Source organism: Methylocystis sp. JR02, assembly GCF_030063565.1.
In the GTDB taxonomy this organism is placed as follows: Bacteria; Pseudomonadota; Alphaproteobacteria; order Rhizobiales; family Beijerinckiaceae; genus Methylocystis; species Methylocystis iwaonis.
In genome coordinates this window covers 344528-400363 of sequence record NZ_JASIRC010000001.1, presented here as the reverse complement: position 1 = coordinate 400363, position 55836 = coordinate 344528, and the positions used below count along the sequence as shown (strand labels likewise).

General features: G+C 64.5%; 58 protein-coding genes and 1 tRNA gene (2 of these 59 only partly in view). 32 read left to right on the top strand and 27 right to left on the bottom strand.

The features are described 5' to 3' along the window. From guaA to QNA11_RS01765, 3 genes are all read right to left on the bottom strand, one after another. Positions 1-87 carry the 5' end (the start) of a glutamine-hydrolyzing GMP synthase gene (gene guaA / locus QNA11_RS01775; protein ID WP_283481727.1) on the bottom strand. It extends 1515 nt beyond the left edge of the window, so only the first 87 of its 1602 coding nucleotides appear in the window; its start codon is at positions 85-87; its stop codon lies off the left edge, out of view. Continuing rightward, on the bottom strand, positions 84-578 hold the full coding sequence (locus QNA11_RS01770) for an endonuclease domain-containing protein (protein ID WP_283481726.1): 495 nt from the start codon (positions 576-578) through the stop codon (positions 84-86). Before QNA11_RS01770 ends, guaA begins: the two co-directional genes overlap by 4 nt. A 139-nt stretch (positions 579-717) precedes the next feature. Next, positions 718-2007, bottom strand: a complete 1290-nt coding sequence (locus QNA11_RS01765) for an RsmB/NOP family class I SAM-dependent RNA methyltransferase (RefSeq protein WP_283481725.1) — start codon at positions 2005-2007, stop codon at positions 718-720. A 194-nt stretch (positions 2008-2201) separates the two neighbouring features. Here QNA11_RS01765 and QNA11_RS01760 point away from each other — a divergent pair, with 194 nt between their 5' ends. Then, on the top strand, positions 2202-2363 hold the full coding sequence (locus QNA11_RS01760) for a hypothetical protein (RefSeq protein ID WP_283481724.1): 162 nt from the start codon (positions 2202-2204) through the stop codon (positions 2361-2363). On the opposite strand, the gene QNA11_RS01755 is transcribed toward QNA11_RS01760, so the two are convergent. Both QNA11_RS01755 and QNA11_RS01750 read right to left on the bottom strand, forming a co-directional pair. Next, positions 2360-3352: a class II fructose-bisphosphatase family protein gene (locus tag QNA11_RS01755; RefSeq protein WP_283481723.1), complete on the bottom strand. Its 993-nt coding sequence runs from the start codon at positions 3350-3352 to the stop codon at positions 2360-2362. The two genes, QNA11_RS01760 and QNA11_RS01755, sit on opposite strands and share 4 nt — an antisense overlap. 20 nt (positions 3353-3372) lie before the next feature. Further along, positions 3373-4671, bottom strand: coding sequence for a homoserine dehydrogenase (locus QNA11_RS01750; protein ID WP_283481722.1), 1299 nt, complete (start codon positions 4669-4671; stop codon positions 3373-3375). Positions 4672-4825: 154 nt separating this feature from the next. Between QNA11_RS01750 and QNA11_RS01745 the strand changes: the two genes are divergently transcribed. Then, on the top strand, positions 4826-5458 hold the full coding sequence (locus QNA11_RS01745) for a MarC family protein (RefSeq protein WP_202072660.1): 633 nt from the start codon (positions 4826-4828) through the stop codon (positions 5456-5458). Positions 5459-5575: 117 nt separating this feature from the next. On the opposite strand, the gene QNA11_RS01740 is transcribed toward QNA11_RS01745, so the two are convergent. The 3 genes from QNA11_RS01740 to petA form a co-directional block, all read right to left on the bottom strand. Beyond that, entirely contained in the window at positions 5576-6469 is an 894-nt protein-coding gene (locus tag QNA11_RS01740) for a cytochrome c1 (RefSeq protein WP_283481721.1), read from the bottom strand. Beyond that, complete coding sequence (locus QNA11_RS01735) at positions 6462-7700, bottom strand: cytochrome b (RefSeq protein ID WP_202072659.1); 1239 nt, start codon at positions 7698-7700, stop codon at positions 6462-6464. Before QNA11_RS01735 ends, QNA11_RS01740 begins: the two co-directional genes overlap by 8 nt. A 63-nt stretch (positions 7701-7763) precedes the next feature. Further along, positions 7764-8297, bottom strand: coding sequence for a ubiquinol-cytochrome c reductase iron-sulfur subunit (gene petA, locus QNA11_RS01730; protein WP_283481720.1), 534 nt, complete (start codon positions 8295-8297; stop codon positions 7764-7766). A gap of 280 nt (positions 8298-8577) precedes the next feature. On the opposite strand from petA, the gene QNA11_RS01725 reads away from it, so the two are divergent. The 3 genes from QNA11_RS01725 (at position 8578) to hemF (ending at position 10832) form a co-directional block, all read left to right on the top strand. Beyond that, entirely contained in the window at positions 8578-9063 is a 486-nt protein-coding gene (locus tag QNA11_RS01725; RefSeq protein WP_283481719.1) for a tRNA (cytidine(34)-2'-O)-methyltransferase, read from the top strand. Between the two features lie 105 nt (positions 9064-9168). After that, entirely contained in the window at positions 9169-9861 is a 693-nt protein-coding gene (locus tag QNA11_RS01720) for a hypothetical protein (protein WP_283481718.1), read from the top strand. Positions 9862-9920: 59 nt separating this feature from the next. Then, the gene (gene hemF / locus QNA11_RS01715) at positions 9921-10832 is read left to right on the top strand and encodes an oxygen-dependent coproporphyrinogen oxidase (protein WP_283481717.1); all 912 of its coding nucleotides are present in this window, start codon (positions 9921-9923) and stop codon (positions 10830-10832) included. 142 nt (positions 10833-10974) lie between these two features. Here hemF and QNA11_RS01710 read toward each other — a convergent pair whose 3' ends face one another. Beyond that, complete coding sequence (locus tag QNA11_RS01710; protein ID WP_283481716.1) at positions 10975-11349, bottom strand: GtrA family protein; 375 nt, start codon at positions 11347-11349, stop codon at positions 10975-10977. Beyond that, the gene (locus QNA11_RS01705; RefSeq protein ID WP_202072653.1) at positions 11349-11651 is read right to left on the bottom strand and encodes a c-type cytochrome; all 303 of its coding nucleotides are present in this window, start codon (positions 11649-11651) and stop codon (positions 11349-11351) included. The genes QNA11_RS01710 and QNA11_RS01705 overlap by 1 nt, the downstream gene beginning before the upstream one ends. Positions 11652-12230: 579 nt before the next feature. Here QNA11_RS01705 and carB point away from each other — a divergent pair. From carB to QNA11_RS01640, 13 genes are all read left to right on the top strand, one after another. Next, a complete protein-coding gene (gene carB / locus QNA11_RS01700) occupies positions 12231-15566 on the top strand; it encodes a carbamoyl-phosphate synthase large subunit (protein WP_283481715.1) in 3336 nt (1111 codons plus the stop codon). A gap of 217 nt (positions 15567-15783) precedes the next feature. Continuing rightward, positions 15784-16263 carry a transcription elongation factor GreA gene (gene greA / locus QNA11_RS01695; protein WP_202072651.1) on the top strand — a complete coding sequence of 160 codons (480 nt, stop codon included), beginning with the start codon at positions 15784-15786 and terminating at the stop codon, positions 16261-16263. Between the two features lie 29 nt (positions 16264-16292). Then, complete coding sequence (locus QNA11_RS01690; protein ID WP_283481714.1) at positions 16293-17309, top strand: mitochondrial fission ELM1 family protein; 1017 nt, start codon at positions 16293-16295, stop codon at positions 17307-17309. A 65-nt stretch (positions 17310-17374) separates the two neighbouring features. Next, complete coding sequence (trxB, locus tag QNA11_RS01685; RefSeq protein ID WP_283481713.1) at positions 17375-18340, top strand: thioredoxin-disulfide reductase; 966 nt, start codon at positions 17375-17377, stop codon at positions 18338-18340. Between the two features lie 16 nt (positions 18341-18356). Further along, on the top strand, positions 18357-18596 hold the full coding sequence (locus tag QNA11_RS01680) for a CDGSH iron-sulfur domain-containing protein (RefSeq protein WP_283481712.1): 240 nt from the start codon (positions 18357-18359) through the stop codon (positions 18594-18596). 613 nt (positions 18597-19209) lie between these two features. Then, complete coding sequence (gene recQ / locus QNA11_RS01675) at positions 19210-21009, top strand: DNA helicase RecQ (protein ID WP_283481711.1); 1800 nt, start codon at positions 19210-19212, stop codon at positions 21007-21009. Between the two features lie 332 nt (positions 21010-21341). Beyond that, positions 21342-21947 carry a glutathione S-transferase family protein gene (locus tag QNA11_RS01670; RefSeq protein ID WP_283481710.1) on the top strand — a complete coding sequence of 202 codons (606 nt, stop codon included), beginning with the start codon at positions 21342-21344 and terminating at the stop codon, positions 21945-21947. A 183-nt stretch (positions 21948-22130) separates the two neighbouring features. Further along, positions 22131-24563, top strand: coding sequence for a DNA topoisomerase (ATP-hydrolyzing) subunit B (gyrB, locus tag QNA11_RS01665; protein WP_283481709.1), 2433 nt, complete (start codon positions 22131-22133; stop codon positions 24561-24563). A gap of 105 nt (positions 24564-24668) precedes the next feature. After that, positions 24669-25523: a carbon-nitrogen hydrolase family protein gene (locus tag QNA11_RS01660; RefSeq protein WP_283481708.1), complete on the top strand. Its 855-nt coding sequence runs from the start codon at positions 24669-24671 to the stop codon at positions 25521-25523. Positions 25524-25681: 158 nt separating this feature from the next. Further along, positions 25682-25933, top strand: a complete 252-nt coding sequence (locus tag QNA11_RS01655; protein WP_283481707.1) for a type II toxin-antitoxin system ParD family antitoxin — start codon at positions 25682-25684, stop codon at positions 25931-25933. After that, positions 25930-26229 carry a type II toxin-antitoxin system RelE/ParE family toxin gene (locus tag QNA11_RS01650; RefSeq protein WP_283481706.1) on the top strand — a complete coding sequence of 100 codons (300 nt, stop codon included), beginning with the start codon at positions 25930-25932 and terminating at the stop codon, positions 26227-26229. Before QNA11_RS01655 ends, QNA11_RS01650 begins: the two co-directional genes overlap by 4 nt. Positions 26230-26303: 74 nt before the next feature. Next, on the top strand, positions 26304-26501 hold the full coding sequence (locus tag QNA11_RS01645) for a (2Fe-2S) ferredoxin domain-containing protein (RefSeq protein ID WP_283481705.1): 198 nt from the start codon (positions 26304-26306) through the stop codon (positions 26499-26501). Between the two features lie 136 nt (positions 26502-26637). Further along, complete coding sequence (locus tag QNA11_RS01640; RefSeq protein WP_283481704.1) at positions 26638-27933, top strand: L,D-transpeptidase family protein; 1296 nt, start codon at positions 26638-26640, stop codon at positions 27931-27933. 170 nt (positions 27934-28103) lie between these two features. On the opposite strand, the gene QNA11_RS01635 is transcribed toward QNA11_RS01640, so the two are convergent. Both QNA11_RS01635 and QNA11_RS01630 read right to left on the bottom strand, forming a co-directional pair. Then, positions 28104-28577, bottom strand: a complete 474-nt coding sequence (locus QNA11_RS01635) for a DUF2269 family protein (RefSeq protein WP_283481703.1) — start codon at positions 28575-28577, stop codon at positions 28104-28106. Beyond that, the gene (locus QNA11_RS01630; RefSeq protein ID WP_283481702.1) at positions 28578-29831 is read right to left on the bottom strand and encodes an SDR family oxidoreductase; all 1254 of its coding nucleotides are present in this window, start codon (positions 29829-29831) and stop codon (positions 28578-28580) included. 105 nt (positions 29832-29936) lie between these two features. Here QNA11_RS01630 and hemW point away from each other — a divergent pair, with 105 nt between their 5' ends. After that, complete coding sequence (gene hemW / locus QNA11_RS01625) at positions 29937-31103, top strand: radical SAM family heme chaperone HemW (protein WP_283481701.1); 1167 nt, start codon at positions 29937-29939, stop codon at positions 31101-31103. Positions 31104-31641: 538 nt separating this feature from the next. Here hemW and QNA11_RS01620 read toward each other — a convergent pair. Both QNA11_RS01620 and QNA11_RS01615 read right to left on the bottom strand, forming a co-directional pair. Beyond that, positions 31642-31947: a hypothetical protein gene (locus QNA11_RS01620; protein WP_283481700.1), complete on the bottom strand. Its 306-nt coding sequence runs from the start codon at positions 31945-31947 to the stop codon at positions 31642-31644. After that, positions 31922-32248 carry a hypothetical protein gene (locus QNA11_RS01615; protein WP_283481699.1) on the bottom strand — a complete coding sequence of 109 codons (327 nt, stop codon included), beginning with the start codon at positions 32246-32248 and terminating at the stop codon, positions 31922-31924. Before QNA11_RS01615 ends, QNA11_RS01620 begins: the two co-directional genes overlap by 26 nt. Positions 32249-32326: 78 nt before the next feature. Between QNA11_RS01615 and QNA11_RS01610 the strand changes: the two genes are divergently transcribed. Further along, positions 32327-32470: a hypothetical protein gene (locus QNA11_RS01610; RefSeq protein WP_283481698.1), complete on the top strand. Its 144-nt coding sequence runs from the start codon at positions 32327-32329 to the stop codon at positions 32468-32470. Between the two features lie 157 nt (positions 32471-32627). Here the strand turns inward: QNA11_RS01610 and ligD are convergent, their stop codons facing one another. The 10 genes from ligD to QNA11_RS01560 form a co-directional block, all read right to left on the bottom strand. Then, positions 32628-35231 (bottom strand): DNA ligase D, encoded by a 2604-nt coding sequence (gene ligD, locus QNA11_RS01605; RefSeq protein WP_283481697.1) that lies wholly within the window; start codon positions 35229-35231, stop codon positions 32628-32630. After that, positions 35232-36155 (bottom strand): non-homologous end joining protein Ku, encoded by a 924-nt coding sequence (gene ku / locus QNA11_RS01600; protein WP_283481696.1) that lies wholly within the window; start codon positions 36153-36155, stop codon positions 35232-35234. Between the two features lie 445 nt (positions 36156-36600). After that, positions 36601-37191, bottom strand: a complete 591-nt coding sequence (locus tag QNA11_RS01595) for a bactofilin family protein (protein WP_283481695.1) — start codon at positions 37189-37191, stop codon at positions 36601-36603. A 163-nt stretch (positions 37192-37354) separates the two neighbouring features. Further along, complete coding sequence (locus QNA11_RS01590; protein WP_283481694.1) at positions 37355-38308, bottom strand: tyrosine recombinase; 954 nt, start codon at positions 38306-38308, stop codon at positions 37355-37357. 10 nt (positions 38309-38318) lie between these two features. Continuing rightward, positions 38319-38462, bottom strand: a complete 144-nt coding sequence (locus QNA11_RS01585; RefSeq protein ID WP_283481693.1) for an oxidoreductase — start codon at positions 38460-38462, stop codon at positions 38319-38321. A gap of 69 nt (positions 38463-38531) precedes the next feature. Beyond that, positions 38532-39254, bottom strand: coding sequence for a L,D-transpeptidase (locus QNA11_RS01580; protein ID WP_283481692.1), 723 nt, complete (start codon positions 39252-39254; stop codon positions 38532-38534). A 336-nt stretch (positions 39255-39590) separates the two neighbouring features. After that, positions 39591-39953, bottom strand: a complete 363-nt coding sequence (locus QNA11_RS01575; RefSeq protein ID WP_283481691.1) for a hypothetical protein — start codon at positions 39951-39953, stop codon at positions 39591-39593. A 75-nt stretch (positions 39954-40028) separates the two neighbouring features. Beyond that, entirely contained in the window at positions 40029-40661 is a 633-nt protein-coding gene (locus tag QNA11_RS01570; protein ID WP_281931540.1) for a septation protein A, read from the bottom strand. A 5-nt stretch (positions 40662-40666) separates the two neighbouring features. Continuing rightward, positions 40667-41743, bottom strand: a complete 1077-nt coding sequence (gene ftsY / locus QNA11_RS01565) for a signal recognition particle-docking protein FtsY (protein ID WP_283481690.1) — start codon at positions 41741-41743, stop codon at positions 40667-40669. A 240-nt stretch (positions 41744-41983) separates the two neighbouring features. After that, positions 41984-42967, bottom strand: coding sequence for a beta-ketoacyl-ACP synthase III (locus QNA11_RS01560; protein WP_283481689.1), 984 nt, complete (start codon positions 42965-42967; stop codon positions 41984-41986). Between QNA11_RS01560 and QNA11_RS01555 the strand changes: the two genes are divergently transcribed. The 3 genes from QNA11_RS01555 to QNA11_RS01545 all read left to right on the top strand — a co-directional run bounded on the left by QNA11_RS01555 (position 42954) and on the right by QNA11_RS01545 (position 45380). After that, entirely contained in the window at positions 42954-43211 is a 258-nt protein-coding gene (locus QNA11_RS01555; RefSeq protein ID WP_283481688.1) for a hypothetical protein, read from the top strand. The genes QNA11_RS01560 and QNA11_RS01555 overlap by 14 nt on opposite strands. Positions 43212-43654: 443 nt before the next feature. Continuing rightward, positions 43655-45001 (top strand): 30S ribosomal protein S12 methylthiotransferase RimO, encoded by a 1347-nt coding sequence (rimO, locus tag QNA11_RS01550; protein WP_283481687.1) that lies wholly within the window; start codon positions 43655-43657, stop codon positions 44999-45001. A gap of 79 nt (positions 45002-45080) precedes the next feature. Then, complete coding sequence (locus tag QNA11_RS01545) at positions 45081-45380, top strand: hypothetical protein (RefSeq protein WP_202072610.1); 300 nt, start codon at positions 45081-45083, stop codon at positions 45378-45380. Here QNA11_RS01545 and QNA11_RS01540 read toward each other — a convergent pair whose 3' ends face one another. The 3 genes from QNA11_RS01540 to QNA11_RS01530 form a co-directional block, all read right to left on the bottom strand. After that, the gene (locus QNA11_RS01540) at positions 45381-45947 is read right to left on the bottom strand and encodes a nicotinate-nucleotide adenylyltransferase (RefSeq protein WP_283481686.1); all 567 of its coding nucleotides are present in this window, start codon (positions 45945-45947) and stop codon (positions 45381-45383) included. Positions 45948-46371: 424 nt separating this feature from the next. Continuing rightward, positions 46372-46641 carry a GIY-YIG nuclease family protein gene (locus QNA11_RS01535; protein WP_349362218.1) on the bottom strand — a complete coding sequence of 90 codons (270 nt, stop codon included), beginning with the start codon at positions 46639-46641 and terminating at the stop codon, positions 46372-46374. 233 nt (positions 46642-46874) lie between these two features. Next, complete coding sequence (locus QNA11_RS01530) at positions 46875-48170, bottom strand: glutamate-5-semialdehyde dehydrogenase (protein ID WP_283481685.1); 1296 nt, start codon at positions 48168-48170, stop codon at positions 46875-46877. A gap of 109 nt (positions 48171-48279) precedes the next feature. Here QNA11_RS01530 and QNA11_RS01525 point away from each other — a divergent pair. The 9 genes from QNA11_RS01525 to QNA11_RS01485 all read left to right on the top strand — a co-directional run. Further along, positions 48280-48355 (top strand) — tRNA-Glu (locus QNA11_RS01525). Positions 48356-48588: 233 nt separating this feature from the next. After that, complete coding sequence (locus QNA11_RS01520) at positions 48589-48879, top strand: YARHG domain-containing protein (protein ID WP_283481684.1); 291 nt, start codon at positions 48589-48591, stop codon at positions 48877-48879. 90 nt (positions 48880-48969) lie between these two features. Then, positions 48970-49326 (top strand): hypothetical protein, encoded by a 357-nt coding sequence (locus QNA11_RS01515; RefSeq protein ID WP_283481683.1) that lies wholly within the window; start codon positions 48970-48972, stop codon positions 49324-49326. 381 nt (positions 49327-49707) lie between these two features. Next, positions 49708-50130: a group II truncated hemoglobin gene (locus tag QNA11_RS01510; protein WP_283481682.1), complete on the top strand. Its 423-nt coding sequence runs from the start codon at positions 49708-49710 to the stop codon at positions 50128-50130. A 248-nt stretch (positions 50131-50378) separates the two neighbouring features. Next, a complete protein-coding gene (locus QNA11_RS01505; protein ID WP_283481681.1) occupies positions 50379-51107 on the top strand; it encodes a YkgJ family cysteine cluster protein in 729 nt (242 codons plus the stop codon). Positions 51108-51257: 150 nt separating this feature from the next. Next, the gene (locus tag QNA11_RS01500) at positions 51258-52199 is read left to right on the top strand and encodes an NADH-quinone oxidoreductase subunit B family protein (RefSeq protein WP_283481680.1); all 942 of its coding nucleotides are present in this window, start codon (positions 51258-51260) and stop codon (positions 52197-52199) included. Position 52200: 1 nt separating this feature from the next. Next, positions 52201-53718: a nickel-dependent hydrogenase large subunit gene (locus QNA11_RS01495; protein WP_283481679.1), complete on the top strand. Its 1518-nt coding sequence runs from the start codon at positions 52201-52203 to the stop codon at positions 53716-53718. Further along, a complete protein-coding gene (locus QNA11_RS01490; RefSeq protein WP_283481678.1) occupies positions 53715-54194 on the top strand; it encodes a hydrogenase maturation protease in 480 nt (159 codons plus the stop codon). Before QNA11_RS01495 ends, QNA11_RS01490 begins: the two co-directional genes overlap by 4 nt. Next, positions 54187-55836 carry the 5' portion of a sensor domain-containing protein gene (locus QNA11_RS01485; protein ID WP_283481677.1) on the top strand. The gene runs 1059 nt beyond the window's last position, so the window shows 1650 of its 2709 coding nt (coding positions 1-1650); it begins with the start codon at positions 54187-54189; its stop codon lies beyond the right edge, outside the window. Before QNA11_RS01490 ends, QNA11_RS01485 begins: the two co-directional genes overlap by 8 nt.

Genomic DNA, 55836 nt, shown 5'->3' with positions numbered 1-55836 from the left:
CTGCGTGACCTGCGAGCCGAAGTCGACAATGAGCACCTTGTCGTGGCGGTCGGCGATGTCGTGGTGGAAGGTCTCGGTGGCGGTCATGGGTTCACTTTGTAGGGCCCCCTCCCCAACCCTCCCCCGCTTCGCGGGAGAGGGAGCAGGCCGTCGCCTCCATCGAGTTCGCTGATCGCGAGCGTCCCCTCTCCCGCGTTAGCGGGGGAGGGACAGGGAGGGGGCAAATTCTCCTCAGCGCGCCGGTAGATCGTCTCCAGCACGCCCTCGAACTCTGCGTAAACCTCCGCATTGGTCACGCGCAAGACAGAAAAGCCGTTATTCGCAAACCATGCGTCGCGGAGGCTGTCGCGGCGCAGCTCGGCGTCGGTGGAATGGGTGGCGCCGTCGATCTCTACGACCAACTTTGCCGCGTGGGAGAGGAAGTCCGCGATATAGGGGCCGCAAGGGACTTGGCGGCGGAAGTGCAAGCCTTGGAAGCGATGGCCGCGCAAGGCATGCCAGAGCTTGCGTTCGGCGTCGGTCATGTCGCGGCGGAGCTTGCGGGCGAAGGCGATTTTCGAGGTTCTCGGTTTCCGCAAGGCCCCCTCCCTGTCCCTCCCCCGCTCCGCGGGAGAGGGGACGCTCACGCCCCAGGCGGCCATAGCTTAGCTCGGAGGGGAGCCGGGGACTAGCTCCCTCTCCCGCGAAGCGGGGGAGGGTTGGGGAGGGGGTAAAACGCTATCCCCGCTGCATCACGCAAACGTAAAACCCATCCGTCCCACTGGTGGCGGGCGAAAACCGCAACCCCGCCCCATGCGGCGATGCAAAGCGAGCAAGCTCCGGCAGCCCTGCCTTTTCCGTCGCCACCGCGCCGGAGAGGGCTGAAAATTGCGAGTGCCCCGCCAAAAACGCCGCTACCTGCTCCTCATTCTCGTCTCGCAACAGCGAGCATGTCACATAAGCCAGCCGCCCCCCGATCTTCACGAAGCGCACGGCCTGCTCCAGCAACGCCGCCTGCTCCTTCAGCCGCAGCTCCAGCGCGCCGGGGGCGAGGCGCCATTTGGCGTCGGGGTGGCGCCGCCAGGTGCCGGTGCCCGTGCAGGGGGCGTCGATCAGCACGAGGTCGCAGCGCCCCTCGAGATCAGCGAGCACATCGGCCTGCCCTTTCGGCTGGCGGACCTGGATATTGCGCGCCCCCGCCCGCTCCAGCCGCTCGTGGATCGGCATGAGCCGGCGGCCGTCTGCGTCATAGGCGTAGAGCTGCCCCTTGTTGTGCATCTGCCCGGCGAGCGCCAGCGCCTTGCCGCCGCCGCCGGCGCAAAGGTCGAGAACTTGCTCGCCCGGCGCCGCCGCGCAAAGGAGCGACGCGAGCTGCGAGGCTTCGTCCTGCGGCTCGACGAAACCCTTTACGTAAGCGGTTTCGGCGGAAAGCGCCGGCCCCCTGCCCTGGCCCGCCTCGATGCGCAGGCCGATGGGAGACAGCGGCGTGGGCTGCGGATTCAAATGGGAAAGCTTCGCCAGCGCCTGCTCGCGCGAGCCCTTGAGAATATTCGCGCGAAGATCAACCGGCGCCCGGGCGGCAAGAGCCGCGCCTTCTTCCGCCGCGCGGTCGCCGAAGGCGGCGGCAAAGCGCTCGGCGAGCCATTCGGGATAATCCCCCCGCACATGGTCGGGCGCGCCGTCCAGCGTCGCCGTCTCCAGCCGCGCGCGCTCGTCGTCGGTAAGCGGCGACGGCGCATGGCGCTCGCCCGTGCAGAGCGCGGCGATCGCCGCGGCGTCCATGCCGCGCGCCTCACGCAGCGCGCCGAGCATGCGCGCGCGGGGAGAATCCGCGCCCATGATCCAGGCGGCCGAGGCGGCCTTGCGGAGCGCGTCAAAAACCAAGCTTGCGATCGCCGCGCGATCCTTCGACCCGGCGAAGCGGTGCGACGCGCCCCAATCCTTCAACGCCTCGGCGGCGGGGCGGCGGCGCTGCGCGAGATCATCGAGAATCTCGATCGCGGCGGAAACATGGGCGGCTGGGGTCATGGCGGAGGTTCGGCTTCCCGGGGATGAAGAAAATGGCGGCGCTTTCGAGATAGGGCTTGCCCGCCATGGGCGCCTGTCCTCCCACGCACGGCTGGCGATTGCAATGCAGCGCAGCGTAACCGCCACAATTCGGACGTTATGGCCAAGTTGACTTCGCTGCGGCGCAACATGCGCCTGCCATCGGGTTTGCAATCATGAAATCGCAAAAGAAACACGCGTTGCCGCTTCTGGCTTCGCTTCTTGCTTTATCGCTCGCCGCCTGCGCCACGCAGCCGCCCCCGCCGCCGGATATTCCGCCGCCGCCCAAGCGCAAGCTCGACGCCAAGACGCAGCTCGAAACGGGCAGGACCTATTAAAGGTCTAAAAGGGCGCCCGGCCGCCGCCGGGCCCCGATCCGCCGGACGGTGCCGGTCGCCGAGCGGTAAACCAGCGTCTCGGTCTCGATCCCGCTTTTGTCCAAAACGACGCCGCCAACCAGCCGGCCGTCCGTAACGCCGGTGACGCAGACCACCACGTCGCCGGTCACCATATCAGCCACGCCATATTTCTTGCGGAGATCCCCTAGCCCGTGGCGCAGCGCGCAGGCGCGTTGCTCGGCCGTCTCCAGCACCAGACGCCCCTGCATCTGGCCGCCGGCGCAACGCAGCGCCGCCGCCGCCAGCACGCCCTGCGGGGCGCCGCCGGAGCCGAGATACATATCGACGCCCGTTTCTTCCGGGTTGGTGACGAAAATAACCCCCGCCACGTCGCCGTCGGTGATCAGCCGCACGCAGGCGCCGGCCTTGCGGCATTTGGAGACGATCTGGGCATGGCGCGGACGGTCGAGCACGCAGACCGTGATCTCCCCCGTCGACACGCCCTTCGCCTCGGCCAAGGCGCGGACATTCTCGGCCGGGTCGCGGTCGAGATCGACGACGCCATCAGCGTAGCCGGGGCCGATGGCGATCTTGTCCATATAGCAGTCGGGCGCCTGCAGCAGGGCCCCCGACGACGCAGCGGCGGCGATCGAAATCGCTCCCGCCTGATCCTTGGCGCAGAGCGTCGCGCCTTCGAGCGGCGCCACGGCCAGCTCCACGCGCATGCCCGCGGCGGCGCCGATCTCCAGACCGACAGGAAGCCCGGCGGAATCGCCGCTTTCCTCCTCGCCGATCACGACGCGGCCGCACACAGGCAGGCGGGCCAGCTCCTCGCGCATCGCCGCGGCGGCGGCGCGGTCGGCGGCCATTTCATCGCCACGGCCGCGCCAGCGCGCGGCCGCGACGGCGGCGCGTTCGGTGGCGCGCGCCAGCTCGATGGTCAGCAGACGCTCGACCGACGCGGGGTCCAATCTGGAGGATTGCGACATTTGCGCTCTCCGCGCCTTAGCTATTCCCGCTCGATGCGGATGACTTGAGCGCGCGACACGATGGTCCCGTCCTGGAAGATCAGGTCCAGCGCCTCGCGCACCAGATGCTCGCTCGTCGCATGGGTGATGAGGATAACATCGACGCAAGCGCCCGGCGCGCCGCGGCTGCCGCGCTGCATGATGCTGTCGAGCGAAATCTGCCGCTCGGCCATGCGCGTCGCGATCTTGGCGAAGGCGCCGGCGACGTCCTTCACCGACATGCGGATGTAATAGCCGCCCTCGTGCCGGCGCATCGGCGTGCGCTTGAACTCAGCGAGCTGGCTCGACGGCAGGCCGAAGGGGGCCGAGCGCACGCCCTTGGCGATGTCGGCGATGTCGGCAACCACGGCGGACGCGGTAGCGTCGCCGCCGGCGCCGGGGCCGACGAGGGTAAGCTCATGCACGGCGTCGGCGTCGATGGTGACGGCGTTGAGCACGCCCATCACCTGGGCGATGGCGCTGTTCTTGCTCACCATCGTCGGATGCACGCGCTGCTCGATGCCCTCCGCCGTGCGCTGGGCGACGCCCAGAAGCTTGATGCGGAAGCCGAGCTCGTCCGCCGCCTCGATGTCGGCGAGCGTGACGCGCTCGATACCCTCGATGTCGATCGACTGCGCCGAAATGCGGGTGCCGAAAGCGAGCGAGGTGAGGATCGCGAGCTTATGCGCGGTGTCGAAGCCGCCGATGTCGAAGGTCGGGTCCGCCTCGGCGTAGCCAAGCCTTTGCGCCTCGCTCAGGCACGCCTCGAAGGAAAGCTGCTCGCGCTCCATGCGAGATAATATGTAATTGCAGGTGCCATTGAGAATGCCATAGACGCGCTCGATCGAATTGCCGGCGAGCCCCTCGCGCAGCGTCTTGACGATCGGAATGCCGCCGGCGACCGAGGCCTCGAAGGAGAGCGCGACGCGTTTCTCCTCGGCGAGCTGGGTCAGATGCAGGCCATGGGCGGCGAGCAGCGCCTTATTGGCGGTGACGACCGGCTTGCCATGAGCGAGCGCGCTCTCGACGCTGGCCCGCGCCGGGCCCTCCGAGCCGCCGATCAGCTCGACGAAGAGGTCGATCGTCTCCGAGGTTGCGAGCTTGACGGGATCGTGGAAAAATTCCGCCCCGGAGAAATCGGCGTCGCGCTTCTTGCCAGCGTCGCGCGCCGAGACGCCCGTGACAACGATGCGGCGGCCGGTGCGGGCCGTCAGCGCCTGCTCCTGCCGCTGGAGAAGCCGCGCAACCGCCGCGCCGACGGTTCCGAGCCCCGCGATGCCGACGCGCAAAATCTCCGACATTTCGACCCTTCCGGGAGTAGCTGAGCCGCCCGGAAAGACCGGGCTAGAAGCCAAGCGTTGTGCACGATTCCGAAGAGGCGATCAAGGAAGCGCCGCAAAAAGGGCGCGCGAGCGCCCTAGCTTAAAGAGAAGCCAGCAAGCGGGACGAGGATGGATGGCCGCCATCTATTGGAGCAACTTTCTAGCGGCTTTGGTGACGCTTGCGGTAGTCGTCGAGCCTGCCGGCCTCGCGCCGATCTTCCTCGCCGCGACCGCCCGGGAAACCAAAGCGGCGCGCGCGCAAATCGCTCTGCGGGCCTGTCTCTACGCCTTTCTGATCCTCACGGGCGCGGCCTTCGGCGGCGAGGCGCTATTGCGCGCGCTGGGCGTCACTTTGCCTGCCTTCCGCATCGCCGGGGGCTTGCTGCTCTTTTCCATCGCCTCGGAAATGGTGCTGGGCGTCCGGATCGGGCGCGACGCCGCGACGGCCGCTCAGGCGATCGACGAGCGCGCGCGCCACATCGCCGCTTTCCCGCTCGCCATCCCGCTGATGGCCGGCCCCGGCGCGATTACGGCGACGCTGCTCATCGCCGGCGAAGCGCATGGCGATCCGCTCGGACTCGCAGCGCTCATCGGCGCGATCTTTACGGTGCTGGCGCTCTGCTGGGCAGTCTGCCGGCTGGCGACAAGCGTGGAGCGCCTGGTCGGCGCCTCGGTGAGCGTCGTCGTGGAAAAGCTGATCGGCGTGCTTCTCGCGTCGCTGGCGGTGCAATATGTCGTCGACGGCGCGCGAAGCCTGTTGTCGTGACTGGCGCGCGCCGTCATTGCGAGCGAAGCGAAGCAATCCAGAGCGTCATCCCGGCCCTGGATTGCTTCGTCGCTTCGCTCCTCGCAATGACGGACGCGGGGCTTAAGCCTTACGCGCTCAATGCGCCACGTTCGACCAGATCTTGCGCTTGGTGAAATAGAGAAGCACGGCGAAGACGAACAGGAAGGCGAGCACGGCCTGTCCGACGCGCTTGCGGGCGTCGAGATGCGGCTCGGCGACCCACATCATGAAGGCGGTGACGTCCTTGGCGTATTGGTCGACGGTCTGCGGCGCGCCGTCGTCATAGGTCACGGCGCCGTCCGACAGAGGCGGCGGCATGCCGATGCGGTTGCCGGGCATATAGGCGTTGTAGAATTGGCCTTCAGGGATTTGCACCCCATGCGGCGGCTCGCCATAGCCCTTGAGCAGCGAAGCGATATAGTCGACGCCATGCTCCTGATAGGAGAAGCCCGGCAGCGCGTCGAAGAGGAAGGTCGGGAAGCCGCGCCCATAGCCGCGCGCCTTGGCGAGCACCGACATATCCGGCGGATAGGCGCCCGACATCGCCGCGCGCGCCGCCTGCTCATTGGCGAAGGGCGGCGGGAAATGGTCGCTCGGCCGCGCGGGGCGATCGAAATAATCGCCCGTATCGTTCGGACCGTCCTTGACCTTGTAGGTCGCGGCGAGGTCGGCGACTTCCTTCTCGGAAAACTCCGGCCCGCCCGGCTGGCTCAGATTGCGGAAGGCCAGCATTTTGATCGAATGGCAGGTCGAGCAGACTTCCTTATAGACCTTGAAGCCGCGGCGGAGCTGCGCCTTGTCGTAGCTGCCCAGCGCGCCCGCGAAGCTCCAGCTATGGACCTCCGGCTTCTTCTCGTGATGCCCGGACTCGGCCAAGGCCGGCGAACCCGCCAGCGCGCCGGCGAGCAGGGCCGCGCCCGAAAGGAGGGACAGGAAACTGCGCTTCATCGAGGAGTCCTTGAGGGCAAAGAAGGATCGCGCGTCACGCATGGGCGGTCTTCCCCGTGGCGACGGCGGCGTCGATCGACTCCGGCACAGGCTCGGTCTTTTCGACCTTGCCGAGCCAGGGCAGGATCACGATGAAATGCAGGAAGTAGTAGAAGGAGAAGATGCGGGCGAGCCACAGATAGACGCCTTCCGCCGGCTGCGCGCCGAGATAGCCGAGCCCGACGCACACCGCGACAAAGACCCAGTAGAATTTGCGGAACAGCGGCCGGAAGCTGCCCGATTTCACCTTCGACGTGTCGAGCCAGGGCAGCGCCATGGTGATGAGGATCGACAGGAACAGCGCGATGACGCCGAGCAGCTTGTTCGGGATGGCGCGCAGGATCGCGTAGAAGGGCAGGAAATACCACTCCGGCACGATATGCGGCGGCGTCACCAGCGGATTGGCCTCGATGTAATTGTCCGGATGGCCGAGATAATTCGGCACGAAGAACATCATCCAGGCATAGAGCACAAGGAAGGCGCCGATGGCGAAGCCATCCTTCAGCGTCGCATAGGGCGTGAAGGGCACGGTGTCCTTCTCGACGTCCTTCACCTCGACGCCGGTCGGATTGTTCTGCCCCGTCACATGCAGCGCCCAGACATGCAGCGCGACGATCGCGACGATGATGAAGGGCAAGAGATAATGCAGGGCGAAGAAGCGGTTCAGCGTCGGATTATCGACCGAGTAGCCGCCCAGCAGCCAGGTGGTGATCGAGGTTCCGACCACCGGGATCGCCGAGAAGAGGTTGGTGATGACCGTCGCGGCCCAGAAGGACATCTGGCCCCAGGGCAGGACATAGCCGAGGAAGCCCGTCGCCATCATCACCATGAAGATGAGGACGCCGAGGATCCACAGCACCTCGCGCGGCTCCTTGTAGGAGCCGTAATACATGCCGCGGAAGATGTGGAGATAGACGGCGAGGAAGAACATAGAGGCGCCATTGGCGTGCGCATAACGCAGCGCCCAGCCCCAATTCACGTCGCGCATGATCTTTTCGACGGAGTCGAAAGCGAGCGTCGTCTCGCCGGTGTAGTGCATGGCGAGCACCACGCCCGTGACGATCTGCGCCACCAGCATGAAGGACAGGATGGCGCCAAAGGTCCACATGTAGTTCAGATTCTTCGGCGTTGGATAGGCGACGAAGGAGTCGTACATGAAGCTGATGATCGGCAGCCGGCGCTCCAGCCAACGGGCGAAGCCGCTTTTGGGCGTGTATTGGGAATGTCCGCTCATTGGAACTTTCTCGAATGGATCGATGGCGACGAAGGACGCGAGAAATGCGGAAAGGCGCGCGGCCTATCCGATCTTGATTTTCTTGTCGCTGACGAAAGCGTAGGGCGGCACCTCGAGATTGGAGGGCGCCGGGCCGCTGCGGATACGGCCGGAGACGTCATAGGTCGAGCCGTGGCACGGGCAGAACCAGCCGTCATATTCGCCGGCCTTGCCGGTCGGAATGCAGCCGAGATGGGTGCAGACGCCGATGACCACGAGCCATTCGGGCTTCTGGACGCGCTTGGAATCGGGTTCGGGATCGGGAAGCTCGGCGAGCGGCGTGTCCTCGGAGGTCTTGATCTCCTCCGGGGTGCGGTGACGCACGAAGACCGGCTTGCCGCGCCATTTGACGGTCACGATCTGGCCGACGGCGACGGAGGACAAATCCACTTCCGTGGAGGCCAGCGCCAGGGTCGAAGCGTCGGGGTTCATCTGCGAGATCAGCGGCCAGACCATGCCGCCGGCGGCGACCGTCGCGGCCGCGCCCGTCGCGATATAGAGAATGTCTCGGCGGCTCGGCTCGGCCGGCGTATGTTCTGTGACGTTCTTGCTGCTCACGCCCTGACCTCTTCCCAATCGCTGCGAATAAAGAGCGCTCGGCTGGCAAGCGCAAGCTCCACTCGAAACAATCGTTCCACTTTTTCGCAGCTTGCGCTAGCCCGTGGCGGCGGCGCCGATGCGGCGCGCAACGGTTGAACCCCGTCCGCGCGCGGCTTATGTGGCGCCATTCCGCCATCATGTCCACAAGCGCAAGCCGGGATTTTTCGCTCTTTCCCTTCGCAGCGCACAATCGCGGCGATTTGCCGCAAAGCTTTGACTTTCCGCAGGATCGAGATTCATGCCGCCGCTCGCGCTCGCCCTCTATCAACCAGACATCCCCCAAAACGCCGGGACCATGCTGCGCATGTGCGCCTGTCTGGGCGTCGAGGCCGCGATCATCGGCCCCGCCGGCTTTCCCGTGACCGACGCCGCCTTCCGGCGGGCCGGCATGGACTATCTCGACCTCGTGACGCTTCTCCGGCACGCCTCCTTCGACGCCTTTCAGGCTTGGCGCAGTGCACAAACCGCCGCGGGCCGGCGCCGGCGGCTCATCCTGCTCTCCACCCGCGCCGAGGCGCCCTACACAGCCTGCAAATATGAATCCGGCGACATTCTGATGGTCGGGCGCGAATCGGCAGGCGTGCCGGACGACGTCTTCGCGGCGGCCGACCTTGCCGTCACGATCCCCATGAGGCCCCAGGCGCGCTCTCTCAATGTGGCGGTTTCCGCGGCCATGGTCATCGGCGAGGCGTTGCGGCAGATCGGCGGCAACCAAACCGAGTGAACAAGCGTTACCTCCCTGCGCGCCGCCGCATATCGGGCGGGGGCCTGCCGTGCAGGATTGTCGTCGACCGCCAATTTCAAGTCGTGAGCGATTAGGGAGGCAAGAGTGATTGAGGCCGGAAAAGAACAGACTCCAAAAGTTCAGTCGACCCTGGATATTTGCGAACGCCTGCTGAAATTTCTCAACGGCGTCCTCGTGACGCTCCTTTTCGGCGCGGGCGTCGTGTTCCTCATCGTCGAATTCCCGACGCTGAAGTCGAGCTTCAACGATCTTCTCGGGCGCATCAATCAGGTACAGTCCGTCGAATTCGTCAATCTGAAGGTCGTCTTCGGCGCGCCGGACGTGCTGGGCTCTTTAGCGATCTACAAGACGCTCGAAAAAGACGATCGGGAAAAGGCGGCGACGCTGAAATTGGATTTGCGCGAGTTGCGGCCCGAATGGTTCGCCCGGCTGCTCAATGTGGGCGCCCAGACCAAGCTTTGCGATTTCGAGCGCGCGACCGACGAGATGCAGGAGTCGCGTTTCATCGACAAGCAATTGGAGCGCATGGCTTTCGTGACGCTCTCCGCTTCTCCCGAGGACAAGGCCGCCGTCCTGCGCGACATGGCGACTGCCAAGGCGGAAAAGAAAGAATGGACGATCGGCGCGCCGCGCTCCTGCTATCGGGCGACGCTGACCGGCCGCGGCTGGAACATTCGCACCGCGATCGTCGAATATCTGACCATCGGGCTGACGACCGCCGCCTCGCCGTCGCAAACTCCCGGCCGAGGGAGGAATTTGACGATCGCGACCGACTGACCGCCGATTTGACAAGGCGCGGCGCGCGGCGTTTCTGAGCGCTCGAAAAGGAGACGCTCATGAACGCCGCGCAAGACCAGCTCGAAGCCCGCAAGAAAGAAGCGCGCGAGTGGTTCGAGGCGCTGCAATTGCGCATCTGCGCCGCTTTCGAGGCGCTGGAAGATGAGGCGACGGGCCCCTTCGCCGAGACGACCGCGCCGGGGCGCTTCCAGCTCAGCCCCTGGGAGCGGCAGAATCACGATGGGGCTCCGGGCGGCGGCGGGCGCATGGGCATGATCCATGGGCGGGTGTTCGAAAAGGCCGGAGTCCATTGCTCGACGGTCTTCGGCACTTTCCAGCCGGAATTCGCCAAGCAGATTCCGGGCGCCGCCGAAGACCCGCGCTTCTATGCGACCGGCATTTCGCTCATCGCCCATCCCTGGAACCCGAACGTCCCCGCCGTGCATATGAACACGCGCTTTGTCGTGACGAGCAAGGCCTGGTTCGGCGGCGGAGCGGATCTCACGCCCGTGCTCGACGCCCGCCGCACGCAGACGGACCCGGATTCGGTCGACTTCCACGCGGCCATGCGCGGCGCCTGCGAGCGCCACCCCATCGCCGACTACAAGCGCTTCAAGGAGTGGTGCGACGAGTATTTCTACCTCGCCCATCGCAAGGAGCCGCGCGGAATCGGCGGCATATTCTATGATTATCTCAATAGCGCGGGCGATCCGGCCAACCGCGGCTGGGACAAGGACTTCGCCTTCACCCGGGACGTCGGCGAGAGCTTCCTGGCGATCTACCCCGAGCTGGTGCGGCGCAACTTCGCCGTGCCCTGGACGCCCGAGGAGCGGGAAGAACAGCTCATCCGCCGTGGCCGCTATGTGGAATACAATCTGCTCTATGACCGGGGCACGATTTTCGGGCTGAAGACGGGCGGCAATGTCGAGTCGATCCTCTCCTCCATGCCGCCGAGCGTGAAGTGGCCTTAACCTGCCCAGCCCTCACCCCCGTCATGGCCGGGCTTGTCCCGGCCATCCACGCGGCAAACGCGCCGGCCTCCTTCAGACATTGCCATCGCTGCCCGGCGTGGATGCCCGGCACAAGGCCGGGCATGACGGCGTTACGCCTGCCTCACCCTGCCCGAAACGTCCACGCCCGGTTGAGCGCATAGGTCACGAACATCGCCAGCACCGTCGTCACGGCCTGCGCCGGCAGATAGGGCGCGCCGAGCCGCTCCACGAAGAGGCTCATGAGCAGGTAAGTCACGCAAAAGCCGACAAAGGCGACCAGCCCAAAGCGCCAGCCGGCCTCGGAATGGGGGCGGTCGCTCGCGAAAGTATGGCGGCGGTTGAGGACATAGGCCACGACGCCGCCGGCCACATAGCCGCACAGCGCCGCCGGCACCGGCGCCCAGCCGCCCGCCTCCACCAGCGCGATCAATATCGCATAATGGATGAGCGTCGCGCCGACGCCGACCGACGCATAGGTCGCGAGCTGGCGGACCATCAGCGCGGAAGCTGGGAATAGTAGCGGGCGAGGTCCTGCATTTCCTCGTCCGTCAGATGGCGGCTTTCGTAGCGCATCTCCTTGTGCGGGCGCCGGCCCGACTTGAAGTGCTGAAGCTGCAGGTAAAGATAGCGGTCGTGCTGCCCTGCGAGATTGGGAATCTCCACGTCATTGCCGATCCCATCCGGCCCATGGCAGGCGGCGCATTCGGCGACGACCTTGGCGAGGTCGTATTTCGGCTCGGCGCGCGCAGGAGCGGCGAGAAGACAGAGAAGCGCGGCGCAGGCGGCGATGGACCTCATGAAAATTTTCTCCGAAGGGCTCTGCGCCGCTTATGAGCCGGAGGCGCGCGCCCGCGCAAGACCGGCAGAGTCGCGGCGTCTGGTGGACTTGAGCCAGAGGACCAGGGGTTTTTCCACAGGCTTCGCGCTGAAAGACCCGTCATTGCGAGGAGCGAAGCGACGAAGCAATCCAGAGCCGAGATGACGCTCTGGGTTGCGTCGCTTCGCTCGCAATGACGGCCGACCTTCCGGCGCCTGGCCTTGCCTGCCCCTTCACACTCGCGTCATTCTCGTCTAGACAGACCTCGACTTTCGAGCCGGGCGCGCCCGCTCGCCGCCTGCAAGACAGGCATTCGGGACGCGTGCTGGTCCAAAAGGCCGGGAACGCGGCCTTTTTTTATGCGCGCCCATCTCATGGCGCGCCGACGGGCGAAGGCTCCCTCAGCCTCAAGGAGGCCCCTTCAGGGGCCGTCCCGAAGCGGAGGAAGCCGCAAGGACGATTCCCTCCCCGTCCACATGTTTCGAGACGCCTGCCTCGCAGGCTCCTCGGAGATGAGGGCGGGGCTTGAGCGCGTTATCCGCGCGAAACAAAGAAGCGACATGCCGAAAAGAACCGACATATCGACTATCCTGATCATCGGCGCCGGGCCCATCGTCATCGGCCAGGCCTGCGAATTCGACTATTCCGGCACGCAGGCCTGCAAGGCGCTGAAAGCCGAGGGCTATCGGATCGTTCTGGTCAATTCCAATCCGGCGACGATCATGACCGACCCGGACCTGGCCGATCGCACCTATGTCGAGCCGATCACGCCGGAATTTGTCGCGAAGATCATCGAGAAGGAGCGCTACGCCATTCCGGGCGGCTTCGCGCTGCTCCCGACAATGGGCGGCCAGACGGCCCTCAATTGCGCCCTCTCCCTCGAGAAGATGGGCGTGCTCGAAAAATTCGACGTCGAGATGATCGGCGCTACGGCGCACGCCATCGACAAGGCGGAGGACCGCGAGCTCTTCCGCGAGGCCATGACCAAGATCGGCCTCGACACGCCGCGCTCGCATCACATCAAGACGCTCGCCGCGGCGCTCGAGGCGCTGGACGACATCGGCCTGCCCGCCATCATTCGCCCGTCCTTCACGCTCGGCGGCACCGGCGGCGGCATCGCCTATAACAAGGCGGAATTCATCGAGATCGTCGAGCGCGGCATCGACGCCTCGCCGACCAATGAAGTGCTGATCGAGGAAAGCGTCCTCGGCTGGAAAGAGTACGAGATGGAAGTCGTCCGCGACAAGGCGGACAATTGCATCATCGTCTGCTCGATCGAGAATATCGATCCGATGGGCGTGCATACCGGCGACTCCATCACCGTCGCCCCGGCGCTGACGCTCACCGATAAAGAATATCAGATCATGCGCGACGCCTCGCTCGCTGTGCTGCGCGAGATCGGCGTCGAGACCGGCGGCTCCAACGTGCAATTCGCTGTCGACCCGCGCACCGGCCGCATGATCGTTATCGAGATGAATCCGCGCGTGTCGCGCTCCTCGGCGCTGGCCTCGAAGGCGACTGGCTTTCCCATCGCCAAGGTGGCCGCGCGGCTCGCCGTCGGCTACACGCTCGACGAAATCGCCAATGACATCACCGGCGGCGCGACGCCGGCCTCCTTCGAGCCGACGATCGACTATGTTGTCACCAAGATTCCCCGTTTCGCCTTCGAGAAATTCCCCGGCTCCGAGCCGGTCCTGACGACCGCGATGAAGTCGGTCGGGGAAGCCATGGCGATCGGCCGCAATTTCGCCGAGTCGCTGCAAAAGGCGCTGCGCTCGCTGGAGACGGGCCTTTCCGGTCTCGACGAGATCGAGGTCGAGGGGCTCGGCAAGGGCGACGATATGAACGTCCTGCGCGGCGCGCTCGGCACGCCGACGCCGGATCGCCTGCTCGTCGTCGGCCAGGCGCTGCGTCTCGGCATGAGCCAGCTCGAAGTGCATGAGGCGAGCAAGATCGACCCCTGGTTCATTGCGCGCGTTGCAGAGATCGTGGCGCTCGAAGAGAAGGTGAAGAAGTTCGGCCTGCCGACGGACGCCGAGAATCTGCGCAAGCTGAAATTCGCCGGCTTCTCCGACACGCGCCTTGCGACTCTCACCGGGCTCGAAGAATCAGCCGTGCGCGCGGCGCGCCACGCGCTCGGCGTGCGGCCGGTCTATAAGCGCATCGATACTTGCGCGGCGGAATTCGCCTCGCCCACCGCCTATATGTATTCGACCTATGAGACGCCCTTCGCCGGCGTCCCAGCGAATGAGGCGAACCCCTCCGATCGCAAGAAGATCGTCATTCTCGGCGGCGGGCCGAACCGCATCGGCCAGGGCATCGAGTTCGACTACTGCTGTTGTCACGCCTGTTTCGCGCTGGCCGACGCCGGCTTCGAAACGATCATGATCAACTGCAATCCCGAGACGGTCTCGACCGACTACGACACCTCGGACCGGCTCTATTTCGAGCCGCTGACCAATGAGGACGTGTCGGAGATTCTCGACGTCGAGAAGTCGAACGGCACCCTGATTGGCCTCATCGTCCAATATGGCGGCCAGACGCCGTTGAAGCTCGCGCATGGCCTCGAAAAAACCGGCGCGCCCATCCTTGGCACGCCCGTCGATTCGATTGATCTCGCCGAGGACCGCGACCGCTTCAAGCGCCTGCTCGACAAGCTCGGCCTCAAGCAGCCCAAGAACGGCATCGCCTATTCGGTCGAGCAGTCGCGCATCGTCGCGGGCGAGCTCGGCCTGCCGCTCGTCGTGCGTCCTTCCTATGTGCTCGGCGGCCGCGCCATGGCCATCATCCGCGACAGCGGCGCGCTGGATGATTATCTGCTCGGGACTCTGCCGAGCCTCGTGCCCTCCGAGATCAAGACGCGTTACCCCAATGACAAGACCGGGCAGATCAATATGGTGCTCGGCAAAAACCCGCTGCTCTTCGACCGCTATCTGACCGACGCGATCGAAGTCGACGTGGATTGCATTGCCGACGGCGCGCAAGCGGCTATCGCGGGCGTCATGGAGCATATCGAGGAAGCCGGCATTCACTCGGGCGATTCAGCCTGCTCGCTGCCGCCGCGCTCGCTCACGCCGGAGACCATCGCCGCGCTGGAGGAGCAGACCAAGAGCCTCGCCATGGCGCTGGGCGTCGTGGGGCTCATGAATGTGCAATATGCGCTCAAGGACGGCGAGATTTACGTCCTCGAAGTCAACCCGCGCGCCTCGCGCACCGTGCCCTTCGTCGCCAAGGTCGTCGGCGCGCCCTTCGCCAAGATCGCCGCGCGCGTGATGGCGGGCGAGAAGCTTTCGGCCTTCACCCTGCCCTCCGCCCCGCCGAAGCATATCGGCGTGAAGGAAGCGGTCTTCCCCTTCGCGCGCTTCCCCGGCGTCGACACGGTGCTCGGCCCGGAGATGCGCTCGACCGGCGAAGTCATCGGCCTCGACGTTTCCTTCGACGCGGCCTTTGTGAAGAGCCAGCTCGGCGGCGGCACCAAGGCGCCGCGCGGCGGCGTGCTGTTCGTCTCGGTGCGCGACGCCGACAAGCCGCGCATCCTCCCGGCCATCCGCCTGCTCACGGACATCGGCTTCAGCGTGGTCGCGACCGGCGGCACCGCCCGCTATCTGCAGGAGCAGGGCATCGCCGCGCAGAAGATCAACAAGGTCTCGGAAGGCCGGCCGCATATCGTCGACGCCATCAAGAACGGCGCGATCCAGCTTGTCTTCAACACGACAGAAGGCGCGCAGGCGCTCGCCGACTCGCGTTCCTTGCGCCGCGCGGCGCTTCTGCATAAGGTTCCCTATTATACGACTCTCGCCGGCGCGATCGCGGCGGCGCAGGGCGTGAAGGCTTATGTGTCGGGGGATCTAGAGGCGCGGGCGCTGCAGGATTATTTCCGGCCCGCAGCCGGCTGAAGATAAGGAAGATAGAAGGCGCGCTTCCCAAGCCGCCTTCGGGCGTTGGCGCGGCGGAATATCGCGCCAAAAGCGCTCGGAAGGCATGGCGCTGCGCCGCTTTCGCGGCAAGACTATCGGACATATGATTCGGGGTTTCCCGCGCCGGCGCATTTGGCCCGCGGGGGCGAGGAAGACATTCCCCGACAATTGATCGGAAAGGCGAAGAGCGAGACCAATGGAGAAGGTGCCCATGACAGCCGCTGGCTATGCGGCGCTCGGAGAGGAATTGCGCCGTCGTCAGCAGGAAGACCGCCCGCGCATCATCCAGCAGATCGCCGAGGCGCGCGCCCATGGCGATCTGTCGGAGAACGCGGAATATCACGCGGCCAAGGAATCGCAGTCGCTGAATGAAGGCCGCATCGCGGAGCTCGAGGACAAGCTCTCCCGCGCCGAGGTCATCGACATCTCCAAGCTCACGGGCTCCACGACGATCAAATTCGGCGCAACCGTCACGGTGGTCGACGAGGACACCGAAGAGGAGAAAGCCTATCAGATCGTCGGCGAGACCGAAGCCGACGTGAAGAGCGGCCGCGTGTCCATTTCGAGCCCGATCGCCCGGGCGCTGATCGGCAAGACCGTCGGCGACACCGTGGAAGTGAAGACCCCCGGCGGCGGCAAGAGCTATGAGATTTTGAAGGTCGCCTTCGTTTCGTAAAGGGCATTGTGGCGGGACCAGGAGAATTCGTGGCCGGCTCCGGCTCTCGCCCACCCCCTCTCGCCGCAACCGGAAAAGTCGAAGCAGCGCCGGCGCAGCCGACGCTCCGCATCCTCGCGGACGGCCGCGCCGGACATGAAGCCCAGACGCTCGGCGTCGCCGAAGCGCTCGGGCTAACCCCCGACATCCGCCGCATCGCCCCCCGCTGGCTCTATGAGCTTGTTGCGCCTTTCGGGCCGCCTGATCCTTTGGACGCGCAAGCCTATGCGCCGCCCTACCCGGACATCGCCATCGCCGCCGGCCGGCGGACCATCCCCGCTCTGCGGCGCCTCAAGCGTTGCTCGGGCGGGCGGACCTTCACCGTCTATCTCAACGCCCCAGCCTCGGGCCTGAAGACGGCGGACCTCATCGTCGCCCCCCGCCATGACAGGCTCACAGGCCCGAATGTCGTCGCGCCGATCACGCCCCCGAACCGTATCACCCCCGAGCGGCTCGCCGCCGCCCGCGCGGCGCCCGACCCGCGTATCGCCGGCTTGCCCCGCCCGCGCGTCGCCATGCTCGTCGGCAGCGCCGAGGGGCTTCTTTACGATCTCGATTTCATCGCGAGCACGCTTCTCGACGCCGGTTATGGCGTGATGGCGACCGCCTCCCGCCGCACGCCGCCAGAAATCGCCGCCGCGCTACGGCAAGCTCTCTCTGCGCCCGGGGGCTGGTTCTGGGACGGCGAAGGCGCCAATCCCTATTTTTCCATGCTGGCGAACGCCGACCGCATCGTCGTGACGGGCGACAGCGTCAATATGGTTGGAGAGGCGGCGGCGACCGGCGTTCCGGTTCATGTCCTCGAACCCTTCGTGATCCGGCGAAAAATCAAGGCCTATCTCGCCGCGCTCGAAGGCGCGGGCGCCATCCGTATCTGGCGGGGGCCTTTCGAGGATTGGACATATAAGCCGATCAATTCGACGCCGATGATCGCGCGGCGGATCGAGAAAGACTACGCCGCTTTCCTCGCGAAGCAGCGCAGTTGCGGCGCGGCGCATAATCGCTAGATTGCCGCCCTCCCCTCTTTCCGCTGGCGGAAAGAGTGAATTGCATCGCAACCCGAGAGTCCCCCATGTCCGCCCCCAACCATGCGCGCGTCATCATCATCGGCTCAGGGCCGGCCGGCTATACGGCGGCGATCTATACGGCGCGCGCCATGTTGGAGCCCATGCTCATCGCTGGCTTCGAGCAGGGTGGCCAGCTCATGATCACGACGGAGGTCGAGAACTACCCCGGCTTCGCCGAGCCCATCCAGGGCCCCTGGCTGATGGAGCAGATGCGCCTGCAGGCCGAGCATGTCGGAACGAAGCTCGTCTCCGACCATATCGTCGAAGCCCGCCTGGACAAGCGGCCCTTCACGCTCATCGGCGACAGCGGCGCGACCTACACCTGCGACGCGCTGATCATTTCGACGGGCGCGAAAGCGAAATGGCTGGGCATCCCGAGCGAAGAGAAATTCAAGGGCTTCGGCGTCTCGGCCTGCGCGACCTGCGACGGCTTCTTCTTCCGCGGCAAGAAGGTGATCGTCGTCGGCGGCGGCAATACGGCCGTCGAAGAAGCGCTTTACCTTTCCAACCTCGCTTCCCATGTCACCCTCGTGCATCGGCGCGATACGCTGCGCTCAGAGCGGGTGCTGCAGGAGCGGCTGCACAGGCAGGCGAATGTCACCGTGCTCTTCGAGCATGTGATCGACGAGGTGGTCGGCACAGAAGGCCCGCTTTCCGTCACCGGCGCACGGGTAAAACACGCAAAAACCGGCGAGACGCAGCTAATCGACGCCGACGGCGTCTTCATCGCCATCGGCCATGCGCCCGCCTCGGAGCTCTTCAAGGGCCAGCTCGAATTGAAGTCCTCGGGCTATATCGCGGTCGAGCCGGGCTCGACCCGCACGAATATCCCGGGGGTCTTCGCGGCTGGCGACGTGGCCGATGAAGTCTATCGGCAGGCGGTGACCGCCGCGGGGCTCGGTTGCATGGCGGCGCTGGAGACGGAGAAATTCCTGCTCGACGCTCCCGCGCTCACGACCGAAGCCGTGTAGAGATCAAGAGAGAGACATGACCGAACGCGTCGTCTTCCAGAAGAAAGCCATGCCGGTCGAGGTCGAGGCCGGCAAGACCTATTACTGGTGCGCCTGCGGGCGAAGCGCAAAGCAGCCGTTCTGCGACGGCGCCCATCAGGGCACGGGGATCGAGCCCGTCGCCTACAAGGCAGAAGCGACCGGCAAGGCTTTCTTCTGCGGCTGCAAGGCCACGAAGAAGGAGCCGCTTTGCGATGGAGCGCATAAAGAGTTGTAAGCATAAATTGCGCGCGCGAGCCCAAACCGGCTTGCCGTCATCCATTCGTCCGCTACCTCCGGCCGCAACCGGCGGGAGCGCGATATGCGGATCGGGCGCGACTTCAAATATATCGCACAGGCGGCGGTGATCGGTCTGATGCTGGTTGCCGCGGACGTCGCTTTCTATGAAGCGCTACGGCACATGATGCGCTGATTTCGCTCAGCCGTTTGATTGCATTTCGGTTTGAACAGCTCGCGTTGGGGGGCATCCTGGCGGGCTGAAAGCCCGACTGGGAATCCAGAGCCACAAAAGCGCTGGTTCTGCTCAGTGCCCGTCATTGCGAGCGAAGCGAAGCAATCCAGCGCGGCGATGCGGCCCTGGATTGCTTCGTCGGCTTCGCCTCCTCGCAATGACGGGGGTGAGTCCCTGTGTGTCCAAACGGCGCGAGCGTCGGGGATGGCGCCGACCCAATCGAGCGGATCTCGTATGATAGCTTGACCGGGAGTAAACGCCGGAGATCGCATCCGGCGGCGGCGCTGCGTCATCGAAAACCTCCTCATTCGAAATCGCGCTCGACAAGTCGAGCCTGCCCCATTAGCCCCGGCCGCCTCGCCCATGCTATGCCGTCGGCATGCCTTCCCTCCCCCCGCAAGCCCGCGCGCTGCTCAAATCCGTCTTTGGCTATGACGATTTCCGCCCCGGTCAGGCGGAGATCATCGCGGCTGTGCTCGACGGCGCCCCGGTGCTCGCGGTCATGCCGACCGGCAGCGGCAAATCGATGTGCTATCAGCTCCCGGCGATCATGGAGGAGGCGCTCACTGTCGTCGTCTCGCCGCTCATCGCGCTGATGCGGGATCAGGTGCGCCAGATGCGCGCCCTCGGGGTCGGCGTCGCGACGCTCAACTCGATGAACGGCGCGGAAGAAAACGAGGAGGCGCGCCGCGCCATGCGCGAGGGCGGGCTGCGGCTTCTCTTCGTCTCGCCCGAGCGGCTGATGATGGACGGCCTCCTCGCGGAGCTGAAGCGCGCCAGGCCCCGCCGCCTCGCCATCGACGAAGCCCATTGCGTCTCGGAATGGGGGCACGACTTTCGCCCCGAATATCGCGAGATCGGCCGCGCCGCGGAGGCGCTGGGCAATATCCAGGTCGTCGGTCTCACCGCCACCGCCGACGCCGCGACCCGCGACGACATTGCGCGCCGCCTCTTCCCCGCGCCGCCGCGCCTCTTCCTGCATAGTTTCGACCGGCCGAACATCGCGCTCAATTTCGCGTTGAAGGATCAGCCGCGCCGGCAGTTGTCGCGTTTTCTCGAACGCCACAAGGGCGAAAGCGGCATCGTCTATTGCTCGTCGCGCCAGCGCACCGAGGACCTCGCGGCCTATTTCGCCGGGCAGGGCTATGATGCGCTGCCCTATCACGCGGGGCTCGCCCAGGAGACGCGCAACCGCAATGGCGACCGCTTCCTGCGCGAGGACGGCGTCATCGCCGTCGCGACCATCGCCTTCGGCATGGGCGTCAACAAGCCGGACGTGCGTTTCGTGGCGCATGCCGACATCCCGTCATCGGTCGAAAGCTATTATCAGGAGATCGGCCGCGCCGGACGCGACGGCCTGCCCGCCGATACTTTGACGCTCTACGGCCTCGACGACATGGCCTTTCGCCGTCGGCAAATCGACGCGAAAGATATCGACGAGGAACGCCGCCGCATCGAGCACGATCGCTTCTCGGCGCTCGCCATGCTCTGCGAGACGCCGCGCTGCCGCCGTCAGACGCTGCTCGCCTATTTCGCCGAGGAAGCGGGCCCCTGCGGGAGCTGCGACGTCTGCCAGGGCAAAGTCGCCGTCTTCGACGGCGCCATTCCCGCGCAAAAGGCGCTTTCGGCTGTCTATCGCACCGGCCAGCGCTTCGGCGCCAACCATATCGCCGATGTGTTGACGGGCGAGGCAACCGAAACCGTGCGCCGCCACGGCCACGACGCGATCAAGACCTTCGGCGTCGGCAAGGAACATTCCAAGACCGAATGGGCCTCGATCCTGCGCCAGCTCTTCGCCGCCGGCGCCTTGCGGACGGCGAGCGCGGAACATGGCGGCTTCGCAATGACGCCCAAAGGCGAGGATATTCTCTTCGGCCGCGAAACCATCCTGCTGCGCAGCGATCCCTTGCGGCGCCGCGAGCGGCGCGAGAAAGCAGCCGCCAATCTCGACGAGGCGACGGACCGCATCCTCTCCGCCTTAAAACGCAAGCGGCGCGAGCTCGCGCAGGAGGAAGGCGTGCCCGCTTACGTGATCTTCGCCGACCGCACGCTGATCGACATGGCCGAAAAGCGGCCTGCGACGCTCGATGAAATGCTGACGGTGCATGGCGTCGGCGAAAGAAAAGTCGCGCGCTATGGCGACGCCTTCTTGGAGGCGCTGGAGGAGGCTTTGCGGTAAACTGCGCCGAGCCCGTCATTGCGAGCGAAGCGAAGCAATCCAGGGCAGCCCATCGGCCCAGTTTGTTGACAAATCTCCGAGGCGGCCTCGTCCTTCGAGACGCGAGCTTCGCTCGCTCCTCAGGATGAGGCCTAAGTGATTGTTGCAGAAGCCCCTCATGCTGAGGAGGCTGCGCAGCAGGCGTCTCGAAGCACGAGGGGCGTCAGCCACTTTGTCAGCAGGCCCCATAGCGCTCTGGGTTGCTTCGTCGGCTGCGCCTCCTCGCAATGACGGCTCAGCGTCCCATCTGGCGCCCTGGTTGCACAACAGCCTCAACCGAAAGGCGCGCCCAGATGAAATTCTACATGACGCCGGGCTCCTGCTCGACCGGCATCCATATTTTGCTCGAGGAAATCGGCCTCGTTTTCGAAGCCTATGTGCTCAATCTGCCGCGCGGCGATCATTTGAAGCCGGAATATCTGGCGATCAACCCCAATGGCACGATCCCGACGCTGCTGCGCGACGATGGGACCGCTTTGACGGACTTCGTCAGCATCGCGACATGGCTGGCGCAAAAATATCCGCGCCGCCGACTTCTGCCCGACGACCCGGCGCTGGCCGACGAAGCGCGCGCCATGCTCGATTTCTGCACGCGCCATATCCATGGCGAAGGCTTCCGCCGCGTCTTCACCCCCGAGCGCTACGGCCCGGACCGGGAAACCACCATCGCCGAGGGGCGCGCCATCGCCGCCTCGGCCTTCGAGGCGATCGATCGCGAGATCGCCGGCCGGGATTATGCAGCGGGGGCCTTCTCCATCGCCGACGCGGCGCTGTTCTATGTGGAGTTCTGGGCCGACAAGATCGGCATGGATCTGCCCGCCAATTGCGCCGCCCATTACGCCCGCATGAAGACCCGGCCCGCCGTGCGCCAAGTGCTCGCCGAGGAGGGCTACCGCTGAGGGCGCTAAAGCCCCTGCCCCCACGGCTTGGCGGCGCCGCCGGGAGGAGTTTCAAAAAACAGCGTTGAATCAGCGACTTGCAACACAGGCAAAACCCCTTTCTTCGCTCGCATTCATAGGCCCTTCCGGAGTAGAATGGGCTTTACGAATCAAGGGGCCCAATCCCCCAAAAAGCCGAGCGAAATGAGCGATAACGAGAAGCCGAACGACCCTGCCGAATATGGCGCCGAATCGATCAAGGTGCTGCGTGGTCTGGACGCCGTCCGCAAACGTCCGGGCATGTATATCGGCGACACGGACGACGGCACCGGCCTGCATCACATGGTCTATGAGGTCGTCGACAACGCCATCGACGAAGCCCTCGCCGGCCATGCCACGCGCGTCACGGTCACGCTCAACGCCGACGGCTCCTGCACCGTCACCGACAACGGCCGCGGCATTCCCACCGACATCCACCCTGAGGAGGGCGTATCGGCGGCGAATGTCATCATGACCCAGCTCCACGCCGGCGGTAAATTCGACCAGAACTCCTACAAGGTCTCGGGCGGTCTGCACGGCGTCGGCGTCTCCGTCGTCAACGCGCTCTCCGTTTGGCTCAAGCTGCGCATCTGGCGGGGCGGCAAAGAGCACGCCATGGAGTTCTCGCATGGCGACGCCGTCGAGGACCTCAAGGTCGTCGGCGCGGCGCCGGTCGAGGACGGCGCGCCCAAGCGCGGCACGGAAGTCACCTTCCTGCCTTCCCCCGCGACCTTCACCATGGTCGATTTCGACTATGCGACGATCGAGCACCGCCTGCGGGAGCTCGCCTTTCTGAACTCCGGCGTGCGCATCCTATTGACCGACGCGCGCCACGCCGAGCTGAAGCAGGAGGAGCTTTATTACGAAGGCGGTTTGGAGGCCTTCGTGCGCTGGCTCGATCGCACCAAGCAGCCGCTCGTCTCGGCGCCGATCCTCATCAAGGGCCAGCGCGAGCACATCAACGTCGAAGTCGCGCTGTGGTGGAACGACAGCTATCACGAGAATGTGCTGGCCTTCACCAACAACATTCCGCAGCGTGACGGCGGGACCCATCTCGCTGGCTTCCGCGCGGCGCTGACGCGCCAGATCACCGGCTATGCCGACTCGTCGGGCCTCACCAAGCGCGAGAAGGTCGATCTCTCCGGCGACGATTGCCGCGAGGGCCTGACCTGCGTGCTGTCGGTGAAAGTGCCGGACCCGAAATTCTCGTCGCAGACCAAAGACAAGCTCGTCTCGTCGGAGGTGCGTCCGGCGGTCGAGAACGTCATGAATGAAATCCTCGGCCAATGGCTCGAGGAGCATCCGGCAGACGCGAAGAACGTCGTCTCCAAGGTCGTCGAGGCGGCGGCCGCGCGCGAGGCGGCGCGCAAGGCCCGCGAGCTGACGCGCCGCAAGGGCGCGCTCGATGTCGCGAACCTTCCCGGCAAGCTCGCCGACTGCCAGGAGCGCGATCCGGCCAAAGCCGAACTTTTCATCGTCGAGGGCGACTCGGCCGGCGGCACCGCCAAGCAGGGGCGCGATCGCGCCTTCCAGGCGGTGCTTCCCCTGCGCGGCAAGATCCTCAATGTCGAGCGCGCGCGTTTCGACAAGATGCTCTCCTCCGAGCAGATCGGCACGCTGATCACGGCGCTCGGCACCGGCGTCGGCCGCGATGAATTCAACGCCGACAAGCTGCGCTATCACAAGATCATTATCATGACCGACGCCGACGTCGACGGCGCCCATATCCGCACGCTCATCCTGACCTTCTTCTACCGGCAGATGCCGGAGCTGATCGAGCGCGGCCATGTCTTCATCGCGCAGGCGCCGCTCTATAAGGTGACGCGCGGCAAGTCGACGCAATATCTCAAGGACGAGCGCGCGCTCGAAGATTATCTCATCGACGCGCTGCTCGACGGCGCCGTGCTGCGCACGGGAACGGAAGATCGCGCCGGCGCCGATCTGCGCAAGGTGCTGGAGGACGCGCGCGCCTTCCGCACGGTGATGGGAAGCCTGCATTCGCGCTACGACCGCAGCGTCGTCGAGCAGGCCGCCATGGCCGGCGCACTGAAGCCGCATGGCGAAAATGGCGAGAGCGAGGGTCTTGCACTGAAGGTCGCGGGGCGTCTCGACGCCATCGCCGAAGAAACCGAACGCGGCTGGCAAGGCGAACCGCGCGAGGGAGGCTATGTCTTCAAGCGCACGCTGCGCGGCGTAACGCAAGCGGTGATCCTCGACGCCGCCATGTTGAACTCATCCGAAGCGCGCAAGCTGCAGGAGCGCGCGGACTCGCTGCGCGACGTCTTCTCGGCGCCCGCGACGCTGATCCGCCGCGGCGACGAAGCGCAGCTCTCCGGGCCTGTGGCGCTCTACGACGCCATGAACCAGATCGGCCGCAAGGGCCTCACCATCCAGCGCTACAAAGGCCTGGGCGAGATGAACGCCGAGCAGCTCTGGGAGACGACGCTCGACCGCGACGCGCGCTCGCTCCTGCAGGTGAAGGTGAAGGAAGCCGTGGAGGCCGACGACATCTTCGTGAAGCTGATGGGCGACGTCGTGGAGCCGCGCCGCGAGTTCATTCAGGAGAATGCGCTGAGCGTGGCGAATTTGGATGTGTAAGGATTTTTGTGACAAAAAATGCAGAGTCAGACTCTTCGAGGAGGTAGTCTGATTTTGTCTGCGTGGACGCCGGATTTACTTATGACATAAGCGTCGAGGTCGCGCATGCCCATGGAAACTCCTTTCCGCATTGCGACCGCACAGAGCGGCATCACTCCAGATGTCCGCGAGAACGGGCGACGAGTCCGCGATATGATGTCGGCGGCCAAATCAATGGGCTGTCGGCTTGTCCATTTTCCGGAGGGCGCTCTCTCAGGATACGTGAAATCGCAGGTCCACGATTGGACTGCCGTGGACTGGAGAGCGCTGCGCGAGGAATTGGATGCGGTCTCGGAACATGCCGCTCGGCTCGGCCTATGGACGGTGATCGGCTGCAATCACCGACTCCAGCCGCCCAATCGTCCGTACAACAGCCTGTACGTCATATCGAATGAGGGGAAATTGGCCGGACGCTACGACAAGCGTATGTGTTCGAATGCCGAACTGAACGATTGGTACACGCCGGGCGCCGAAGCCTTCGTATTCGATGTTGACGGGGTACGCTTTGGGGCCGCGCTTTGTATCGAAGTGCATTTTCCTGAATTGTTTATCGACTATGGGAGACGAGGCGTGGAATGCATGCTGTTCTCCGCCTATTCCGACGATCCCATTCACGAGCTCTTGTCGCGGGCTCACGCTGCAGCCAACAACTTTTGGGTAAGCCTCTCGATTCCCGCGTTACCGGGCAATCGCCTGTCCGCGGGTTTCATCGGACCTGACGGCTATTGGCTCGCCCGAGCCGGAACGAAGGGCGCGGAACTCTTGGTTCATGGAGAGATCAATAAAAAGAGCTCGCAATTCGATATTGCGATTAATAAGGCGCGTCCCTGGCGCGCTGCCGCGAGATCTGGTGCAATATATGCCGAACGTCGCGTGGCGGACACTCCGAGCGATGATCGAATGTCATTCTTCACCGTTTGACCAACCGGAAGGATGGGTGAAAACCTGAATCCAGCGCGCGCGAGTTGAACTTAATGCTTTTATCGACCGGACGATTCGCGCGCCAGACGCCGCCTTGATCTTGCGCCGGAGAAAAAATCCAATACTGTAAAGGGTTCAAAACGTCTTCCGGATACGAAATGCGAAACCTTACCACGTCCTCCACGGTAGAACATGTCATCGAGCGGCTGGTAGCCACTGGGCGGTTTTCGTCCAAGGACGAAGTCATTCGGGAAGGCGTTCGCCTGCTCGAAGAACGCGAACGCAAACTCGAAAAACTCGACGCCGCCCTCTCTCGGGGCATAGCCGACGCTGAAGCTGGACGTGTTACGCCTGCCGACGATGTCTTCGATCGCCTCGAGAGAAAATATCAGTCGCTGGCCTCCAAGTGAAAGTCGTCTTCACAAGCGAGGCCGAGGCAGATCTGGAGAGTATCGCCGACTACTTAGCAACGGAAAGTCCATCCCAGGCGCTCGCCTTCGTGCAAGGCTTACGGGCTCACTGCGAAAAACTATCCGACCTGCCGAAGCGCTTTCCGCTTGTGCCGCAACACGAAACGTCGGGCGTCCGCCGGATGGTTCATGGCAACTTCCTGGTCTTTTATCGCGTGTCTACCGAGACCGTTGACGTCCTGCATATCCTGCACGGCGCGCGAGATTACGAGCCGATCCTTTTCCCAACCGAATGAGTGAATCTCCCCCGCCCGCCCGCCTCATTGTCTGCGTTGGCCCCAACTGCGATGCTCATGGCCGCGGGCGCGCCTTGCTGGCCGAGGTTCAGGCGACGCTTTCCGTCGCCTTTCCCGACGCGCTCGCCGACGGCCGGCTTAAAATCGCGACGCGCCAGTGCCTGCGGCTCTGCACGCGCGATCCCGTCGTGCGGCTGGAGCCTTCGGGCGACGCCTTCTCCGACCCGGATGTGGATGAGCTGATCCGCGAGATTTCGGCGGCGCTGCGTTAGCAGCCAATCCCCGCCGTCTGCGCGCGCCTAATTCAAAAAGCTGGAGCGCATTCTTATCGCGAAGGTCTATCAACTTTTGCGAAATGCGCTCTAGTTACAGGGGCGCGCCGTTATCCCGGCGCAGCGAGCCATTCCGATGCTCAAAGTGCCTTGCGCCGGCGCCCTCAAGTTGCTGGCGTCCGCCGCCATTTTCTTCGCCCTCGCGCCGGCGGGCGCGCAGCAAGAACCAGACGCGCCGCAGCCGGGATATGAGCAACCGGATAACGCCCCCGTCGCGCCGCCGCGGCGAGACGAGCAGCCTCTAGACGAACAGCCCCGAGAAGCGCGCCCCCGGGCCGAACAGCCCCGGCGAGCCTCTCCCGCTTATGGTCCCGAAACAGCCAACGCCACCGCCCACGCCGCGCGGCGTTATGCGACGATCGCGGCGTCCGGCGGCTGGCCGCGCATCGCCAAGCCGCTCGGCGCCAACGCCAGCGGCAGACCGGTCGCGCTGCTGCGCCGCAGGCTCGCCATCGAAGGCTATCTCCCCAATCCGCAAGACAGCGGCGACAACGTATGGGACGACGCGCTCGGCGACGCCTTGCGCCGTTTCCAGGCGCATATGGGCCTTGAGCAAACAGGCGATGTCTCACGCGAGACATTGCGGGAGTTGAACATCCCTGCAGCAACCCGTGCGCGTGAACTGGAAATGACGGCGGCGCGTCTTGCGAAAATGCATTTTCGCTTCGGCGATCGTTACGTGGACGTCAATATTCCGGCGGCCTCCGTCGAAGCCGTGGAAGACGGCGATGCGATCGCGCGCTTCACGGCTGTCGTCGGCGGACGCCGCCACCGCTCGCCGCAAGTGGTCACACATATCGTCTCGATCGATCTCAATCCGACATGGACAGTGCCGGCCTCCATTATCAAAAAGGAGCTTGCGCCGAAGCTCAGACGCAACCCGCATTATTTCGAGCGCGAAAACATCCGCATTCTCGACGCGCGAGGCCGCGAGGTCGATCCGCTCAAACTGCGGCGCGTCTCGAATAAGCGCGCGGCGCATTTCACCTTCCGTCAGGAGCCGGGACCTAAAAACGCATTGGGTTCCCTGCGCATCTCCATGCCGAATAGCCACGACGTCTATATGCACGACACGCCGAACAAGAAGCTTTTCGACAGGGACTATCGCTTCCTGTCGCATGGCTGCGTGCGCGTCGAAGGCGTCTATGATCTCGCCTCCTGGCTCCTCGACGAAACCTCGCGCGATTGGACTCCCGACGCTCTCCGCGACGCCATCGACAGCGGCCGCAGCGAAAAGATCAGGCTGAGCCAGAGCGTCCCGGTCGCTTGGGTCTATATGACAGGCTGGGCGGAGGATGATGGCCCCGCCTTTTTCCGCCACGACATCTATAACCTCGACAGGGGCGCGCGATCGCCGACGCGCCGCAGGTGATAGGAGATCGGCTTGAGTGGTTCGCTGTCATTCCCGACGCTCGCGCAGCGAGCGATCAGGAATCCAGAGCCACACTAGCTACTATGGTTCTGGATTCCCGGTCGGCCTTTCAGCCCGCCGGGAATGACAAGCCCCAATGCGAGCCGTTCAAACGGAAATGGCATGACCCTTCAGAAATCCGGCTTGGCCACCATCAGCCAGAAGATCACGAGCATGGCGATAAAAGCCGGCCAACCGAGCGCGAACCACCACCAGAAATAGCGCTTATATTGCGGCGGCAGCAGCGCGCCGGTCGTAAGGCAGTCTTCGGCGATGCGCGCCATTTGCATCTGCAGCCACACGACCGGAAGCCAGCAGGCGCCGACGAAAATGTAAAGCGCGACCGACGCCAATATCCAATGCGTGTCGAACGGCCAACCCTCTTCGAGCATGAGCGCGACGCCCGTCGCCGGCTGAATGATCACCGCCGGGGCCGTGAAGATCCAATCGGCGAGCACGACGTTTTTGTTGCCGGCGACAATGGCGCGCAGATCGCCGCGCATATTGCTCGCAAGGCCATGAAACGCCGTGCCGAGCCCTGTGCCGAATAAAACGGTCGAGCTGATGATATGGAGCCATTTCAGAAAAGTAATCGTGTCGAACATTCATCCGGCCTCCAAGGCGATCATCACAAGAATGGCGGCGGCGATTGGCAAATTCTTCAGGATTGGCGCAAAGGGATGTAGCCAGTACTCGGTGGGAAGGCCGAGCGCGAGAAGCGTGAAGGCCGCCATGCTCGCAAGCTGCAGCCAACCGACGACGACCGGCCGAAAGCCGCGCAGAAGCGCCGCGCCGAGCGCAAGATCGATGGCCGCGCCGCCATAGAGCGCGGCGGCGGCGAGCAAACCAGAAAGGCCGATGGCGGCGAGCATCTCATAGCTTTTGTCGATCGGGTAAAGCCCGAAGGACAGGAGGCCGGTGGCGATCCACAGCAGCGCGAGGCTCCAGCGCAGCATCGGCCGCACGAAGAAGAGCCGCGCCGCCACACGGTCTGCATACGACCCCGGCTCCCGCGCCAGCGCGCTGCGCAGATCGCGCGGCGGGCGGCCGAGCGCCATGGTCAAGGGGCCGGGATCGGAGACATTGCCGCGCGCGAGCATCTTCATCACATCCGGATTGAGCGGCCCGCTGGTGAACCGTCCGCCGATCTGCGTGGCGAGCGCCAACAGGCGGTCGGGGATGCGGATGGCGCCCGTCGGCTGCAGGCCAAGCCAACTTCGCAGGATGCGGGTCAGCTCATAGGCCGTCATCGGCTCCGGACCCACGACGTCGATCATGCGCGGCGACTGGGCGCCCTCGACAAGCCGCGTCATAAGCTCCGCGAGATCGTCGACATGGATCGGCTGAAACCGCCAATCATCGGCGCCGATACGCGGCAATATGGGCAGCGTCGCCGAGGCCAGCAGCCAGGTCGTGCTCGCCCCTCCCCGGCCGACCACCACCGAGGGACGCAACACGCGCCAGTCGAGCCGCCGCCCGTAAGGATCGGCGTCGGCAAAGAAGGCCTCCGCCGTCCCCTTGCTGCGCTGATAGTCGGTCTCGCCCTGCGGCGCGGCGCCCAGCGCCGAGATATGAATGAAGCGCTTTACCCCCGCGGCGGCGCAGGCCGTGAACAGCCGCACGGGGCCTTCGGCGTGCACGGCGTCCATGGTGTTGGCGCCTTGGTTGCGGACGAGGCCGGCGCAATTGACGACGACCTCGAAGCCCGCTAGCTTGATCTCCAGCTTCTCAACGTCGTCGCGGGCGATGTCCACCTCGGCGCGGCCAGCGGCCGACACCGCATGCGCTTCTGCGATGAGCCGCCCGACGATGTGCCTGCCAATGAAGCCGGTCCCGCCGATCACCAAAACACGGGCCAAATGCGCCCCCTTTTTTCGAACAAACAAGCAATCCGACGCCAAGCATATAGGAACGTAGCGGGGGCACGCCCTGCGTTTTGAGCCAATTCATGCGATAAGGGGGGTATGGCGACGATTCGAAACGCATTCGACCCCGGCTTCGGCGTTTACATCCATTGGCCGTTCTGCCTGTCGAAATGCCCCTATTGCGACTTCAACAGCCACGTCCGGCGCGGCGACGTGGACGAGGATCGCTTTGTCGAGGCCTTCGCGGTGGAGCTCAAGCATCGCGCGAAGCTCGTCCCGGGCCGCGAGGTCCGCTCGGTTTTCTTCGGCGGCGGCACGCCATCGCTGATGTCGCCCTCGACGGCGGGCGCAATACTCGGCGAGATCGCCAAGCATTGGACCATGGCCAAGGATGTCGAGATCACGCTGGAGGCCAATCCGACGAGCGTCGAGGCGTCGCGCTTCAAGGGTTTCAAGGCGGCGGGGATCAACCGCGTCTCGCTCGGCCTGCAGGCATTGAACGACATCGACCTCAAGGCGCTCGGCCGGCAGCATTCAGTGGCCGAGGCGCTGATGGCGCTCGACGTCGCGACCGCCACTTTCGAGCGCGCCTCTTTCGATCTCATCTACGGCCGCACCGGGCAGACGCCCGCCGCCTGGCGCAAGGAGCTGGACCTCGCCTTGGCCCGTGCGCCCGAGCACATTTCGCTCTATCAGCTCACCATCGAGCCCGAGACCATGTTCGAGCGCCTGGTGAACACGGGCAAGATGACGCTTCCCGACCCGGACACGCAGCGCGCTTTGTGGGACGTGACGCAGGAAGTCACCGCGCGGCACGGCATGCCGGCCTATGAGGTCTCCAACCACGCGCGGGCCGGCGCGGAATGCCGGCATAATCTCGTCTATTGGCGCTACGGCGAATATATCGGCGTCGGCCCCGGCGCACATGGCCGCATCGTGACGACGCGCGGCCGCCGCGCCCAGGCCTGCGAGCGCCACCCCGAAATGTGGCTCACTTGCGTCGAGACCGAAGGCCATGGCCTCGTCGAGGACGAGTTGCTCAATCCGGAGCAGGAGGGCGACGAATTCCTGCTGATGGGCCTGCGCCTGCGCGAAGGCGTCGATCCGCAGCGCTATTTCCTGCTCACGGGAAAGAAGCTCTCGCAGTCGCGTATTTCCGAGCTGATCGGCGACGGCCTCGTCGAGGTCACGCGCGAGAACAGGCTCCGCGTGAGCTCGGAAGGCTTTCCGGTGCTCGACGCAGTAGTGGCGGATTTGGCGGCGTAAGCGTCACTCTCGCGCTTCTTGCTTGACTGGCGTTTCCATTTGAACAGCTCGCGTTGGGATTTGTCATTCCCGGCGGGCTGAAAGCCCGACCGGGAATCCAGAGCCACAAGAACGCTGGTTCTGCTCTGGATCCCCGATCGCTCGCTCAAGCGAGCGTCGGGAATGACACCGAACACCCCGCATTATTGGCTCAAAGCGCGGCTGCTATTGGCACCGCGCCTCGCAGGCCTCGCCGCCCGACTCACATCTATCCACGCAAATCTGGTTCTCATCCCACGTGGTGTTTGGATCGTCATAGGGACAACCGGCGTCACACCGAAGCCGCTGATTGTTGCAATTATCGTAACACGTCCAATAATCTGTTCTCTGGAATAGCCCGTTTGCGGCCTCTAGCGGACCTGCCGAAGGGACTGCCGCAGCGGCGCCTGTCGCGACTATCGCCATGGCGAAGCAGAGCGAGATTGCGCTGATCGTTTTCATAGAAAGCATGAGACCCTCCTAGACAAACGAAACCGAGCCATAGGAAGCCAGAAACCAACTATCGGTTGCCGCCGCGTCGATCCGACCGACGAAGCCGTTCGGTCTTTCGGCTTCCTTCTTCAATCTGGCAACGCGCCCGGCAATCGGCGTATCTTGGCTCTTTGCTCATACGACAAAAATTGACGGAAGCTTCGTCGAGCCCCGAGCATGTTTCGGCTCGGATTGCCTCGCAGCGCATGAAACAAGCCTGGGATGCATCCGCCTTGGCCCCACCGAATAATATCGCGGCGGCAATCATCGCCATAACGGCCTCTGCAGAACGTGCGTTCAACAACCGTTCAATGTCGACGCTGTTGGCTTTCATTTTGCCCTTCCTTCTGGTCAGGCGTGCGCCGCAATGCATGAGCGCTTGGCGTTAATTTAGGTTCCTTGTCGGCAAGCGGACCAGCCGGAAACTCGCGGCATCTCGTCGCATCGTTCAAGTCTTCTATTAAAATGTTCAAGAACAACGACGCGCGTGAAAAAGGCCAGCGCAAAGGAAAGCGATTCAGCTTGAATGGAACTCCCGCCGAGATCTTTGCGTTGACAAGCGTGGGATCGCGAGGGAGCAATTTCATGAGATGGATGCGTTTATTGATGGCGCTTGCATTCATGGGCGCGGCCAATGCCGCTTACGCCATCACATGCGGCTCCGACCAATGGTGTTGCCGGCACGACATCGGCGGCACGGGCGAATGTGTAAAGTGCTGCGCGAAATCGAGCAGCTCGATACGGCTGCAAAAGAACAAGGTGGCCTGCGTCCAGTTGCCAATCGCCTGCAACAGCAACGCCGATTGCACCTGCAGCGGATGCTGTTCGGATTGGAACCGCTGCCAACCGACATGTGATGATTAGTGGGTTCGTTGTCATTCCCGACGCTCGCGCAGCGAGCGATCGGGAATCCGGAGCAACATTAGCGCTATTGTGGCTCTGGATTCCCGGTCGGGCTTTCAGCCCGCCGGGAATGACAAAGGCCCAGCGCAAGCGGTTCAAGCTGAAATGGCGTCATGCGCCATTCGTCTTCATAAAACTCAGCGCCCCAGGCGCGATGGTCTGGCGCGTCTCGAAGAACCCGCGCCACTCATCCTTCAAGCCAAGCGCGCTTTTGATGTCGTAATCGCTGGCGCTATCGGCGTCGGTAAGCGTCTTCCAGGACAGAGGCGCCGCCACCGTCGCGCCGCGGCGGGCGCGTAAGGACCACGGCAGGATCGCCGTCGCGGATTTTTTGTTGCGCAGCCAATCGATGAAGATGCGCCCGGCCCGGCGCCGCTTGCTCATCGTCGCGACGAAGCGTTGCGGCTCCTGTCGCGCCAGCCCGCGCGCAAAGCCCGCCGCGAACACTTCCGTATCGGCGTAAGTGAGCGAACGGTCGAGCGGCAGCACGATATGAATCCCCTTGCCGCCTGTCAGCAGCGGCCAGGATGAGAGGCCGATCGCCTTCAGATAATCGCGAATATCCGCGGCGGCCTTGCAGGTGTCACGGAACGGCAAATCCTCATCTGGATCGAGATCGAACACCATCCGATCCGGCCGGTCGAGATCGCTTGCGAGCGACATCCAGCCATGAATTTCAATGGCGCCGAATTGCGCGGCCGTATGCAAGCCGAGCGCGCCGTCGAGCGCGATATAAGGCTCGTCTTCATTCTCGACCGTAAGAATGCCCTTGCTCATCCCTTTCAACGGATGGCGTTGGAAGAACAGCTCCTCGACCGTCTCCGGCGCGCGCAACAGGCTGATCGGCCGATCGGCAAGATGCGGCGCCATGCGCGGCGCAACAGTGTCGTAATAGGCGGCGATCTCGCCCTTGGTGATCCCGTCGGCGGGAAACACGACCCGGCTCGCATGGGTGATGCGCGAGAGCTTTGGCGGCTCCTGTTGCGCGGGCGCTTTCGTCGTCATGTCTTCGCGCACGCCGAGAAAGCGCGCCTGCCGCAATTGCCCGTCCATGGTCCAGCCGCCGAAGCGCACTTCCGCCGGAAAGGGCGTTTCGATGAGGACGACGCCTTTTGGAATCTTATCCGCCGCAAGGAGCTTTGGGCCGCTCCCCTTTTTCGCGCGCTTTGCCAATAAAGGCGCGAGCGTGCGTCTGGTCGCGGCGTCATAGCCCGTCCCGATGCGTCCGACATAACGCAGCCCCTCCGGTGTTTCTTTCGCGGCGACGAGCGAAGCAAATGACTCGCCCTTCTCGGAAGGGCGGTAGCCGACGATCAGCACGTCCTCGCGAAAATCGCCCTTGATCTTCAGCCAATCGGAAAAACGGCCGCTGCGATAGGGCGCGTCGGCGCGCTTGGCGATGATCCCTTCCGCGCCCGCGCGCGTGGCCTGCGCAAAGACGGTGTGGCCGTCGCCCTCGATATAATCGCCATAGCGAATAGCGCCGTCGCTTTTGGAAAGAAGCTGTTTGAGGCGCTCCTTGCGTTTGCGCAGCGGCTCGGCGCGCAGGTCCTTCTCATCCAGCATCAACAGATCGAAAGCGACGAACTCGACGCGCTCGCTGCGCCCGGCCTCCAGCGCCGAGACCAGCATGGCGAAATCGGAAAGCCCGTTCTCGTCGAAGACGACCGCCTCGCCGTCGAGAAGCGCATTGCGGCAGGGCAGCGCGAAAGCCGCGCGCGCCAGGCCGGAAAAGCGCTCGGTCCAATCGAGCCCGCTGCGCGTATAGACGCGCGCGCCGTCGACGCCGGTCACAAGCTCCAGGCGGTAGCCGTCATATTTCAACTCGAAAATCCAGTCGCCTACGGAGGGGGGCTGTTCGGCCGTCTCACAGAGTTGCGGCGCGATGAATTTCGGCGTCGGCGCGGAGGCGATGGGCTTATCCGACCAATAGGCCGCCTTGGCCCGTGATCGAGCAGCCTGGGGTTTCCCATCCCTCCCCTTTACGGGGAGGGTGGCCCCGCGAAGCGGGGTCGGGTGGGGTCCGGCCCCAACATCGTCGTGGCTGCGCGGGCCCCACCCGGCGGCCTTTGGCCGCCGACTTCCCCGTAAAGGGGAGGTATGGGTGGCTAACGACGCAGCTTTCGCTTTCGCGCCTCGCTCGATCTCCTCGCGCGTGCGGCCGGTCGTGACGCTCGTCACATATCGCCCGACAAGGTCATCCTCCTTGTCGGCGTATTCGTCCCGCTCCTTTATCAGGAGCCAGTTCTCCCCTTTGTCGCGCGTCTTCATGCGCACCAGAACCCAGCCGCCCTTCATGCGCGCGCCCTGGGCCAGGAACTTGATCTCCCCCTTCTCCAGCGCCTCGAGCGGATCGCCATTCTGCGGCGTAAAGGTCGCGTCCTCCCACAGCATCACCGTCCCGCCGCCATATTCGCCTTTTGGGATCAAGCCTTCGAAATCGCCGTAATCGAGCGGATGGTCCTCGGTGCGGACAGCCAGACGCTTGTCGGCCGGGTCCGACGACGGGCCGCGCGCGACAGCCCAGCTCTTAAGCACGCCATCCATCTCGAGCCGCAGGTCGAAATGCTCGCGCCGCGCAAAATGCCGTTGCACCACGAGACGCGGCGCGCCGCCATGCGAAACCCCTCCCTGCGGCTCAGGCGTGACCGAGAAATCGCGCTTGGCCCGATAGGCGCCGAGCGCACTATCGTCCTTCCTGGCGCGCGTCGGCATTTATCCGGCCCGGCGCCGCGCCGGCGCCTTCGTAGCCTTGGAGGATTTCGCGGCCGGGGCTTTCTTCGCGGGTGGGGCGGACGGCCGCTTGCCCTTCTTCGGCGGCTCCGGCGGCGCCTCGCCACCGCCGCCCCCGCTGGCGGCGACCGAGCGTTTCAACGCCTCCATGAAATCGAGCACCTTGGCGCCCGGCTCGACCTGCTCCTCGACCGGCACAGTCTCGCCGCGCCCGAGCTTCGCCTTCACAAGCTCGCGCAAGGCTTCGGCATAGTGGTTGCGGAATTTCGCCGGATCGAAAGGCTCGCTGCGCCGTTCGATCAAATCCTCGGCCATCTGCACCATGTCTTCGCGCGGCTTATCGCGGCCGATCGCGGAGAAGATGTCCTCGGCATTCTTCAGCTCGCTGTCGTAGCGCAGCGTATCGAGCACGAGCCCCTGCCCTTCGCCCATCGGGAACAAAGCGACGAGATGCTCCCGCCCGCGCAAAGTGAGCTGGCCGATGCCGACTTTATGCTTGGCCCACAGCGCGTCGCGCAGCACGCGATAGCCCTCCTCGGCGACTTCGCCGTCGGGCAGCACATAGTAAGGCCGGTTGAAATAGAGCGGCTCGATCTCCTCGGCCTCGACGAATTGCAGGAGGTCGATCGTATGCCGCGTCGACAGCTTCAGGGAGTCGAGTTCCTCGTCTTCCATGAAGACGTAATTTCCTGGCTCGACCTCGTAACCGAGGACGATGTCCTCCTTCTTGACCTCGCCTTTGCCCGGCGCGACCTTGAGGTAGCGGATGCGTTGCTTGGAGTTGCGGTCGACCTGGTGAAAGCGGATTTCCGACTCGGCCTTTTCCGCCGCCACCAACCGGACGGGAATCGAGACAAGGGCCAGACGCAGATAGCCCTTCCAGAAAGTGCGCGCCGACTCGGCCATCACTCGCTCCTGCACGCGCAGTTTGGGATGGCCTTTAGATAAGGCGCCGCGGCGCAATGCGCAGAGGCTTCGCAGCCGACAAAAGAAAACGCCCGCACTGGAGGCGGGCGAACATCACTGACGAAGCGGTATTGACGCCCCTCGTGCTTCGAGACGCCTGCTACGCAGGCTCCTCAGCAAGAGGGGCTTTTACAACAATCGCTTATACGAGATCCGCTTGGTTGGCTCGCCGTCATTGCGAGGAGGCGGAGCCGACGAAGCAATCCAGGGCCGCATCACTGCCCTGGATTGCTTCGCTTCGCTCGCAATGACGGACTCTGAGCAAGACCAGCGCCGTTGTGGCTCTGGATTCCCGGTCGGCTTTCAGCCCGGGGAGTGACATGCCCCGATACGAGCCGTTCAAACGGAAATGGTATTAGGCCTCATCCTGGCGAGCGAGCGAAAATCACGCCCGGCCCTTGCGGCTCGACATCGGCGTGCGCAGCACGTTGCGACGCTCCGCGATGATCTCGCTTGCTACGGTTTTCGCGGCGCTCTTTCGGGCGGCGCGCGCGGCCTCGCTCAGCCGATCGAGGGAAGCGCTCGTTCTCCCGATCTTGGGCGCAACCGGCGCCGGCTCGGCGCGCTCTTCGCGAAGCTGTGGAACGATCTTGGCGGCGGGCGCGGGCCTTGCGCCGGCGCGCTCCTCGCTCGTGGCGGAAAGATCGCCGGTGACGACGGCGCCCTTCTCCAGCTCCATCTCCCGATAGATCACCCGCCCCTCGACGCGGCCGGTCGAACGGACGGTGAGAAGCTCGGAGATTTCCATGTGGTCGCTGATCGAGCCGCTGACGTCGGCCTCTTCGGCCACGACATGGCCACGGATCACGCCCGATCGTCCGACGACGACGCCGCGCGCCGTGACGTCGCCCTCGACCACGCCGTCGACGACGAGCAAGTCAGGAACGGAGAACGCGCCCTTCACCGTCACGCCAGCGCCGATATAGACGACGTTCTCCTGCTCCGGCCTAAAACCGGCGATCGCGTTGGCAGCCATTTCCGTCCCTCTGAAGCTGAACCATAATATTAGCTTGCGGCGACCATACGTTAACAGAAGCCTTACCACAATAAAAAATGGGCTGACGACAATTGGACCGAGAAGCGGCGCCAAGCGTGACTATGCTTGTCGGCTGTTCGTCTTACCAACAAAGCTGACGAATCTACCCTTGCTTTGAACGAGACTCATCACTGAGCGGGTGCAGGTCGCGAACCATGGCCCGCATTCTTTCGTCGAGCACATGCGTATAGATTTGCGTGGTCGCAATATCGGCATGGCCGAGCAGTTCCTGCACCACGCGTAAATCCGCGCCGTTCTGCAATAAGTGGCTGGCGAAAGCGTGCCGCAGCGCATGCGGATGGACCTGCGCCGCGGATAATCCCGCCGCGACGCCGAGCGTCTTGAGCTCGCGCGCGAAAGCCTGCCGGGTGAGATGACCGCTGTCGCTGTCGGCGGGAAAGAGGAAGGGCTCTTGCGCCAGCTCCGGCGAGACGGCCTCGATGAGCTTGCGGTAATCAACGAGCGCGCGCTTGGCGCGTTCCGTCAAGGGCGCCAGCCGCTCGCGCCCGCCCTTGCCCTTGATCGCGATAAAGGGATCGCGCGCCCGCGCCGCGCTCTTGGGCAGCGACACCAGCTCCGAGACGCGCAGCCCCGTGGCGTAAAGCGTCTCCAGAAGCGCGTAGAGGCGCGCGGCGCGCAATCGCTCGCGCAGCGGGCGCTTTTCATCGTCCAACCCCTCGCGGGCCGTGGCGAGCAGACGGTCGACCTCATCGACCGACATCACCCCCGGCGCATTGCGCACCAGCCGCGGGCCTTCCAGCGCGGCGGCCGGATCGTCGCCGCGATGGCGGTCGACATACAGAAATTTATGGAACTGCCGCAGCGCCGAGCGCCGCCGCGCCACCGTCGCGCGAGCCATGCCACGCGCGTCGAGTTCAACAAGATAGGCTCGCAAATCCTCGATGGTCGCGCCAACCGGCCCCCGGCCCAGACCGCGCAGGAAATCGATATAGTCGGTCAGGTCGCGCCGATAGGCGTCGAGCGTGTTGTACGCCGCGCCGCGTTCGGCCGCCTGCATATCGAGGAAGGCGTCGAGCAGAAGCGCGGGAGCGCTCATGGGCGCAAGCCTATTTGTTCAGGCGCTGCGCCGGGATCGTATAGCTCATTTCGCGCGGCTGCGGCGTGACAAAGGAGACGACCGCAATCATCGCGCCATAGACCAGCGCGACGAGGGCGGCGACGATCACGAGAAAGCGGATGAGGCTCGGCAAGGCGGCGACTCTTGGTCAATGACGCTCCGAGCTATCGCCCGAAGCGCCTGCGATTGCAACCGTGAGCGCTCAGCGGACGACCACCCGTGCGCCTACGCCCACGCGATTATAAAGGTCGACGACATCGTCGTTCATCATGCGGATGCAGCCGGACGAGACATTCTGACCGATCGTATGCGGCTCATTGGTGCCGTGAATGCGGTAGAGCGACGAGCCAAGGTAGAGCGCGCGGGCGCCGAGCGGATTGGCCGGACCGCCCGCCATATGACGCGGCAGATCGGGGCGGCGGGCGAGCATCTCGGCCGGCGGCGTCCAATCGGGCCATTCCGCCTTGCGGCTGATGGTCTTCACGCCCGACCATTCGAAACCCGGCCGGCCCACGCCGATGCCATAGCGCGTGGCGTGGCCGCGGCCGTGAACGAGATAGAGGAATTTGTTCGGCGTATCGACGACAATGGTGCCGGGCGCCTCGGCGCCGTTGTACTCGACATCGGCCCGCATATATCTCGGATCGACGGCGCGCTCCATCTCGACGGACTGCGGGGCGTAAGCCGCCGTTTGCATGCGGGGATTGGGATAGGCCGCCGGCGGCGCGGCGTAGCGCGCAGCGCCGGGCTCGTCGCCGACGAGCGCCTCGATCAGACCGCCGCCGAGGGGGCTCTGCTGCTGGTAATAATAACCGGGCGCGGGCGGCGCGGCCGTGATGACCGGATTTGCCCGAGCCGGAGCGACAAGGAGCGCGGCAGACGCGATTGAAGCCGCGCAGCTAAGAAAGACGGTGCGTTTACGCATGACAAAAACCATTGCGAGCGCGCCATTTGCTTATCGGATGGCGCGATTGGCGATGGTCAATATGATATACCGTCAAATTTTACGGTAAATACTAACCAGTTCTCGTGGTTATCAATGAGAAAATATCAACCATTACTTGGTTAGACGCCAGTGAATATTAATGATGAAAAATGGGTTGAGACGAATCTCTCAAGGTGGGTTGCTGTCATTCCCGGCGGGCTGTAAGCCCGACCGGGAATCCAGGGCAAAGAGCGCTGTTTTTGCTCTGGATTCCCGATCGCTCGCTTCGCGAGCGTCGGGAATGACGAGGCGCAGTCCGAGCCGCTCAAGCACAAATCATCGGAACATCAGAGGCGTGCGCCCGCCATTGGCGCGCGTGAATTTGTCTTTTTGAGTAGCGCACCATTCCCCGGCGCCGGCCGCGCCGATCTCGGCGCGGACCCTGGCTTCCTCGCCTGCGAGGCTTGCCTGAAAAGCCTTCGCGTCCTTGGGGGGAAATGCGTGTTCGAGCATCCAGATCATCTGATCGATCTCGCGCTCATTAACGTGAATCTCTGTTGCGCAGACAGACTTCAACGCTTTCGCCAGAGCGATGCTGCGGGCCGCGCCGCCGTGATCGTCTCCAGCGAAGGCCGTGCTCCACAGCGCAAGAATGGCGGCGCCGATAAGCGCCCCGCGTTTGATTGTCCCTTTTAACATCGAACCCTCCCTTTTCTTGGGAGGACGTTAGGGAATGACTCCGGCCAAATCCGTGCGCAACTACACGCGGCAGGCCTAGAAATGCGACTCCGACTCCGGCGTATCCTCTTCCTCCGGTATCTGGTGCTTCATGATCAGCGGCGCCTGGGAGATCGCGAAAAGGATCGTCAGCGGCAGAATGCCAAAGACCTTGAAATTCACCCACTCGTCCGTGGTGACGACGCGCCGCACCACTTCGTTGAGGCCGGCCAGGAAGAAGAAGAAGAAGCCCCAGCGCCAGGTGAGCTTGCGCCATCCTGCGTCGTCGATATGGATCGCCATGTCGAAGACGATCGGCAGCAAGAGCTTGCCGAAGTAAAGGGCGCCGATCAGCGTCGCGCCGAACATCGAATAAAGGATCGTCACCTTCAGCTTGATGAAGGTTTCGTTCTGCAGAAAGACCGTCAGCCCGCCGAAGACCAAAACCAATAGCGCCGTCACGACCGGCATGGCCGGCAGATGGCGCGTCACCGACCAGGAGACGGCGAGCGTCACCAGCACGCCGACCATCAGCACGCCGGTGGCGTAGAAGATGCCGAACTTGCTGTTGACGATGAAGAAGATGATGAGAGGCCCAAGCTCGAGGGCGACTTTCAATCTCGGGTCGAGCTTCTTCTTTGGAGCCGCCGGCCGTTCGAGGCCGGGCGCGGTCGTCGTTTCCTGCGTCATCCCTATCAGCTTTCCGGCGCCGCCTCCGGCGCGTCTTCCTCATTCAGGCCGGCGATCGCGCGGGCGAAATCGCGGGCGGTGAAGGGCTCGAGATCGTCCTGGCCTTCGCCGACGCCGATGAAGTGGATCGGCAGGCCATGAGCCTCGGCGATGGCCACCAAAATGCCGCCGCGCGCCGTGCCGTCGAGCTTGGTCATCACGAGACCAGTGACGCCCGCCACACGGCCGAAAATCTCGACCTGCTGGAGCGCGTTCTGCCCCACGGTGGCGTCGAGCACCAGCAACACCGAATGTGGGGTTTCCGGATCGGCTTTTTTCATGACCCGGACAATTTTTTCAAGCTCGGCCATCAGCTCGGCGCGATTTTGCAGGCGTCCGGCGGTGTCCATCAGGAGAATGTCAGCGTCCGTCTCGCGGGCGCGCTTGATGGCGTCGAAGGCGAGACCGGCGGCGTCCGCCCCCTCCTTGCCCGCGACAACCTCGGCCCCGAGCCGGTCGCCCCAGATCTTGAGCTGGTCGACGGCGGCGGCGCGGAACGTATCGCCCGCCGCGAGCACCACCTTCTTGCCCTCGCCCCGCCATTTCGCGGCGAGCTTGGCGATGGTCGTCGTCTTGCCCGAGCCATTGACGCCCACGACCAGGAAAACGAAAGGCTTCTTCGTCTCGTCGATCTCCAGGGGCTGGGCGACGGGCGTGAGAACCGCCTCCACCTCGCGCGCGAGAATGGCGCGCACCTCTTCGGGGGCGATGTCCTTCTCGTAGCGCGCCTTGCCGACGGCGTCGATGATGCGCGAGGTGGCGCCGACGCCAAGGTCGGCGCGCAGCAGCACATCCTCCAGCTCTTCGAGCTTGAGCGCGTCGAGCTTGCGCTTGGTGAAGATATCGGTGACGCCCTGGCTGATCGCCTGCGAGGTTCGCGAAAGGCCGCCGGTGAGCCGCTGCCACCAGGAGCGCTTTGGCGCTTCCTCCGGCGTCTCCTCGACCGGCGCCTCGGGCGCCTCCGCCGCCGGCTCCGCGCCGCCCCTGCCGAAGAGGCGGGCGAACATGCCACGCTTTTTAGACCCGTCTGCGTCCGTGCTCATGCGTCCCTCGATTGACGAAATGCCTACACCAGTCGGGCATAAAGGGCCAGCAGGACGCGCACGGAATGCGCCGTTACGAAAAACTTCGCTATCAAATTATTGTCGCGCCACGCTTTTCTCAGGCAGGCGCGCGCCTAGATGTTACGGGGGCCGCGTTGCGGCGGCGTATCGCCGTATGGCCCTTCGAGGGCGGGCGGACGCAAAGTCCGCCTGCCTGAGCCTTCTCACCCCCCCGCAGCCTCACCACCGCAAGACAGCGCCGCCCCAGGTCATGCCGGCGCCGATCGCCATCATGGCGATGATGTCGCCCTTCTTCAGCTTGCCGGCGCGATTGGCCTCGTCCAGCGTGATCGGCATGGAGGCGCTCGACGTATTGCCGAAGCGGTCGATGTTGATCCAGCATTTGTCGCGGGGCACGCCGAGATTGTCGAGCGCGGACTCGATGATGCGCTGATTGGCCTGATGGGCGATGACATGAGTGACGTCATCGGCCGAAAGTCCCGCCTTGGCCAGGGTCTCCGCCACCACGTCCGGCAGCAGCCTTGTCGCGACCCGATAGACCTCGCGGCCGCGCATTTTGATCTTGCTGTCTTTGGTCGCGAGCATCTCTTCCGACAACGGAAGACGGCTGCCCCCGCCGGGGATGCCCAGGATATTTGTCATAGAACCGTCCGTCCGGAGCGTCGCCGCCAACAGGCCGTGCCCCTCCTCCTCCGTCGCGCCGAGCAGGATCGCGCCGGCCGCGTCGCCAAAGAGCACGCAGGTCTCGCGGTTGGTCCAGTCCACGTAGCGGCTCAAGGTCTCGGCGCCGATGACCAGCGCGCGCTTGACCATGCCGGTGCGGATGAACTGGTCGGCGATGGTGAGGCCGTAGAGCGAGCCGGCGCAGGCGGCGGCGACGTCGAAACAGAAAGCGTTGCGCGCGCCGAGCAGCTCCTGCACATAGGCGGCGCAGGACGGCGTCGGCGTGTCGCCGGTCACCGTGCCGACAACGATCATATCCACTTCCGCCGCGCTGACGCCCGCAAAATCCAGCGCCTTGCGCGCGGCCGCCGCAGCGAGGTCGGAGGTCGCCTCGTGATCGGCGGCGATATGCCGCTCCTTTATGCCGGTGCGGCTGACGATCCACTCGCTGTTGGTGGCGACCATCTTCTCCAGATCGGCGTTGGAGAGGACGCGCTCGGGCGCATAGGAACCGGTCCCGAGAACAATGGAATTCGGCAAGGTCAGGGTCTTTCTGAAAGGCTCGGGCGGCGCGCCAAGCGTTAACGAGCCAAGGCGCCCTTCGCGCCCGGAAGGCTCCGGCGCGGCTATTCATAGTGGCGCGCGCAAGAAGCGCAAAGGATTTTTGCCGTCGCTTATTAAGGCATTGTTTCAAACCCATAAAAAAGCTTCTGCCGCGGCATGGCGGGAGCGGACGTCCAAACTCTCGACCTGCGAATTCCGCGCGGTCGAAACTTTTTCTTAAGCTCTCGAAACTATTAACGAGATACCAGAGCGGCGGGCCGCCGTCCGGTTCCAATAATAGAAAATTTCGAACGCCTTGCCGCGCTTCAGTTGGAGTTTGCGTCCATGATTCACGCCCTCGTTCTCGCGCTCGTCGCCATCTACGCCCTCGTCGGCGCCCTGACAGTCTGACCCCTCGGACCGCGAGCCTTCAGGCTCGCATCATTTTGTAGATAATCTCCGAGACGGCCTCGCCCTTCGAGACGCGAGCTTCGCTCGCTCCTCAGGATGAGGCCTAAGTGTTTGAAGGAAATTGTATAAGCCCCTCATGCTGAGGAGCCTGCGCAGCAGGCGTCTCGAAGCACGAGGGGCGTCGAGCGGTTCTCCCGGCAATCGCATTTTTCGAGCGAGCCCAAAGGCTCGCGGTCCATTGCTATTCGCCGCGCGCCATGGCAATCGGGCGCGATGCAGGAAAATCCAAAATCGGCCGCCGCCCCGCGCGTTTCCTTCGTGTCGCTGGGCTGCCCCAAGGCGCTTGTCGACAGCGAGCGCATCGTCACGAGATTGCGCGCCGAAGGCTATGAGCTCGCGCGCCATCACGCCGGCGCGGATGTCGTCGTCGTCAACACCTGCGGTTTTCTCGACAGCGCCAAGGCCGAGTCGCTCGAAGCCATCGGCGCGGCGCTCGCCGAAAATGGCAAGGTCATCGTCACCGGCTGCATGGGCGCCGAGCCCGAGGCCATCACCGACCGCTTCCCCGGCGTTCTCGCCGTCACCGGCCCGCAGCAATATGAGAGCGTCGTCGAGGCCGTGCATCGCGCCGCCGCGCCCGCGCATGATCCTTTCGTCGATCTCGTGCCCGAGCAGGGCGTGAAGCTCACGCCGCGCCATTACGCCTATCTGAAAATCTCCGAGGGCTGCGACAATAGTTGCTCCTTCTGCATCATCCCGCATCTGCGCGGCCCGCTCGTCTCGCGCCCGGCCGCCGATGTGCTGCGCGAGGCCGAAAAGCTGGCGCGCGCCGGCGTCAAGGAATTGCTGGTGATCTCGCAGGACACCAGCGCCTATGGCCGCGACCTGCGCTATGCGGAGAGCCAATTCGGCGACCGGGCCGTGCGTGCGCGTTTCCTCGATCTCGCCAAGGAGCTCGGCGAACTCGGCATGTGGGTGCGGCTGCACTACGTCTACCCCTACCCTCACGTCGACGAGGTCATCGACCTCATGACGGAAGGAAAGGTCCTTCCCTATCTCGACATCCCCCTCCAGCACGCCGCGCCCAATGTGCTCAAGGCGATGAAGCGGCCGGCGAATGAAGAGAAGACCCTAGCCCGCATCAAGAGCTGGCGCGCCGCCTGCCCCGACCTCGCTTTGCGCTCGACCTTCATCGTCGGCTTCCCGGGCGAGACCGAGGAGGATTTCGAGATGCTGCTGCAATGGCTCGACGAAGCCGAGATCGACCGCGCCGGCGCCTTCAAATATGAGCCCGTCGCCGGCGCCCCAGCCAACGACCTCGGCCTCGCGCCCGTGCCCGACGAGGTGAAGGAAAGCCGCTGGAAGCGCTTCATGGAAAAGCAGCAGGCGGTCTCGACCCGGCTGATGAAGCGCAAGGTTGGCAAGCGCCTGCAGGTCATCATCGACGAGGCGGGCGGCGGCCCCACGGGCGCCCTCGCCAAGGGCCGCACCAAGGCCGACGCGCCGGAGATCGACGGAACCGCCTTCGTCGCCTCGCGCCGCCCGCTGCGCCCGGGCGATCTGGTGACGATCAAGGTCGATCGCGCCGACGCTTATGATGTGTACGGCGCAGCGGGCTGAGCCTCGCCCGGGCCTATGGCGTAAGCCTGCGCCCTGGCCCATATTGAGAGCTGAGGAAAACGCTCAGGGAGCAAAGAAGATGTCGGAAGACCCCAAGGACAGCCGCCCGCAGCAGAACCAGAAGCCCGGACGAAATCCGCCGCCGACGCTCCTCATTCCGAAGAGCTTCTTCTATGTCACCGGCGCGATCATCATCGGCTCCTTCGTGCTGACGCTGTTCGTCCGGAATCCCTACTCGCAAGCTGTTCAGGAAGGCAGCAGCTTCTACGAGAACGGCATCGACAACTCGGCCATGATGTGGGTCGCCATCTTCATCGGCATTCCAGCGAGCTTCTGGGCCTATAAGCACTGGATTCTGCCGCTCTTCGAGAAGAAGTAATCAGCGCCCGGCCTTCCGCCGCAGCGCCGTCGAGGACGACGGGCTGCGCGGCCCGTGCAGATAGACGAGCGCCGGCGGCCGCGCCTTCGCCAGCAGCGGCGCCTCGCGCTCTCTTATGCGGGCGCCGGGAAAACGCAGCGCCGCCCTCGCGCTGGCGGCTTTCAGCGTCGCGCCCGGCCGGTCGATCACGGCGATCGGCGTCGTGCGCATGATCTCCTCCCAGCGCCGCCAGCGATGGAACTGCAGGAGATTATCCGCCCCCATGATCCAGACAAACCGCACGCCGGGGCAGCGCCTGTGCAGAAAGCGCAGCGTGTCGGCGGTATAGCGCGCGCCAATCTCCGCCTCGAGCCCCGTGACGACGATGCGCGGATCGCGCGCGGTCTTGCGCGCCGCGGCGATGCGCGCGTCGAGCGACGCGAGGCCGTGCGTGTCTTTCAGCGGATTGCCGGGCGTAACGAGCCACCACAGCCGATCGAGCCGCAGGCGGGTCAAGGCGATCCGCGAGACGAGAACATGGCCTTCATGCGGTGGATCAAAGGAGCCGCCGAAGAGGCCGATGCGCATGCCGGGCGCGTGGGGCGGGAGGCGAGGCGGCGGGCTCAAAATTTGAGCCCCGCGCCTGATGCATTGCCCCAGAGCAACATCTGAGATCGTCGTGCCGGCCCTGGATTCCCGATCGGGCCTTTGGCCCGCCGGGAATGACAGGCGGCCCCAGCGCCGTTCCCGCGAAAGACGCCCACTGTCATTCCCGCGAAAGCGGGAATCCAGAGCAGCAACGCAATACTGGGAAGTTGAAATCCCTTCACACGGTCAGGTTTCAACTCGTAATCGGGGACCCAGGGCTGTCTGCGAGATCGTCGTGCCGGCTCTGGATTCCCGATCGGGCCTTCGGCCCGCCGGGAATGACAGGCGCTCCCAGCGCCGTTCCCGCGAAAGACGCCCACTGTCATTCCCGCGAAAGCGGGAATCCAGAGCAGCAACGCCACGCTCAGCAATTGAGATCCAGATAAAGATCCCGCCACATCGGATTGACGCTCTCGATCAGCTCCAACTTCCAGCAGCGCTCCCATTTCTTCAACTGCTTCTCTCGGGTGACCGCTTCAGTGACATCGGCGTAGGTCTCGTACCAGACAAGCATCTGCACGTTATACCTGGACGTAAAACCGGGAAGCTGCTTCATCTTGTGTTGGCGAACCCTTCGGGCAAGATCGTTTGTTACGCCGATATAGAGCGTCCCGTTCCGGCGGCTGGCAAGCATATAGACAAAGTAAGCTCGTTCCATCGCGCTGCTCACGCGCTCAACGGTTAAGCAAGCGACCGGGAGCCAGAGTAACCCCAAGTCAGTCATCCCGGCTCTGGATTCCCGGTCGGGCTTTCAGCCCGCCGGGAATGACAGTCGCCCACAGGCGCCATTCCCGTAAAAGAGCCCGAATGTCATTCCCGCGAAAGCGGGAATCCAGAGCGACAGCGACGCACCCGCAATATGCGGCTCTACCCCCGCACCTGCCCCGCGCCATGCACGCGATATTTGAACGAGGTCAGTTGCTCCACCCCCACCGGCCCGCGTGCATGCATGCGGCCGGTCGCAATGCCGATTTCCGCCCCGAAGCCGAACTCGCCGCCATCCGCAAATTGCGTCGAGGCGTTGTGCAGCACGATCGCCGAGTCGACTTCCTGCATGAAGCGCTGCGCCACAGCGTCGTCGCGCGTGATGATGCAGTCGGTGTGATGCGAGCCATAGGTCTCGATGTGTTCAATCGCCGCCTCGACGCCGTCCACCACTTTCGCGGCGATGATCGCGTCGAGATATTCGGCGCGCCAGTCCTCCTCCGTCGCTGGCTTCACGCGCGCATCCGCGGCCTGCGCCGCCGCGTCGCCGCGCACGTCGCAGCCGGCGTCGATCAACATGGCAATAAGCGGCGCGAGATGCGTCCCGGCGCAAGCTTTGTCGACGAGGAGCGTCTCCGCCGCGCCGCAAACGCCGGTGCGGCGCATCTTGGCGTTGAGCAGCACGCGCTTGGCCATGTCGAGATCGGCGTCCCTATGGACAAAGACATGCACGATGCCTTCGAGATGTGCGAAGACCGGCACGCGCGCCTCATGCTGGACGCGCGCGACGAGGCTCTTGCCGCCGCGCGGCACGATCACGTCGATATTGCCGTCGAGCCCGGCGAGCATGGCGCCCACTGCGGCGCGGTCGCTCGTCTCGATGAGCGAGATCGCCGCCTCCGGCAGCCCGGCGGCGGCGAGGCCCACGACAAGACAGGCATGGATCGCCCGCGACGAGCGCAGGCTCTCCGAGCCGCCGCGCAGAATCGCGGCGTTGCCGGCCTTGAGGCACAAAGCGCCGGCGTCGGCAGTCACATTGGGCCGGCTCTCATAGATCACGCCGATGACGCCGAGCGGCGTGGCGACGCGTTCGATGACAAGGCCGTTCGGCCGCTCAAATCGCGCGAGCAGCCGTCCGACCGGGTCCGGCAAATCCGCAATCTCCTCGACGCCCCGGGCGATGGCCTCGACGCGGCCGGGGTCGAGCGTCAACCGGTCGATGAAGGAGCCCGCCGTTCCGCGCGCCCGCGCGTCAGCGACATCGAGGGCGTTGGCGGCGAGAATCGCGCCGCTCTGGCGGCGGATTTCGGAGGCCGCGACGCGCAACGCCTGATCCTTGACCTGCGCTGGCGCGAGCGCCACGGCCCGCGCCGCCTTGCGGGCGGCGCGCCCAAGGGCGGCAAGCGCGGCCTCGAGGCTTTTCGCCTCGGGCGTTTCTTTGGTCAGGATCTGCGTCATCGTCATCGTCCCAAAATCAGGCCCGATGGCTATCACGGCAAAAGAAAGCGCGAAAGTCTCGGCGAGGCCCTTGCCGAGCCGCTCCGGCCGGTCTATAGAGCGGCTCCCCGCTCCCTTCGTCTAGCGGTCTAGGACGTCGCCCTCTCACGGCGAAAACAGGGGTTCGAGTCCCCTAGGGAGCGCCAATTACCTTCTACATCTCCGCGCCGCGTGCGCGCCCGGCTTCGCGCAGGGCTGCGATCTCCTGTGGGCAATGCTCAAAACGGGCGAGATTTTCGAACCATTCGTTAGGCTCGCGTAATATACTGTTGCGCCGCCCAGTCATGCCCCCACAGGGCTGCGGCGAATAAAATGATTTGAAAATATAAGGTTAAGCAGATCCTTTAGCTTCTCTTCGGGGGCGCATGAAGGAGCAAGAATGAAACAATTTTGGTTCTCTTGCGCGCGCGTGAGCTTTGCGGCGGTTGTCGCCGGGACGGCGCTCGTCGCAGCGCCGGCGAAAGCGCAGCATCCGTCGGAAATGTCCTGCGGCCAACTCTGGTACGAGCGCAACAAAATTTATGCGCGCAACGGATATTGCTTCAAGACATCGCGGGCCCGCGCCGAATTCGGCCCCGGCTGTTTCCCGCCCTATGGCGACCTGCGCGGATGGGAGCGCCGCAGGGTAAATGAAATCCAGATGTGGGAAAGCCGCAATGGCTGCAACTAGCGCGCTTTCCGCTCGCATGAAATCCTGCGCGCGATCAGAAAGCGCGCCGGCGACTCTGCTTTTTTTAACCCCGTAACCGAGAGGATTTACATGAACGCATACGCCAAAACGATGGCTGCGTCGCTTGTCGCGATCGCGGCGCTCGCCGCCAATCCGCTCACCGCCTCGGCCATGCCCGCGGCCTCGAAGGACGCGCTCGCGCAGTCGAACGACTCTGCGGGGCTGCAGCAGGCTCATGCAGTCTGGGTCTGCCGCTACGGCCGCTGCTGGTGGAGCCATTCCGGCCATTACCACGGCGGCTATGGCTGGGGCGGCGGTTACGGCTGGGGCCACCACGGCGGCTGGGGTCATCATGGCGGCTGGGGTCACCATGGCGGGTGGGGACATCACGGCGGATGGGGTCATCACGGCGGCCATCACGGCGGCGGTCATCACGGCCACTGGTAATCGAACGCCGCACTCGCGCGCATGACCTCATGCGCGCGGAAAGCGCACAAGAGACACGGATCGAGACGAAGCTCTCGATCCGTTTTCTTTTAGGAAAGCAAATTGCCCTCGCCTCCATCGCCTTGCGCCGCCGCATGATCGTCGGGAGGGCCGACGAATAATATGCGTTCCGCTCGATTGGATTGCCGCCGTCATTGCGAGGAGGCGAAGCCGATGAAGCAATCCAGGGCCGCATCGCCGCCCTGGATTGCTTCGCTTCGCTCGAAATGACGGGCTCTGGTCGGGCCTTCGGCTTGTCGGGAATGACAACCCGATGCGCGCTGTTCAACCGCAAATGCTATGAGGGCCTCGCCCTGGCGCCCATGTTGCTGGAAGTCGGAGATGACGACGAATAACGCTCAGAATGCGACCTTGTACGACCATATCGGCGGCGCCTCCACTGTCGACCAATTGGTGGAAGCGTTCTACCGCAACATGGACACAATGGAGGCGGCGCGGGGGATACGCGTCATGCATACGACAGACCTCGGTCCGACCAAGGCGATCCTGAAGCTCTATCTGACCGAATGGCTGGGCGGCCCCGCGAACTATTCGGCGAAACGCGGCCATCCGCGGCTCAGAATGCGTCACGCGCGTTTCCGTATCGGCCCCGCGGAGCGCGACGCCTGGCTCATCTGCATGGACGCGGCGCTGGACGCGTGCATAACCGATCCGGCGGCGCGAGGATCGATTGCGCAGGCGCTCGCCAAGCTCGCCGATTGGATGCGTAACGATCCCGACAACGCGCACGACAAAGCGCATTGACGCCGCGCCGCTCGCGACGGCGTCGCCGCGCCTAGAGTTTTGCCCTTGACCGCCATCCAGCGTTGCACGGCTCGGCGCCGGCTATTATCAGCAAGCGTCCAGCACCGGAATCCACTCCCCTAGCGCGCCGCGCAGGTCGTCGCCAAACTGGGATATAGGTTTTGCGGATGGACGAGAAAGCTGGAGCGCATTTCGCAAAAGTCTATCGAGTTTTGCGGAATGCGCTCTAACGACAGGGACTCGAAAATATGCGCAAGGACGGGCCCGCTTCCTTCTTCCGGGCGACAAGCCGGGCGTTCGGCGATACGGTCGCCGCGCGACGCAACCAGGCTGATCTCGTCGGCGCCCTTTGCGCGCAGGCTTTCGACCTTTTCGAGAAAAATGTCGTCATCCAGGCCGAAGGCGCGCCGGCGATCGCCTGTCATGGCGAATGCGCGGCGTGCTGCCGCCTTCGCGTCGTGGCGACGGCGCCCGAGGTTTTCCTGCTGGCCCGTTTCGTGGACGTCAACGCCCCGGCGTTCGAGGCGCGGGGGATCGACCTTCCGCGCCGCATCGCCGAGGCGGCAAAGGCGGTTGGAAGCCTGGACGAAGCGTCGCGCTTGGCGGCCAAGCACTATTGCCCGCTGATCGAGAAAGACCTCTGCCTCGCCTATCGGCTCCGCCCGCTTGCGTGCCGCGGTCATGCGGCGTTGGATAAGCTCGCCTGCATTTCGGCGGCCGACGGCGAGGGAGACGAGGCGACCGTATCGACGCCGCATCTGGTCGTGCGCAGTCTCGTGCAAAACGCCATGATGAACGCCATGCGCCAGTCGGGCCTCGCCTGGGGTCTATACGAGATCACCAAAGCGCTGGAGATCGCCTTGCGGGCTCCCGCGGCGATCGAGTCCTGGCTCGGCGGCGAAGACCCTTTGTCTCCCGCGCTCATCGCCGAATTCGATCTCGGCGAGGCCGCCGCGCTTTTTGACGGGATCGCGTGATTTAAAAAAAACGGCGTTCGCTGGCGCCGGACAGCAACCGAACGGCCTTACTCAACCAAGCCGCGAATTTTAGGGCTAGCTAAACCATTCAAGAAGTCTCAAGCTTTTGAGCGCCTAATCGCGGCGTGCGCGTGATGGAGAGAGGCGCTCGTGAAAACCTTGTTCTGGTTGCAGACCGGGGCCTGCGGCGGCGACTCGCTTGCAATTCTGAGCGCTGAAGCGCCGAGCTTCGAGCAATTATTCGCCTCCTGCGGGATCGAGCTGCTCTGGCACCCCTCCCTCTCGCATGCGCCGATGAAGCGTTTCGACGCGCTGATCGAAAACATCGCGTCGGGCGCCCAAAAGCTCGACATCCTCTGCGTCGAGGGCAGCGTCATCACCGCGCCGCGCGGCACCGGCCTTTACGACAGCTACCGGGGCCGGGCGCGTATGGAGATCACGCGCGCGCTCGCCCGGCGCGCAAATATCGTCGTCGCCATGGGCACGTGCGCCAGTTTCGGCGGCGTTCACGCGGCGAGCCCCAACCCCGCCGATTGCATCGGCCTGCAATTCGACCGGGAGACGCCGGGCGGCCTTTTGCCGGCGGACTGGCGCGCCGGTTCGGGCCTGCCGGTCATCAATATCGCCGGCTGCCCGGCCCATCCCCACGCCATGACCCAGACGCTGGAGGCGATCGCCCAGGACCTGCCGCTCGCCCTCGATCCGCTGAACCGGCCGAGCGCCTTCTTCAGCACGCTGGCGCATCAGGGCTGCACGCGGAACGAATACCACGAATATGACATCGAGGACTTGGAGCTGGGTGGTCGCGCCTGCCTGTTCTACAATCTCGGCTGCCAGGGCCCGCTGACGCAGGCGGTCTGCAACAGCGATCTTTGGAACGGCGTCAACAGCAAGACGCGTGCGGGCGTCCCCTGCTTCGGCTGCACGGCGCCCAATTTCCCGCGCGAAACGGACCTCTTCGCAACGGCGAAGATCGGCGACATTCCGCTGCGCCTGCCGGTCGGCGTCGAGCGCGCCCGCTACATGGCCTATAAGAATCTCGCCCGCGCCGCCGCGCCCGCGCGCGTCCGAAACAAAAAGATGGACGTTTGACATGGCGCGCGTCGAACTCAATGTCAGCCTCAACCGCGTCGAGGGCGATCTCGAGCTCGCCGTGACGCTGGACGACGGCGTGGTGGCGGAAGCCCGCACCATCGGCACGATGTATCGCGGCTTCGAGCAGATTCTCATCGGCCGGGCGCCGCGCGACTCCCTCGTGATCACGCCGCGCGTCTGCGGCATTTGCGGAACCGCGCATCTCTATTCGTCGGCGCTCGCTTTGGAGCGCGCCTGGGGCGCGGTCCCGCCGCCCAACGCCACGCGCATCCGCAATCTCTGTCTGATGGCGGAAGGCATTCAGAACGACCTGCGCCAGACCTTCCTGTTCTTCACGCCGGATTTCTGCAATCCGCGCTACGCCGCCGAACCCTGGTTCGACGAGATCATGGCCGCCTTCGAGCCGTTTCGCGGAACGATCTATCTCGAAACCCTCGCGGTGACGCGGAAGGTCGTGCAGATCGTGGCGCATTTCGGCGGACAGTGGCCGCACTCCTCCTATATGGCCCCCGGCGGCGTGACGCTTCCCGCCGATCTGCGCCGGATTTCCGCCTGCCGCGCCGTGCTGGACGACGCGCAGCGCTGGTATGAGCAGCGCATCATTGGCGCGCCGCTCGAGCGTTGGCTGGCGCTCGACAAAGCGGAAGACTATTTCGCCTGGCTCGACGCGCCCGCCCATGCAACGAGCGCGCTCGGCATGCTCAGCCGCTGCGTGCGCGCTCTGGGGCTGCATCGCTCGGCGGCGGGCGCCAAACATATGTTGAGCTACGGCGCCTGGCGCGATGCTGCGACGACCGACGCCGACGCGACTCTGCTGGCGTCCGGCTTTTACGATGGCGAGACGGGGGCGATTGCGCCGCTCGATCAGACCCAGATCAATGAGCATGTGCGCCATTCCTGGTTCCGCCACTATGAGGGCGGCCGGCATCCGTGGAACGGCGAAACCATCCCCAATTACGAGCCCGGCGGCGATCGATACACATGGTCCAAGGCGCCGCGCTATGGCGACAAGGTCGTCCAGACCGGCCCGCTCGCGGAATTGCTGATCGGCGGCGATCCTTTGATCGCCTCGCTCAACGAATTGGAGGGCGGCGGCGCCTGGCTGCGGCAATTCGCGCGGGCGCGGCGGATCGCCCATGAATTCCTGCATGCGCGGCGCATGCTCGATCAACTCGCCGCCGATCTCGCGGGAGAGCATTTCATCCCGCCCGCCAATGAATCCGATGGCGACGGCTACGGCCTGATCATGGCGGCGCGTGGCGCGCTCGGCCACTGGATCAAGATCAAAGACGGCGTCATCGAAAAATATCAGATCGTCACGCCCACCGCCTGGAACGCCTCGCCGCGCGACAGCGTCGGCCAGCCCGGCCATTGGGAGCAGAGCCTGGTCGGCGTCGAGGTGCGCGACCCCGACGACCCCGTCGAGATCGGCCATATCATCCGGTCCCACGATCCCTGTCTGGTTTGCACGGTCCATATGCTGGACACCGGGAGGAAGGTTCATTTCAACGCATGAACCAGAGCCCCTCCATCATCCGGCGCCATATCGTCTGCTTCGGCAATCCGCTGCATGGCGACGACGGCTTCGGCCCGGCGGTCTATGAACGGCTGGCGGCGCGCGAGCGCCCGCCCGATCTACGCCTGACAGAAGCAGGCGCGCCCGGCCCGGCGGCGCTGGCGCTCTTCGAGGACTGCGACGAAGTCATCGTCGTCGACGCCCTGGCGCCCGCAGGGAGGCCAGGCCGCGTGCATCGGCCCTCCCTCGCCGCGATCATGGAAGAAGCGACGCCGGCGGCTCACGGGCTCGGCCTCGGCTATGTCCTGCGCGCGCTCGCCGCATTTCCCGAAACCTCCCCGGCCATTAAGATCATCGGGGCGGAAGTCGAGACTATTACGCCATTTCACATTGGGCTTTCAAAGCCGGTCGCGCGCGCCGTGGACGAGGTCGCCATGCTGCTCGGCGCCTATTTCGAGAATGACCGCCATGAGTGAAGACGCGCTCACACAAGAAGTGGAACGCCTGCGCGCCGAGGTCGAGTCGCTCCGCCTCGCCAACGCCGCCATTCAGGAGCAGATGAGCCTCGACGCCGCGCAGACGGACGAGATGCTGCGCACGATGGAGCTGCAGGCGGAGGCCCTGCAGGAGGCCAATCAGCGGCAGGCCAATCTGGCGAACTTCACCCAGCGCGTGATGGACACGTCCAGCGCCCTCTTGATCGTTCTCGGGCCCGAGGGACGGATTGGCCGAGTCAATCGTCGCTTCTCGGTCGACTTATGCGCGCCGGAGGGAGAGATCGCGGAGCGCGTCCTCGACGAATGGCTGCCGCCGGAGGAAAGGCGCCGGCTCGAGCAATCGCTCCCCCGCCTGCCCTGGCCGGCGCATTCGCCATTGTTCGAGCGCGTGCGCGGCGCAGGCTCCTATGCGGCCGAACATCGGCTCCTCGCGAAAGACGGCCAGTATCGCTTCTACTGGCTGGAAGCGACCCTCCAGCACGACCCCAAGGGCAAGGAGGAAGGCGCCGTCGTCTGCGCCACCGACATCACCGCGATCAAGAAGCAACATGACGCGCTGCTCGACAGCGAGCGGGAGCTAAGGGAAGCGCAGCGCATCGCCCAAATCGGCCGCTGGGAACTCGATCTGACCACGAATGAGGTGATCTATCGGTCCGAGGAAATGGCCCATATCTGCGAGACGAGCGCGCTGCCACGACGATACGACGATTGTCTCGCAATCATCCATCCGGAGGACCGCCAGGCGGTGGACGAAGCCTTCCAGGCGTCGATCCGCGACCGTCGCCTTTTCAACGCAAGCTGCCGCCTCCGTCTCGGGGGCGGCAGGATCAAATGGGCGCAGCTCCGGGGCGTGACGCTCTGCGACGAAAACGGAAGACCAGTACGGGCGAACGGAACCCTGCAGGACGTCACCGCCCAGCGGCAGACCGACGAGCAGTTGAACCTGGCGGCCAGCGTTTTCGAAACCAGCCTGAACGGCGTGGTGATCACCGACGCAGAGGCGCGGATCATCAAGGTCAATCCCGCGTTCAGCCGTATTCTCGGTTACGCCCCCGACGACGTCATCGGCAAGAGAACGAATATCTTCAGATCGAAACGGCACAACACGGCCTTCTTCAAGCAGCTTTGGAGCAAGCTGAAGAGCGAGGGCGAATGGCACGGGGAAATCTGGGATCGCCGCAAGGACGGCGACAGCATCCCGCTTTGGCAGAATATTTCGGCGGTGCGCGACGGCGACGGCAGCGTGAAAAACTACATCAGCGTCTTCTACGATCTGACCGAGCAGAAGCGTTCGGCGGCGCATATCCACCATTTGGCCTATTACGACTCCCTTACCGATCTTCCCAACCGCCAGCTCTTCAACGAACGCTGCGAGCAGGCCATGAAATTGGCCCATCGGACCGGGAGAAAAATGTGTCTGCTCTTTCTCGACCTCGATCGGTTCAAATATATCAATGACAGCCTGGGCCACCCGATCGGCGACGAGCTTCTGCGCGCCGTCGCGCGGCGGTTGATGCAGAACCTGCGGCAGGGCGCCATGATCGCCCGTTTGGGCGGCGACGAATTCGTCGTGCTGCTGCAAAACACCCAAGGTCCGGAGGACGGCCAGGAGGTCGCCCAC

Coding starts and splice junctions, on each gene's coding strand:
- QNA11_RS01765 (WP_283481725.1), bottom strand. CDS start 2,007: ATGACCCCAGCCGCCCATGTTTCCGCCGCGATCGAGATTCTCGATGAT.
- QNA11_RS01760 (WP_283481724.1), top strand. CDS start 2,202: ATGAAATCGCAAAAGAAACACGCGTTGCCGCTTCTGGCTTCGCTTCTT.
- QNA11_RS01755 (WP_283481723.1), bottom strand. CDS start 3,352: ATGTCGCAATCCTCCAGATTGGACCCCGCGTCGGTCGAGCGTCTGCTG.
- QNA11_RS01750 (WP_283481722.1), bottom strand. CDS start 4,671: ATGTCGGAGATTTTGCGCGTCGGCATCGCGGGGCTCGGAACCGTCGGC.
- QNA11_RS01745 (WP_202072660.1), top strand. CDS start 4,826: ATGGCCGCCATCTATTGGAGCAACTTTCTAGCGGCTTTGGTGACGCTT.
- QNA11_RS01740 (WP_283481721.1), bottom strand. CDS start 6,469: ATGCGTGACGCGCGATCCTTCTTTGCCCTCAAGGACTCCTCGATGAAG.
- QNA11_RS01735 (WP_202072659.1), bottom strand. CDS start 7,700: ATGAGCGGACATTCCCAATACACGCCCAAAAGCGGCTTCGCCCGTTGG.
- QNA11_RS01725 (WP_283481719.1), top strand. CDS start 8,578: ATGCCGCCGCTCGCGCTCGCCCTCTATCAACCAGACATCCCCCAAAAC.
- hemF (WP_283481717.1), top strand. CDS start 9,921: ATGAACGCCGCGCAAGACCAGCTCGAAGCCCGCAAGAAAGAAGCGCGC.
- QNA11_RS01710 (WP_283481716.1), bottom strand. CDS start 11,349: ATGGTCCGCCAGCTCGCGACCTATGCGTCGGTCGGCGTCGGCGCGACG.
- QNA11_RS01705 (WP_202072653.1), bottom strand. CDS start 11,651: ATGAGGTCCATCGCCGCCTGCGCCGCGCTTCTCTGTCTTCTCGCCGCT.
- carB (WP_283481715.1), top strand. CDS start 12,231: ATGCCGAAAAGAACCGACATATCGACTATCCTGATCATCGGCGCCGGG.
- greA (WP_202072651.1), top strand. CDS start 15,784: ATGGAGAAGGTGCCCATGACAGCCGCTGGCTATGCGGCGCTCGGAGAG.
- trxB (WP_283481713.1), top strand. CDS start 17,375: ATGTCCGCCCCCAACCATGCGCGCGTCATCATCATCGGCTCAGGGCCG.
- QNA11_RS01680 (WP_283481712.1), top strand. CDS start 18,357: ATGACCGAACGCGTCGTCTTCCAGAAGAAAGCCATGCCGGTCGAGGTC.
- recQ (WP_283481711.1), top strand. CDS start 19,210: ATGCCTTCCCTCCCCCCGCAAGCCCGCGCGCTGCTCAAATCCGTCTTT.
- QNA11_RS01670 (WP_283481710.1), top strand. CDS start 21,342: ATGAAATTCTACATGACGCCGGGCTCCTGCTCGACCGGCATCCATATT.
- gyrB (WP_283481709.1), top strand. CDS start 22,131: ATGAGCGATAACGAGAAGCCGAACGACCCTGCCGAATATGGCGCCGAA.
- QNA11_RS01660 (WP_283481708.1), top strand. CDS start 24,669: ATGCCCATGGAAACTCCTTTCCGCATTGCGACCGCACAGAGCGGCATC.
- QNA11_RS01655 (WP_283481707.1), top strand. CDS start 25,682: ATGCGAAACCTTACCACGTCCTCCACGGTAGAACATGTCATCGAGCGG.
- QNA11_RS01640 (WP_283481704.1), top strand. CDS start 26,638: ATGCTCAAAGTGCCTTGCGCCGGCGCCCTCAAGTTGCTGGCGTCCGCC.
- QNA11_RS01635 (WP_283481703.1), bottom strand. CDS start 28,577: ATGTTCGACACGATTACTTTTCTGAAATGGCTCCATATCATCAGCTCG.
- hemW (WP_283481701.1), top strand. CDS start 29,937: ATGGCGACGATTCGAAACGCATTCGACCCCGGCTTCGGCGTTTACATC.
- QNA11_RS01620 (WP_283481700.1), bottom strand. CDS start 31,947: ATGAAAGCCAACAGCGTCGACATTGAACGGTTGTTGAACGCACGTTCT.
- ligD (WP_283481697.1), bottom strand. CDS start 35,231: ATGCCGACGCGCGCCAGGAAGGACGATAGTGCGCTCGGCGCCTATCGG.
- ku (WP_283481696.1), bottom strand. CDS start 36,155: ATGGCCGAGTCGGCGCGCACTTTCTGGAAGGGCTATCTGCGTCTGGCC.
- QNA11_RS01595 (WP_283481695.1), bottom strand. CDS start 37,191: ATGGCTGCCAACGCGATCGCCGGTTTTAGGCCGGAGCAGGAGAACGTC.
- QNA11_RS01590 (WP_283481694.1), bottom strand. CDS start 38,308: ATGAGCGCTCCCGCGCTTCTGCTCGACGCCTTCCTCGATATGCAGGCG.
- QNA11_RS01580 (WP_283481692.1), bottom strand. CDS start 39,254: ATGCGTAAACGCACCGTCTTTCTTAGCTGCGCGGCTTCAATCGCGTCT.
- QNA11_RS01575 (WP_283481691.1), bottom strand. CDS start 39,953: ATGTTAAAAGGGACAATCAAACGCGGGGCGCTTATCGGCGCCGCCATT.
- QNA11_RS01570 (WP_281931540.1), bottom strand. CDS start 40,661: ATGACGCAGGAAACGACGACCGCGCCCGGCCTCGAACGGCCGGCGGCT.
- ftsY (WP_283481690.1), bottom strand. CDS start 41,743: ATGAGCACGGACGCAGACGGGTCTAAAAAGCGTGGCATGTTCGCCCGC.
- QNA11_RS01555 (WP_283481688.1), top strand. CDS start 42,954: ATGGAATTCGGCAAGGTCAGGGTCTTTCTGAAAGGCTCGGGCGGCGCG.
- rimO (WP_283481687.1), top strand. CDS start 43,655: ATGCAGGAAAATCCAAAATCGGCCGCCGCCCCGCGCGTTTCCTTCGTG.
- QNA11_RS01545 (WP_202072610.1), top strand. CDS start 45,081: ATGTCGGAAGACCCCAAGGACAGCCGCCCGCAGCAGAACCAGAAGCCC.
- QNA11_RS01540 (WP_283481686.1), bottom strand. CDS start 45,947: ATGCGCATCGGCCTCTTCGGCGGCTCCTTTGATCCACCGCATGAAGGC.
- QNA11_RS01535 (WP_349362218.1), bottom strand. CDS start 46,641: ATGCTTGCCAGCCGCCGGAACGGGACGCTCTATATCGGCGTAACAAAC.
- QNA11_RS01530 (WP_283481685.1), bottom strand. CDS start 48,170: ATGACGCAGATCCTGACCAAAGAAACGCCCGAGGCGAAAAGCCTCGAG.
- QNA11_RS01520 (WP_283481684.1), top strand. CDS start 48,589: ATGAAACAATTTTGGTTCTCTTGCGCGCGCGTGAGCTTTGCGGCGGTT.
- QNA11_RS01515 (WP_283481683.1), top strand. CDS start 48,970: ATGAACGCATACGCCAAAACGATGGCTGCGTCGCTTGTCGCGATCGCG.
- QNA11_RS01510 (WP_283481682.1), top strand. CDS start 49,708: ATGACGACGAATAACGCTCAGAATGCGACCTTGTACGACCATATCGGC.
- QNA11_RS01505 (WP_283481681.1), top strand. CDS start 50,379: ATGCGCAAGGACGGGCCCGCTTCCTTCTTCCGGGCGACAAGCCGGGCG.
- QNA11_RS01495 (WP_283481679.1), top strand. CDS start 52,201: ATGGCGCGCGTCGAACTCAATGTCAGCCTCAACCGCGTCGAGGGCGAT.
- QNA11_RS01490 (WP_283481678.1), top strand. CDS start 53,715: ATGAACCAGAGCCCCTCCATCATCCGGCGCCATATCGTCTGCTTCGGC.